The 57,671-nt window shown below is 36.6% G+C and carries 59 protein-coding genes, 1 tRNA gene and 1 pseudogene (1 of these 61 running past the window's edge); 24 read left to right on the plus strand and 37 right to left on the minus strand.

The window, feature by feature from the left end; all coding sequences use genetic code 11:
* Positions 1–463 (plus strand): hypothetical protein (locus ASE74_RS25295; protein ID WP_235526197.1); only part of this gene is annotated, 463 nt, incomplete at its 5' end.
* Positions 464–520: 57 nt separating this feature from the next.
* On the opposite strand, the gene ASE74_RS22535 is transcribed toward ASE74_RS25295, so the two are convergent.
* The 3 genes from ASE74_RS22535 to ASE74_RS22545 form a co-directional block, all read right to left on the minus strand.
* Positions 521–1,648, minus strand: coding sequence for a hypothetical protein (locus tag ASE74_RS22535; RefSeq protein WP_157255507.1), 1,128 nt, complete (start codon positions 1,646–1,648; stop codon positions 521–523).
* Between the two features lie 55 nt (positions 1,649–1,703).
* Complete coding sequence (locus ASE74_RS22540; protein ID WP_055914456.1) at positions 1,704–3,242, minus strand: reverse transcriptase/maturase family protein; 1,539 nt, start codon at positions 3,240–3,242, stop codon at positions 1,704–1,706.
* A gap of 765 nt (positions 3,243–4,007) precedes the next feature.
* The gene (locus tag ASE74_RS22545; RefSeq protein ID WP_055914459.1) at positions 4,008–4,610 is read right to left on the minus strand and encodes a hypothetical protein; all 603 of its coding nucleotides are present in this window, start codon (positions 4,608–4,610) and stop codon (positions 4,008–4,010) included.
* Positions 4,611–4,857: 247 nt separating this feature from the next.
* Here ASE74_RS22545 and ASE74_RS22550 point away from each other — a divergent pair, with 247 nt between their 5' ends.
* Both ASE74_RS22550 and ASE74_RS25570 read left to right on the plus strand, forming a co-directional pair.
* Positions 4,858–5,049, plus strand: coding sequence for a hypothetical protein (locus ASE74_RS22550; protein WP_055914462.1), 192 nt, complete (start codon positions 4,858–4,860; stop codon positions 5,047–5,049).
* Between the two features lie 14 nt (positions 5,050–5,063).
* A pseudogene (locus ASE74_RS25570) lies at positions 5,064–5,825 on the plus strand (recombinase family protein); the annotation flags it as partial.
* A 728-nt stretch (positions 5,826–6,553) separates the two neighbouring features.
* On the opposite strand, the gene ASE74_RS22555 reads toward ASE74_RS25570, so the two are convergent.
* From ASE74_RS22555 to ASE74_RS22625, 15 genes are all read right to left on the minus strand, one after another.
* Positions 6,554–6,633: transfer RNA gene (locus tag ASE74_RS22555), tRNA-Leu, on the minus strand.
* A gap of 88 nt (positions 6,634–6,721) precedes the next feature.
* Positions 6,722–7,015 carry a DUF3817 domain-containing protein gene (locus tag ASE74_RS22560; RefSeq protein WP_055914465.1) on the minus strand — a complete coding sequence of 98 codons (294 nt, stop codon included), beginning with the start codon at positions 7,013–7,015 and terminating at the stop codon, positions 6,722–6,724.
* Between the two features lie 188 nt (positions 7,016–7,203).
* On the minus strand, positions 7,204–7,740 hold the full coding sequence (gene hscB / locus ASE74_RS22565; protein ID WP_055914468.1) for a Fe-S protein assembly co-chaperone HscB: 537 nt from the start codon (positions 7,738–7,740) through the stop codon (positions 7,204–7,206).
* Positions 7,741–7,823: 83 nt separating this feature from the next.
* Complete coding sequence (locus ASE74_RS22570) at positions 7,824–9,212, minus strand: site-2 protease family protein (protein WP_055914471.1); 1,389 nt, start codon at positions 9,210–9,212, stop codon at positions 7,824–7,826.
* A 29-nt stretch (positions 9,213–9,241) separates the two neighbouring features.
* Complete coding sequence (locus ASE74_RS22575; protein ID WP_055914474.1) at positions 9,242–10,402, minus strand: 1-deoxy-D-xylulose-5-phosphate reductoisomerase; 1,161 nt, start codon at positions 10,400–10,402, stop codon at positions 9,242–9,244.
* A gap of 232 nt (positions 10,403–10,634) precedes the next feature.
* Positions 10,635–12,182: a GH3 auxin-responsive promoter family protein gene (locus ASE74_RS22580; protein ID WP_055914477.1), complete on the minus strand. Its 1,548-nt coding sequence runs from the start codon at positions 12,180–12,182 to the stop codon at positions 10,635–10,637.
* A 42-nt stretch (positions 12,183–12,224) separates the two neighbouring features.
* On the minus strand, positions 12,225–13,013 hold the full coding sequence (locus ASE74_RS22585) for a hypothetical protein (protein ID WP_055914480.1): 789 nt from the start codon (positions 13,011–13,013) through the stop codon (positions 12,225–12,227).
* The gene (locus ASE74_RS22590) at positions 13,010–13,978 is read right to left on the minus strand and encodes a glycosyltransferase family 2 protein (RefSeq protein ID WP_055914483.1); all 969 of its coding nucleotides are present in this window, start codon (positions 13,976–13,978) and stop codon (positions 13,010–13,012) included. The genes ASE74_RS22585 and ASE74_RS22590 overlap by 4 nt, the downstream gene beginning before the upstream one ends.
* Positions 13,979–14,046: 68 nt before the next feature.
* Complete coding sequence (locus ASE74_RS22595; RefSeq protein ID WP_055914485.1) at positions 14,047–14,997, minus strand: glycosyltransferase family 2 protein; 951 nt, start codon at positions 14,995–14,997, stop codon at positions 14,047–14,049.
* Between the two features lie 115 nt (positions 14,998–15,112).
* Entirely contained in the window at positions 15,113–15,646 is a 534-nt protein-coding gene (locus ASE74_RS22600; protein WP_055914488.1) for a DUF4199 domain-containing protein, read from the minus strand.
* Positions 15,647–15,658: 12 nt separating this feature from the next.
* Positions 15,659–16,327, minus strand: a complete 669-nt coding sequence (locus ASE74_RS22605; protein ID WP_055914491.1) for a hypothetical protein — start codon at positions 16,325–16,327, stop codon at positions 15,659–15,661.
* A 102-nt stretch (positions 16,328–16,429) separates the two neighbouring features.
* On the minus strand, positions 16,430–17,686 hold the full coding sequence (locus ASE74_RS22610; protein ID WP_055914494.1) for a dihydroorotase family protein: 1,257 nt from the start codon (positions 17,684–17,686) through the stop codon (positions 16,430–16,432).
* Positions 17,683–19,722 carry a BatA and WFA domain-containing protein gene (locus ASE74_RS22615; RefSeq protein WP_055914497.1) on the minus strand — a complete coding sequence of 680 codons (2,040 nt, stop codon included), beginning with the start codon at positions 19,720–19,722 and terminating at the stop codon, positions 17,683–17,685. The genes ASE74_RS22610 and ASE74_RS22615 overlap by 4 nt, the downstream gene beginning before the upstream one ends.
* Positions 19,723–19,974: 252 nt before the next feature.
* Positions 19,975–20,379: a hypothetical protein gene (locus ASE74_RS22620; RefSeq protein WP_055914500.1), complete on the minus strand. Its 405-nt coding sequence runs from the start codon at positions 20,377–20,379 to the stop codon at positions 19,975–19,977.
* A 19-nt stretch (positions 20,380–20,398) separates the two neighbouring features.
* Positions 20,399–21,961, minus strand: coding sequence for a L,D-transpeptidase family protein (locus ASE74_RS22625; RefSeq protein ID WP_055914949.1), 1,563 nt, complete (start codon positions 21,959–21,961; stop codon positions 20,399–20,401).
* A gap of 275 nt (positions 21,962–22,236) precedes the next feature.
* On the opposite strand from ASE74_RS22625, the gene hisG reads away from it, so the two are divergent.
* From hisG to ASE74_RS22670, 9 genes are all read left to right on the plus strand, one after another.
* Complete coding sequence (gene hisG / locus ASE74_RS22630; RefSeq protein WP_055914504.1) at positions 22,237–23,088, plus strand: ATP phosphoribosyltransferase; 852 nt, start codon at positions 22,237–22,239, stop codon at positions 23,086–23,088.
* Between the two features lie 49 nt (positions 23,089–23,137).
* Positions 23,138–24,418 (plus strand): histidinol dehydrogenase, encoded by a 1,281-nt coding sequence (gene hisD / locus ASE74_RS22635; protein ID WP_055914507.1) that lies wholly within the window; start codon positions 23,138–23,140, stop codon positions 24,416–24,418.
* Between the two features lie 96 nt (positions 24,419–24,514).
* A complete protein-coding gene (gene hisC / locus ASE74_RS22640) occupies positions 24,515–25,555 on the plus strand; it encodes a histidinol-phosphate transaminase (protein WP_055914510.1) in 1,041 nt (346 codons plus the stop codon).
* A 1-nt stretch (position 25,556) separates the two neighbouring features.
* Positions 25,557–26,690, plus strand: coding sequence for a bifunctional histidinol-phosphatase/imidazoleglycerol-phosphate dehydratase HisB (gene hisB / locus ASE74_RS22645; protein ID WP_055914518.1), 1,134 nt, complete (start codon positions 25,557–25,559; stop codon positions 26,688–26,690).
* Between the two features lie 199 nt (positions 26,691–26,889).
* The gene (gene hisH / locus ASE74_RS22650) at positions 26,890–27,483 is read left to right on the plus strand and encodes an imidazole glycerol phosphate synthase subunit HisH (protein ID WP_055914522.1); all 594 of its coding nucleotides are present in this window, start codon (positions 26,890–26,892) and stop codon (positions 27,481–27,483) included.
* A 1-nt stretch (position 27,484) separates the two neighbouring features.
* The gene (gene hisA / locus ASE74_RS22655; RefSeq protein ID WP_055914524.1) at positions 27,485–28,234 is read left to right on the plus strand and encodes a 1-(5-phosphoribosyl)-5-[(5-phosphoribosylamino)methylideneamino]imidazole-4-carboxamide isomerase; all 750 of its coding nucleotides are present in this window, start codon (positions 27,485–27,487) and stop codon (positions 28,232–28,234) included.
* A gap of 120 nt (positions 28,235–28,354) precedes the next feature.
* Positions 28,355–29,473 carry an imidazole glycerol phosphate synthase subunit HisF gene (hisF, locus tag ASE74_RS22660; RefSeq protein ID WP_235526205.1) on the plus strand — a complete coding sequence of 373 codons (1,119 nt, stop codon included), beginning with the start codon at positions 28,355–28,357 and terminating at the stop codon, positions 29,471–29,473.
* A 64-nt stretch (positions 29,474–29,537) separates the two neighbouring features.
* Positions 29,538–30,161, plus strand: a complete 624-nt coding sequence (gene hisIE, locus ASE74_RS22665) for a bifunctional phosphoribosyl-AMP cyclohydrolase/phosphoribosyl-ATP diphosphatase HisIE (protein WP_055914527.1) — start codon at positions 29,538–29,540, stop codon at positions 30,159–30,161.
* An 81-nt stretch (positions 30,162–30,242) separates the two neighbouring features.
* Entirely contained in the window at positions 30,243–31,139 is an 897-nt protein-coding gene (locus tag ASE74_RS22670; RefSeq protein WP_055914530.1) for a WD40 repeat domain-containing protein, read from the plus strand.
* A gap of 1 nt (position 31,140) precedes the next feature.
* Here the strand turns inward: ASE74_RS22670 and ASE74_RS22675 are convergent, their stop codons facing one another.
* The 3 genes from ASE74_RS22675 to ASE74_RS22685 all read right to left on the minus strand — a co-directional run bounded on the left by ASE74_RS22675 (position 31,141) and on the right by ASE74_RS22685 (position 32,873).
* On the minus strand, positions 31,141–31,443 hold the full coding sequence (locus ASE74_RS22675; protein ID WP_235526199.1) for a hypothetical protein: 303 nt from the start codon (positions 31,441–31,443) through the stop codon (positions 31,141–31,143).
* 157 nt (positions 31,444–31,600) lie between these two features.
* Positions 31,601–31,807, minus strand: a complete 207-nt coding sequence (locus ASE74_RS22680; RefSeq protein ID WP_055914532.1) for a hypothetical protein — start codon at positions 31,805–31,807, stop codon at positions 31,601–31,603.
* Positions 31,808–32,087: 280 nt separating this feature from the next.
* Complete coding sequence (locus tag ASE74_RS22685; protein ID WP_055914535.1) at positions 32,088–32,873, minus strand: C40 family peptidase; 786 nt, start codon at positions 32,871–32,873, stop codon at positions 32,088–32,090.
* Positions 32,874–32,983: 110 nt separating this feature from the next.
* Between ASE74_RS22685 and ASE74_RS22690 the strand changes: the two genes are divergently transcribed.
* On the plus strand, positions 32,984–33,436 hold the full coding sequence (locus tag ASE74_RS22690; protein ID WP_055914956.1) for a universal stress protein: 453 nt from the start codon (positions 32,984–32,986) through the stop codon (positions 33,434–33,436).
* 137 nt (positions 33,437–33,573) lie between these two features.
* Here the strand turns inward: ASE74_RS22690 and ASE74_RS22695 are convergent, their stop codons facing one another.
* Positions 33,574–33,816, minus strand: a complete 243-nt coding sequence (locus tag ASE74_RS22695) for an N-acetyltransferase (RefSeq protein ID WP_055914538.1) — start codon at positions 33,814–33,816, stop codon at positions 33,574–33,576.
* Between the two features lie 139 nt (positions 33,817–33,955).
* Entirely contained in the window at positions 33,956–34,306 is a 351-nt protein-coding gene (locus ASE74_RS22700) for a 4Fe-4S dicluster domain-containing protein (RefSeq protein WP_055914541.1), read from the minus strand.
* A gap of 78 nt (positions 34,307–34,384) precedes the next feature.
* On the opposite strand from ASE74_RS22700, the gene ASE74_RS22705 reads away from it, so the two are divergent.
* From ASE74_RS22705 to ASE74_RS22730, 6 genes are all read left to right on the plus strand, one after another.
* The gene (locus ASE74_RS22705; RefSeq protein WP_055914544.1) at positions 34,385–35,401 is read left to right on the plus strand and encodes an acyl-CoA reductase; all 1,017 of its coding nucleotides are present in this window, start codon (positions 34,385–34,387) and stop codon (positions 35,399–35,401) included.
* 68 nt (positions 35,402–35,469) lie between these two features.
* Positions 35,470–35,673, plus strand: a complete 204-nt coding sequence (locus ASE74_RS22710) for a hypothetical protein (RefSeq protein WP_055914546.1) — start codon at positions 35,470–35,472, stop codon at positions 35,671–35,673.
* Between the two features lies 1 nt (position 35,674).
* Complete coding sequence (locus ASE74_RS22715; RefSeq protein WP_055914548.1) at positions 35,675–36,358, plus strand: cell division ATP-binding protein FtsE; 684 nt, start codon at positions 35,675–35,677, stop codon at positions 36,356–36,358.
* Positions 36,359–36,486: 128 nt separating this feature from the next.
* Positions 36,487–37,068, plus strand: a complete 582-nt coding sequence (locus ASE74_RS22720; RefSeq protein ID WP_157255508.1) for a nucleotide exchange factor GrpE — start codon at positions 36,487–36,489, stop codon at positions 37,066–37,068.
* A 177-nt stretch (positions 37,069–37,245) separates the two neighbouring features.
* Complete coding sequence (gene dnaJ / locus ASE74_RS22725) at positions 37,246–38,409, plus strand: molecular chaperone DnaJ (protein ID WP_055914551.1); 1,164 nt, start codon at positions 37,246–37,248, stop codon at positions 38,407–38,409.
* A gap of 814 nt (positions 38,410–39,223) precedes the next feature.
* A complete protein-coding gene (locus tag ASE74_RS22730; RefSeq protein WP_055914555.1) occupies positions 39,224–40,138 on the plus strand; it encodes an exopolyphosphatase in 915 nt (304 codons plus the stop codon).
* 36 nt (positions 40,139–40,174) lie between these two features.
* Here ASE74_RS22730 and ASE74_RS22735 read toward each other — a convergent pair whose 3' ends face one another.
* The 10 genes from ASE74_RS22735 to ASE74_RS22780 all read right to left on the minus strand — a co-directional run bounded on the left by ASE74_RS22735 (position 40,175) and on the right by ASE74_RS22780 (position 48,508).
* On the minus strand, positions 40,175–40,861 hold the full coding sequence (locus ASE74_RS22735; RefSeq protein ID WP_157255509.1) for a hypothetical protein: 687 nt from the start codon (positions 40,859–40,861) through the stop codon (positions 40,175–40,177).
* Between the two features lie 52 nt (positions 40,862–40,913).
* Positions 40,914–41,480 carry a nucleoside triphosphate pyrophosphatase gene (locus ASE74_RS22740; protein ID WP_055914563.1) on the minus strand — a complete coding sequence of 189 codons (567 nt, stop codon included), beginning with the start codon at positions 41,478–41,480 and terminating at the stop codon, positions 40,914–40,916.
* 72 nt (positions 41,481–41,552) lie between these two features.
* Positions 41,553–42,770: an IS4 family transposase gene (locus ASE74_RS22745; protein ID WP_055914566.1), complete on the minus strand. Its 1,218-nt coding sequence runs from the start codon at positions 42,768–42,770 to the stop codon at positions 41,553–41,555.
* A 180-nt stretch (positions 42,771–42,950) separates the two neighbouring features.
* Complete coding sequence (locus ASE74_RS22750) at positions 42,951–43,340, minus strand: Spy/CpxP family protein refolding chaperone (protein ID WP_055914962.1); 390 nt, start codon at positions 43,338–43,340, stop codon at positions 42,951–42,953.
* Positions 43,341–43,523: 183 nt separating this feature from the next.
* The gene (locus ASE74_RS22755; RefSeq protein ID WP_055914570.1) at positions 43,524–44,051 is read right to left on the minus strand and encodes an HAD family hydrolase; all 528 of its coding nucleotides are present in this window, start codon (positions 44,049–44,051) and stop codon (positions 43,524–43,526) included.
* Positions 44,052–44,127: 76 nt separating this feature from the next.
* Positions 44,128–44,370: a Fe-S cluster assembly protein IscX gene (gene iscX, locus ASE74_RS22760; protein WP_025143141.1), complete on the minus strand. Its 243-nt coding sequence runs from the start codon at positions 44,368–44,370 to the stop codon at positions 44,128–44,130.
* An 89-nt stretch (positions 44,371–44,459) separates the two neighbouring features.
* Entirely contained in the window at positions 44,460–44,792 is a 333-nt protein-coding gene (locus tag ASE74_RS22765; RefSeq protein WP_029275355.1) for a 2Fe-2S iron-sulfur cluster-binding protein, read from the minus strand.
* A gap of 40 nt (positions 44,793–44,832) precedes the next feature.
* On the minus strand, positions 44,833–45,597 hold the full coding sequence (locus ASE74_RS22770) for a Rossmann-like and DUF2520 domain-containing protein (protein ID WP_055914573.1): 765 nt from the start codon (positions 45,595–45,597) through the stop codon (positions 44,833–44,835).
* Between the two features lie 4 nt (positions 45,598–45,601).
* On the minus strand, positions 45,602–48,067 hold the full coding sequence (ccsA, locus tag ASE74_RS22775) for a cytochrome c biogenesis protein CcsA (protein ID WP_055914575.1): 2,466 nt from the start codon (positions 48,065–48,067) through the stop codon (positions 45,602–45,604).
* A 9-nt stretch (positions 48,068–48,076) separates the two neighbouring features.
* Positions 48,077–48,508 carry a cytochrome c maturation protein CcmE gene (locus ASE74_RS22780; RefSeq protein WP_055914580.1) on the minus strand — a complete coding sequence of 144 codons (432 nt, stop codon included), beginning with the start codon at positions 48,506–48,508 and terminating at the stop codon, positions 48,077–48,079.
* Between the two features lie 252 nt (positions 48,509–48,760).
* On the opposite strand from ASE74_RS22780, the gene ASE74_RS22785 reads away from it, so the two are divergent.
* The 3 genes from ASE74_RS22785 (at position 48,761) to ASE74_RS22795 (ending at position 53,002) form a co-directional block, all read left to right on the plus strand.
* The gene (locus ASE74_RS22785) at positions 48,761–49,441 is read left to right on the plus strand and encodes a hypothetical protein (RefSeq protein WP_055914583.1); all 681 of its coding nucleotides are present in this window, start codon (positions 48,761–48,763) and stop codon (positions 49,439–49,441) included.
* A 29-nt stretch (positions 49,442–49,470) separates the two neighbouring features.
* On the plus strand, positions 49,471–51,531 hold the full coding sequence (locus ASE74_RS22790) for a hypothetical protein (RefSeq protein WP_055914586.1): 2,061 nt from the start codon (positions 49,471–49,473) through the stop codon (positions 51,529–51,531).
* Positions 51,532–51,601: 70 nt separating this feature from the next.
* The gene (locus tag ASE74_RS22795) at positions 51,602–53,002 is read left to right on the plus strand and encodes a hypothetical protein (RefSeq protein WP_157255510.1); all 1,401 of its coding nucleotides are present in this window, start codon (positions 51,602–51,604) and stop codon (positions 53,000–53,002) included.
* Between the two features lie 264 nt (positions 53,003–53,266).
* Here the strand turns inward: ASE74_RS22795 and ASE74_RS22800 are convergent, their stop codons facing one another.
* The 4 genes from ASE74_RS22800 to ASE74_RS22815 form a co-directional block, all read right to left on the minus strand.
* Entirely contained in the window at positions 53,267–54,688 is a 1,422-nt protein-coding gene (locus ASE74_RS22800; protein ID WP_055914591.1) for a Glu/Leu/Phe/Val dehydrogenase, read from the minus strand.
* Positions 54,689–55,341: 653 nt separating this feature from the next.
* Complete coding sequence (locus ASE74_RS22805) at positions 55,342–55,560, minus strand: CcmD family protein (RefSeq protein ID WP_055914594.1); 219 nt, start codon at positions 55,558–55,560, stop codon at positions 55,342–55,344.
* Position 55,561: 1 nt separating this feature from the next.
* Complete coding sequence (gene ccsA, locus ASE74_RS22810) at positions 55,562–56,224, minus strand: cytochrome c biogenesis protein CcsA (protein ID WP_055914597.1); 663 nt, start codon at positions 56,222–56,224, stop codon at positions 55,562–55,564.
* A gap of 91 nt (positions 56,225–56,315) precedes the next feature.
* The gene (locus ASE74_RS22815; RefSeq protein ID WP_055914600.1) at positions 56,316–56,981 is read right to left on the minus strand and encodes a heme exporter protein CcmB; all 666 of its coding nucleotides are present in this window, start codon (positions 56,979–56,981) and stop codon (positions 56,316–56,318) included.
* Between the two features lie 119 nt (positions 56,982–57,100).
* Here ASE74_RS22815 and ASE74_RS22820 point away from each other — a divergent pair, with 119 nt between their 5' ends.
* Both ASE74_RS22820 and ASE74_RS22825 read left to right on the plus strand, forming a co-directional pair.
* Positions 57,101–57,580, plus strand: coding sequence for a methylated-DNA--[protein]-cysteine S-methyltransferase (locus tag ASE74_RS22820; protein WP_055914602.1), 480 nt, complete (start codon positions 57,101–57,103; stop codon positions 57,578–57,580).
* Positions 57,581–57,594: 14 nt separating this feature from the next.
* Positions 57,595–57,671 carry the beginning of a hypothetical protein gene (locus tag ASE74_RS22825; RefSeq protein WP_055914605.1) on the plus strand. It continues 313 nt past the right edge of the window, so only the first 77 of its 390 coding nucleotides appear in the window; it begins with the start codon at positions 57,595–57,597; its stop codon lies beyond the right edge, outside the window.

Consider the following 57,671-nt stretch of genomic DNA (forward strand, 5'->3'; position numbering starts at 1 on the left):
ATATTTTATTACCTCAAACAAAAACTGGTGTACTTTGGCTCGGAATGACTGGTGCACTATGCCTCGGAATGGGTGGTGTAGTATGGGTCGGAATATCCACCGAAAACTATTCAGTTCTGCGGAGTCAAATCTTTCGGGCAAACCTAAATACCTCACGTGGGACGAGCTATGGGAACACGCTTCACCCAAATTTAAAGACTCAGCCAATCTCGATTACGACAAAATCATGAAGCTATTTACGACAACTGATCTAAAAGGCTACAGACAAGATGAGCGTTTCGCAAACATGATCGACGATGCCTTGCATTGCTTTTATGCCGCTCATTGCGACTATTTCATTACGATTGACAAACGCTGTGCGGACAAGGCTAGACTGGTCTATGAGAAGCTCGGTATTTCAACCGCTGTATACAGTCCCGATCAATTTTATGCATATGCATCATCATTAGCTTCTATCGAATAATATGTATCAGTAACCGAATTTACTGGAGCAATTTAAGGGGTATATCTAAAAATAAAGCTATTTGTATTTATCGTGTAGATCATTGATCCATTTATCACTTACAATATTAGTCTGAAACGGTTCAACCCTAAGTGAAATGATATCATCAAGCAGCAAAACCGTTCGGATTATACACCTTCTACATTCGCTTCTATGGGTCTCATCATGAACACCCTTATTAAAAAGTGCATATAATTTTTCCCATTCTTTGAAAAGTGTGGCGGTGGCAGAAACAATCATCTCGACATTGGTTTTGCTCTGCAGTTGTTTAGTGGCAAAAGCCATTAACCTATTCTTATATTTATCCTCCTTTAATGATCTCCCGTCTATAATTTGTTCAGTTGCCGGAAATAAGCAACCGGTCACATACTCAAAAACCCTTCTACATGAAGTCATCACGTGAGCATACTGCTCTCCTACTAATGCAGCGTCAAATGCACTTGTCAATGCCCATAGTTTATTAGTAAGATCTGGAGCAACATCAATCAGTTTCCCTGTAATTTCATCACTAATACTGGCAAAAAGTGCATCAACGCTTTTACGCCATTCGGCCCCGCGCCTGGCATGTTCGTAATTATGATGGTCATCAAACACACTATATCTGTAGTTTGAGTTTTCGATCTTCACATGAGCAAAGAATAAGCCTTCAAAGAAAGTTTTTTCTTCAGCAGCATATTCCCGCATTTCCGGATCATCATTATCCACCATTATATAGAGGTCCTTGTTTAATATCCGAAACTTAGGGCCAATACACTCCCCATAACAATACCACTGCAACTCATCGGAATGATCTATCTCGAATGCCCCGAGGTAATGTTCTTCGTCCTTTAGGAAAGTATGTATTTGTTGAGCAACAGACTTGCCTATCGTTTCAAAGCAGATGATAAAGATATTTTCTCTAAGCATCACTTTTGCATTATCATAAGAAATGCGTTTCCAGGTATCAAAAGGAAAACCTACAAGCCGGTTGACGAACAGACGTTCATCTACATCTCTGATGTCGCCAAGAATAAGATCACCAGTCAGCACTTTACTAGAGAGACTAACGCCCTCCATTTTTAAATACTTTCGAAAAAGCAATTCATAAAAATGCTTGTCGTAAAAACCGGTGATATCTGAACATTTGAAATGATATGCTACTTTCACACATAAACATACTAAAAAGTGGACAACAATTGTATGGGCATTGGTAAATTTAAAATTAACGTTTTGCGATTCGTTTCTTTTGTTTAGCAAACTCGCTGCTGGTTTTTGCCATCTCTCTTTCGAGAATACTAAAGTGTGCAGAAAGTTGTCGCTTAATCGATGTTGAATTCATTCCTTTTCTAACAATACCTGCAGCCGTTATATATTGCTCCTGAGCGGCATTCTGAGCGTAAGTGATGAAGTTGCGATCGCCGAAATGGGTATAACGACCGTGAAGTTGTTTTTTAGAAATTTTTTCCTTTTTAGATTTTTTACCATATGCCATCATCATAGTTTTAAGCACGCGCCCCTTGGCTTTTCTAAAATATCGGGAGAGGCTTGCTGGCCGAACATAAATATTCCTTCCATTGAATTCAAAACCAAGGTATTGGAGATTTCTATAAAATTTCTGTTCATTAACTTTTGTCGTAGCTTTCTTACCTTCACCCCTGATATCAAATGAACGAATTTTCCCACTACTGTCTGGCCTAAACTCGATTACTTCGGTTTTTTTCTTTTGTATGGTCAGATGATATTTGTCCTTACGCTTTATCTCATCGACAACCTCGTTATTTAAATAAACAGCATTTTCAGATTTGCAGATCAACAGCAAGTCATCGCAATAGCGGAAATAGTGAAAATCCATTTGCTTACCTAATCTGGTGAGCCACCTGTCAAATTCAATTAAATAAATATTTGATAAAACTGAACTCATAGGTGATCCCTGAGGGATACCCCTGTAAGAGAGCGAACCATCGTCGTTCACTTTGGGCTTATTAAGCACAATCAACTGTCTACGGCGGATCAGTTCAAATTTTTCTAAATAAGTTGATCCGGCAATATCATCTGAGATCAGATCTAATAAATTGAAAAACTTATCTGCTTTTAGCATATCAATTTCAAAATGTTTTAAAAAACTAGCTTTTCCTACATATCGATAGTTTGTCAGGGATCGAAATACTTTATACTGATCGAGTGGGAGTTGTTTTTTACCAATTACCTCACACCATTTTTCTTTTAAAAGTTTGTGGTCAATATTATCAAAATAACCGGTTATGTCCAAAGCAATAGCCGTGCATTTGCCATGCTTAGCAACCATTTCTTTAACAGAATCGAAAGCGCGTTTAGCAAATTGAATGTTGCAGTCGCCTCCGAGGTCAGAACGGTAAGCAAGGATGCAATTATCGAATTTTTCTTTTTTTATGTATTTTTGGTAGGCCTCGGTTAGTGCGTAAGCATAAAAGGAGTAGATATAGGAATCAATATGTGATGGGAATGAAATGGGCCGTATTTTTGTTTCCAAATCATAGGCATCGATTGTTTCGTCAAATTTATATCTTGGTGTTTTGGCCAGGATTTTTAAGTGCGGTGTAAATGAATATTTAGCAATTGTATTGAGAGTGGGATCCTTGAGAAGTTTCCTAATTTTGTTCCCCGATTTGGCAAAGTCAAAAACATTGTCAAATTGCTTGTATGTCTTGGGTTTATCAGATTTCTTTACCTTTTCCGCAAAACGTTCCCAAAGCTCATCAGTATATATAGCATCAATAATCATAATTTTTAATGGGACATCAGCTAGAGAAATCCATCAGAGTTAACACTCTAGCCAATGCACAATGTATATTCATTGCTCAGTAAATGACCGCCTTCAATCATTTGGGGACTTGAACCCCTGTTATACCCAAATCCGCCCATGGCCGATCACCTTTAAAAGTGCGGCACTACACATTGAACAAACCGACGCCTGCTCAACCTTTTTAGGATTACCGGTCAATCATCTGATATTGACTTCCGTTCCCCCCAAAACCTTTCGTTGCATGTTTCGTCGCAGATCGGGTATTCCAAAATTTCTTTTGGTAAGGTCTTTTTAAACTTAAACTATAATGTTATGAGCATACTGAATTACATTCTACAAACATCTATTGTTCTTATCTTACTGTCTATAAGGATAAGAATTGATTTAACAGATATTTATAATAAACTGCAACATTCTTTGGAACTGTTCCAAAGAATTAGTAACTTAAACAACACATCCAATGGACTACACCAGAGGCAATTATTAGACAACAAATATTCAGCCAGAAACTAATAACTGACATCATGTCTTAGACGTCAGTTAGAATGTTTACGAATTTTCTTAAAGGCAAATGTAAATTCGACTAACCTCCTATTTCCGACCTCTAACTCAGATTGATAATTAATCCTCTCTGCAGTAAGTTGAATGCATCAAAATGACCCATTACGTTTTCGCCGAACAATTCTTTAAAGACCGTTTTTCCGATATTCATTTTATTAAATAAATTAAAAGCTACTATAAAAATTAAAAAAAACATAGTTGCACTTCTGCGACCTGGATCTTTTCAATACTCCTCAATGTTGCTAAAATAATTTTTTGATTATAATTTGTAGTATCCTTATTTCCTACTTTTGAAGCCATTGCATTTTTAAGTTTTTGAATCGCATGATGTAGTGCATCTTCCCTTGAGCTAAAAATGGGGGTATAAACACAAATTCCTGATGATGAACCTGCTGTTCCATAGGCAATGCTCATGCCATAAGTCCATTTATTGTTAGGTCCTTTTCCTAAGGTAACGGTGCTATAACTGCCATATCGGTCTCTTTCAGTCAATCCGAAACGCAATTCTTCCTGATCCAAGAATAGTGGTCTTGTTAGCCAACCATATTCATCAAAATCAATTTCGGCAAATCCGAACTTTAAACCGCAACGAAAAGCATAGACATTGAAGATAATGGTTCTCAAGCCGTCACCAAATTGGTGGAACCACTTCAATTGTTTAAGGTCATTTTGTTGAATGGTTTTTAAAATCTCATTAAGGAGTTCACGTTCATAACTCACATGATAATGTTCTTCCAAATACTGGGTTACTGCAGTTTCATTTAGCAATGCTGATAGTGTTTCCATAGCGATACATTTATTTTTTAACTGCCCAAGAAATTGCGCTGACTGCTTATCGCTCAAGGGCGGCGTAGCCGTTTATAAACCCTTGAACGATAAATAGCAGCTCAGCGATAGATTTGCAGATTTAAAAATTAATGGATAAGAGAAAGATCGATTGCTTTGAAAAGAATTACGTAGGGATCCCTATAGGGAGTACGTAAGAATATTTTATACACAGTTTATTATTGCGATAGGGTATAATAGAGCTATTATGAAATCAAAGACGGACATTAAAAATATACTTAAACCAATCCTTATTGTTGAAGAATTACCAAAAACATTTGGCAGTAGCTTGTATAGAAACAATAACAAACAGCAGAGCAAAATTACCGAAGAAGAAAAGATAATGCTAACTTTAATAGCAAATATTATTGTAGAAATAGCTTTAAGGGAGGAATTATGAACGCTATAGGTTATATGAGATTGAGCAGTAAGGATCAATCAAAATCATTAGAATATCAAGAATCATCAATAAAAGAATATTGTAGACGCAACAACTTAAACATTATCGGATTGTTTAAGGATAATGGGGAATCAAGTTACACATTCGACCGCCCTGATTATCGTGCCTTGGAGCTATACCTAAAGAACTACAAAGGTCAATGTAATTATATCATCGTACTTGACCATGACAGATTCAGCAGAAACCTTCCGGAGGCGTTGATGAAAATCGGTGAGCTGGAAGCCAAATATGGAGTCAAAGTGCTTTCCACAAATGAAAGGATTGATCTGGACACCTCCGATCCAGACGTATTCATTAAGCGAGCCTTTGAGTACATGATGGCCAATAAGGAATTGTTTAATATTCGCAAGCGTACAAAGCAGGGCGTCAGAAATGCAAAGGAAAGTGGCCGTTATCTCGGAAGGGCACCTTATGGTTATAGGAATATTATTGATGGAACTAGAAAAAACCTAATAGAGATCCATCAAGGCGAAGCTTTAATAGTTGAGCGAATATTCAGGGAATTTATCATCGGCATTCCTCAATATATCATTTATAAAAATGTCAAAGCGTTAGGCTTTACAAGAACCAGCAAGTCTGCTATCCAGGAGATCCTTATGAATTGTGTCTACGCAGGACTAATCAGGGTCCCACCCTTTCAGGAACTGCCAGAGAAATTTGTGAAGTCTATCCATTTGCCGATAATCTCAGATGCGGAGTATTGGCTGGTGCAGAATATGTTGAATAAAAGCAAGAGAAAAACACGTGTCCAACCAGCGGAGGATTTTCCATTGAGGGGCATTCTTAAATGTTGGTGTGGAAAGGGAATGACAGCTGGATATACTAAAGGCCGTAAAAGCTATTACTTGTATTATCGTTGTACAGAGCATACGAATTATAATTTAGCAGGCAACAAGTTGCATGACGCTATCGAAGCGGTATTAAAAGGCTTAAGCTTCTCTACCCATCAAGTCCAATTTGTTAGGGAAACAGCAAAGGCCTTATTGATAGAGCCGCAGAAGTTAAAGAAAGAACAACATCAAAATAAAATCAGAAAGCTTCATGAGCTAAACGAAAAGATTTTCAAGCTTGAAGAACGATTGATGAATAATGAGATAGAGAGTTCGACCTATCAAACCTGGTTTCAAAAATACAAAGAAGAAAAGGCAATGCTTGAATATTCATTAAGTGGAAATCAACCATCTAAAATCCGAAACGAGGATGAGCTTATTGACCGAATTTTACCTAACCTAACTAACCTCCATGAGATTTATCAAAAAGGCAACATTACACAGAAGCATACGCTGATGAGGGGGGTGTTCAAAGATAATCTGGTATGGGGTGACGATATGTTTAGAACCGCTTTTATTGACCCGACGTTCAACGATAACATACTGAAAGTCAAGCAAAAAGGGTTGCTTTTTAACGAGCAACCCTTTAAGGTTTTGGGCTTGAGCCCGGTTAGTACCCGGAGCCGGAGTCGAACCGGCACGGTTTCCCACAGGTGTTTGAGACCAGCGCGTCTACCAATTCCGCCATCCGGGCATTCTTGTTGGACGGGGTTGCAAATGTAGATAACGAAACCCTAATTCACAAAATTATTTTTAATTAATTTTAACTCACTGAAGCACAATTATTTTGGTCGCTCATCTTTCAATTTGCGGTCTACCACGAAGGGTATAAACGGCAAAAGTGATGCTAAAAAGATCAGAACGGCTTTACCAAACTTCCATTTTTGCTCTTGCCAGGCTAAAATTAAAGTAGCTGCATACAACACAAATAATAATCCGTGTGCCCAACCGGTATACTTTACATATAAAGGTAAATTTGCAAAATATTTTAAAGGCATGGCTACAAATAACAAGAGCAAATAGGATATACCTTCTGCTACGGCTACTTTACGAAAAATAGAAAGGGAACTATTCATTGATCTGATTGTTTTTCCGAAAGTATAATAAAGCCACTGGTTAACAAAAACTAAAAAATGATTTTACAATTGAGTGTTTTAAAGAAGTTGAAGGTAGAAGGTTCAGGGCTTTATCTTAAGACCTTTGCTACCTGACTTTACAGCCTAACTTCCTCATCCATTTTCCATTCAAAATCTTCCATCCACTCCTATTTCACCAGTCGCTCTCTAATCCTATCAATGTATTTTTGGCGGTAAAAATTATCTTTTATTGAAGGTAATAATGCATCAGATGCTTCAGGGTTGCTATCGAACTGATTGATAAGATCATTTAATTCCTTTGCCAAATCTTCTTCAATTGATGCAACATCTCTTTTTACCTGCTCAAGCTTTTCTGCATCCGGCTCAAATTCCAAATCCATTAAAACTTCGTTTACATCCATCATTTCCATCAAAAAAGATTGGGGAAGTTGGTAAGCCTCATCAGTTGCTACAATCCCCTTTAGTTCAAGCACGTATTTTAAGCGCTTTTTAGCATTACTTAGTGTTTGGTAGGCCTTGTTGTTCAAAGTTGACAGATCGAGTACTTCCTGCTGCTTCTCTTCACTTTCATTGGCATAAAAATCGGGATGAAACTGTTTGCTCAAAGCATAAAATTTTGATTTTACAGCATTTTGGTTTGGTTTGAACTGTATGGGAAGATCGTAAAATTCGAAATAATTAGGTTGTTGTACTGCTTCGCTCATGATACTTATTAAATTAAAAAGCCGCAGATGTTCAGATTGAAGATTCCAATCTGTGCATCTGCGGCAATTATATCAATTTGATTTTACTTACCGAAAGATTTTAAAATATCATTACCAAAAGCAAACACCATTAAACAAATCAGGATTACAAAACCAACGATTTGGGCCTTTTCCAACACTTTTTCGCTTACAGGCTTACGTTGTACCATTTCAATTAAAAGAAACACCACATGGCCCCCATCAAGCCCGGGTATAGGCAATAAATTCATAAATGCCAATGCCATAGAAATTAATCCCGTTAGCGTCCAAAATTTAACCCAATCAAATGTACTTCCATATACTTTGGCAATTCCAATCGGACTGCTGATATTACGGGCACTTAATTTCCCGGTAATCATTTTACCAATACCTTTTGCGTTATCTAAAAAAGTACTCCATGCCATATTTGCACCAACAGGGAGCGATTCGATAAAACCGAAATCCACGTGTGCAGTTTCAGGCATTTTTAAATTAGGGCCAATTCCAATTGTGCCATCTTTGCCTACTTTAAGATCGAATGTAATCGCTTTGCCTTTGCGCAAGGCATTAATGGTAATTGGTTTTAATTTATTTGTAGAAACTTCTTCTTTAAACTGGTCGAAAAAGGTAATCTGTTTGCCGTTAACCGATAAAATACTATCGCCGGGTTTAATGCCTGCAGCATAGGCCGGGTAAACTGGCTTTTCAAATTTCCGTCCAAATAGTTTATCAAAGAACGAAGGTTTATCAGCTTTCTCATCCGGTGCACTCACTTTATCTACACTTTCCATCCGATAACGCGGAGAAATAAAATTCTCTTTATCGTTTTTAGAAATCTTATTTAAAATGGTATCCGGAACGGAAATATAAAGTGTTTGATTACCTCTTAAAATGGTTAACTGCGCGCCATCAAATAAAACTTTACTTGATATCGCATCCTCAAAACGGATCAGTTTATTGCCATTAATCGCTAAAATTTTATCTCCGTTTTTTAAACCAATTTCTTTACCGATTGCGCCAACAGAAATACCATCATTTAATTTACTGTTAACTGTATAATTTTGTCCGATATTAAAAGTCAGCATCCAAAAGATAAAAATACCAACTATCACATTTACGATAATACCACCAAGCATCACGATTAAGCGTTGCCAGGCCGGTTTTGAGCGGAATTCCCATGGTTGCGCAGGTTGAGCCATTTGCTCTGTATCCATACTTTCATCAATCATTCCGGCAATTTTCACATAACCGCCAAGTGGTAACCATCCCACACCATATTCAACATCACCTTTTTTGAAACTGAAAAGTTTGAAACCCCAGGCATCAAAAAATAAATAAAACTTTTCTACTTTAATACCAAATGCCCTGGCTGCCAAGAAATGCCCTAATTCGTGTAATATTACCAATAAAGACAATCCGAGCAGCAGCTGCCCCGCCATAATCAATCCATTCATATTTTCTTATAAAATTTTTATGTTAGATGTTAAACTATATTTTTTGTTACTAATTCGCCGGCTAAGATACGGCTATGTTTGTCAGTTTCTAAATAATCGCTCAATTGTGGTTTTTCCACGAAACTGATTTCAGCCATACACTGTTCAATAACTTCACTCATCTGCAGAAAACCGATCTTATCATTCAAAAATGCCGCTACAACAATTTCATTCGCCGCGTTTAAAATACAAGGCATGTTCCCCCCTTTTCGTAAAGAAGTAAATGCAAGTTCTAAATTCCTAAAGGTTTCCATGTCGGCTTTTTGAAAGCTAAAATTTGGGTAATCTAAGAAGTTAAAACGCTTAAAATCGTTTTTTAGCCTATCGGGATAATTTAAAGCATATTGAATGGGCAGTTTCATATCCGGAACACCGAGTTGTGCTTTCATCGAACCATCGGTAAACTGCACAATAGAATGGATAATGGATTGTGGATGAACAATTACATCAATCTGATCTACATCAAGATCAAACAGCCATTTCGCCTCAATTACCTCTAAACCTTTGTTCATTAAAGAAGCAGAATCGATCGTGATTTTTGCTCCCATTACCCAGTTGGGATGTTTTAACGCCTGCTCTTTTTTTACAGTTGATAAAAAATCTTTGCTTTTACCTAAAAATGGGCCTCCCGAAGCGGTAAGATAGATTTTTTCGATTTCATTCTGCGTTTCGCCAACCAAACACTGAAATATCGCCGAGTGTTCAGAATCTACAGGTAAAATTTTAACCTGATGCTCAACGGCCAGTTTCGTTATCAATTCTCCGGCTACCACTAAAGTTTCTTTGTTGGCAAGCGCAATATCTTTTCCTGCTTTTATGGCGGTAATGGTTGGCTCTAGCCCTACTGATCCCATTAAAGCGGTTAATACCACATCGCTTTCCTGGTAGGCAGCAACTTCGGATAAAGCAGCTTCGCCAGCCAAAACTTTAATATTTAGCGCAGATAAGGCATTTTTTACTTCAATATATTTGCTTTCATCACAGATTACCACAACATCGGGTTTAAATTCCAATGCCTGTTTTATCAGTAATTCCGAATTCTTTAATGCAGATAATACCGTTACTTTAAAAACTGTAGGGTGGTCTCTAACAACTTCAAGTGCTTGCGTACCTATGCTGCCTGTAGAACCAAGTATTGTTATTCTTTTCAAATTCTTTTAATATCATGATGCTTAAGTTTAATTAAGCATTTTATCTAATTTTTTTGTTTTCCACTTGCCCCTATCCTTCTCGCTGTACTTCGTCATTGCGAAGCTGAACTTGAGCGCGCTGAAGCAATCTGATTTGTTTAATAAGATCGCTACATCTCATTGCCATGGTTCTTGTTTCCAGTAATCATTTTTCTCATTTCGTTTCGTGAAGATACGAATCGAGTAAGATTAATTAAACAATATACTTCTCCAACCCGTCTGCCAGTTTCCGATCGTTACTTAAACGCGGCACTTTATTTTGTCCGCCTAGTTTCCCCTCACTTTTCATGTAATTTACAAAAGCATCTTTTTGCAAAGTACGTATAATCAATGGCTGTAGGATGTTTCCTTCAATCAGGTCAAAGTAATAAATATTTTTCTTTTGCAAAGCCTCATCAACTTTTTTGCTAAACGCAAGCATATCTTTTGGTGCAGACGAAAACTCTATAAACCACTCATGATAAGGAAGTTGCCCAGATGCTGGATTAACCTGAGGCGCAACTGTAAATTCTGTAATTTCTACCTGCTCCTGGTTTGCAACACTCAAAATTGCCTGCTCAACCTCCTCGCCAATTACATGTTCGCCAAAGGCTGAAATAAAGTGTTTTATCCGGCCAGTTACTACAATTTTATAAGGATTTTTCGAAACAAACTTCACTGTATCGCCAATGCTGTAGCCCCATAAACCTGCATTGGTATTTAAAATCAATGCGTAATTGATAGCTAATTCTACTTCTCCAAGCGATAATCTTGTCGGGTTATCATTATAATATTCATCGGCAGGCACAAACTCATAAAAAATACCTGCATCAGCCAACAAGAGTAAGCCTTTATCTTTCTGCGAATCCTGATAAGCAATAAATCCTTCAGATGCTGGATAAGTTTCTATCGCATTTATCTTTTTGCCGATACTTTGCTCAATTTTAGCACGGTAAGGCTCAAAATTTACCCCACCATATATAAAAAGACTAAAATTCTTAAATATTTCGCCAATTTTCTTTCCACCGGATTTTTCTGAAAGTTTGTCAAAATACATTTGTACCCAGGGTGGAATCCCCGAAATCAAGGTCATATTTTCATTGAGGGTTTCCTCCACAATGGCATCAACTTTTTGTTCCCAATCTTCAATTGTATTGGTTTCGTAAGAAGGTAATCGGTTTTTTTGCAGGTAAGCGGGCACATGGTGGGCTACAATTCCTGATAAACGGCCTACATTAATTCCATTTTTTACAGTTAAAACCGGGCTTCCTTGTAAGAAAATCATTTTTCCGTTTACAAAATCGGCTTTGCCAGTTTCATGAATATAGGTTAGTATGGCATTACGGGCAGCTTTGATGTGTTCAGGCATCGATTCTTTCGAAAGCGGAATATATTTTACACCAGATGTGGTGCCTGATGTTTTTGCAAAATAAAGTGGTTTCCCTTTCCATAGTACATCCGGTTCTCCTGCCACCACACGATCTACGTAAGGCTTTAGTCCTTCATAATCCTGAACAGGAACATATTTTTTAAAATCATCATAGGTTTTGACATCGGAAAAATGATGATCTTTCCCAAACGCTGTATGTCTGGCCTCCTCAATAAGCTTTTTCAGGATCTTATTTTGAGCATTAACGGCATTATGCTTCCATTTGTTAATCTGCCAAACTGCAAATGCCGCAAAGGGCTTACTTAATGCTGCTTTAAGCCCCCACCCCGCTGAAGGGGACTTTTCCTTTCTATGGTTCTGTTCTTTTTCCATAAATTTTTAATCTGATTTTCGCCCCCTTCAGGGTTTAGGGGGTTAAACGATATTATGCAAAATATCCGGATGCTCATCGCCTTTATACTCACCCGAAATTTTACGGTATGCAACCGTTAAAGCTACACTGGAAAGCGGAACAATGATAAATGAACTTAAAATATTTACAATGAAAGCAACAAGCGGCCATTGCAGGTAGTTTAGCAATAGATAAATTAAATATCCTCCACCTAAAACAACCAATAACAATAAAATTTTAGTGAAATTTCCTTTGGTAGTAGCTAAACTCAATTTAATCGAATCAAATGGTGTTGCACCTTTATCGATGATAAAAAACGGGAAAAATGAAATTCTTAACCAAGTAATAAAAATAGCTATGATACCAACCGAAATGGCTACATTTTTTACAATAGCAACATTAATTCCTGTATAAATAAATGGAAAAGCTACAAGTATAACCACCAGGTAAACACCAAGGATGCAACCTACAAAATAAAGAGTGGCTACTAAAAATCTAATAATTTGTTGCCTCGTTGGAAGTGTATCTACAATTTTTACATCGTTTTCTTCATCATCCATTAAATGGAAAATATATTTAAACAGCGAAAGGTTGATGGTAAAATAAAGCAGTACAAAAATAATTACCATAATAACGCTCAGCGCTTTGCTTACGTCCTTTATAAAAAAGGCCATTAAACTTGATGCACTTGCCGTAATAAACATTAAAAAACATAGCGTAGCAATCGAGAAATAGTGTTTTTTGGTAATGCTCCATGCCTTTTGCATTACATCATTAACGGCGAACGTACTTTCTTTTAGATAATTGATCATTGTTGTTTAAATACCACTCGTTTAAATAAATCCTGTATAAATCCTAAACCATAAGCGGTTAATTGGATAAATGAAGATATAATGCTCAAAAATGCAACTTTTAAAGATTTATTTACAGACCATGAATGAAAAAATATCAACATAAAGTAAATCAATAAGAAGAAGTTACAAACATATGCCAGCGGTGGATAAATAAAATTACACAAAATAGTGAAACCAAAGCCTAAAGTAAATAATGCTGGAAAAAAGTGTACAAGCTTTAATTCTTTTGGAAAATGTTTATAAATATTAATTCTTGCCCTTCCAAAAAAGTGTAATTGCGTATAAAACTGGCTAAAACTTGTCCTACGTTTATGATAAACCTTTGCCTCTGGAATCAGGCCGATTTTAAATCCGTTTTCATGAATCCGGATGCTGTACTCAATATCCTCACCCAATCGGGTTAATATAAAACCACCTACCTTTTCCCAAGCCTGGCGGGATACACCCATGTTAAAACTACGGGGGTGAAATTGCCCTACATGCTGCTTGTTACCGCGGATACCACCAGTGGTGAAAGGTGATGTCATGGCGTAACTGATTGCTTTTTGCACAGGAGTAAAACTATCATGCGCAGCATCCGGGCCACCATAAGCATCTAAATGATGCTCGTATAAATAATTTTTAACCGTTTCGAGGTAATTTGAAGGGATTAAACAATCCGAATCGAAAATTACAAAGTAATCACCTGTGGCCCGTTCAAAACCAAAATTACGTGCGAAACCTTGTCCGGCGTTTTCCTTAAAATAATATTTAATATCCAGTTTATCAGCATAAGAGGCTACAATTGCCTTCGCATCGTTTTTGGAACCATCTTCAATAACCAGCACTTCAAACTGCAAATAAGTTTGTTTAGTTAAGGTATTTAATAACTCGTCTATTTCTTGTGGACGATTATAAAGGGGAATAATGATGGAGAAAAACATGTCTTTAAGCTGAAAGCTAAAAGACTAAAGACCAAAGCGCTTTATGCTTTAAGCTTTAGTCTTTCAGCTTATTTAATTTCTTTTTCTATTAAATACTGGTTTCTTTCTGGTGCGTTGCGTGATAATAGCTCGGCGATAAAACCAGCTAAAAACATCTGCGATCCTACAACAATGGCAACCAGTGACAAATAAAACAAAGGCTGATCGGTTACATCACGATAAGGTAAGCCTTTCCAGATTAAAATTTGTTTTTCTATAAGTACGTAAAGCGACATTACAATTCCTAAAAAGAAACTCAATACGCCCAAAGAGCCGAAAAAGTGCATTGGCCGCTTACCGAATTTACCAACAAAAAATATGGAAAGTAAATCTAAAAAGCCATTGATAAACCTGCTGAAACCGAATTTTGTTGTGCCATATTTACGGGCTCGGTGTTCTACCACCTGCTCTGATATTTTACTGAATCCTGCCCATTTGGCTATTACCGGAATATAACGGTGCATTTCGCCATATACTTCTATGGTTTTGATAACATCGCTTCGGTAAGCCTTTAACCCACAATTAAAATCATTCAGCTCAATGCCACTCATTTTGCGGGTAGCTGCATTAAATAATTTCGTAGGGATTGTTTTCGTAATCGGATCGTAACGTTTCTTTTTCCAACCGGATATAATATCGAGTTTTTCTTCTCTAATCCTTCGGTATAATTCAGGAATTTCATCCGGACTATCCTGTAAATCAGCATCCATGGTAATTACCACATCGCCCTGTGTAGCCTCAAAACCTACATTTAGTGCTGCAGATTTACCGTAATTACGCCTAAATTTAATGCCTTTTATGGCAGGATTTTGAAGCCTTAATTCTTCAATTACCTCCCAAGATCTATCGGTACTGCCATCATCAACCAAAATAACCTCGTAACTGAAGTTATTGTCTGTCATCACTTTATCAATCCAGGCCGTTAATTCTGGCAAAGATTCATCTTCATTAAATAAGGGTACTACAACTGATATATCCATTTTTTAAGCATAAACCCCGCAAATTTAAAAAACATGCGAGGTTTGTTTAAATTAAAACGTGCAAATTTCATCAAATTAAATGATAAAACCTGCACGTTCAAAATTTATAAGGAAATTAAACTCTATCTTTTTTTATTACTGCGGCAGTGATTAAGCTAATTACCAAACCAATCAGCGTATAGGTTATAGCAGATCCGAATGCAATCATATAGATCATATATTTGCTCATCATATTTACCCCTTTAAGTGTCTGTTCGTTATCCCCTGCGGCTTTGATTTGAATATCCAAAATATTTTGTAACGCACCTTTATCTATAACGCCATAATAGAGCATCATTAATAAACCAATAAAAAGGCCTGAATACGCAGCTACTTTAAAACCGGCAGAAAATGCTCTACCGTAAGTTATAAAACCACCCAATTCATTTTTATGCTTGTTCTGAGCGTAGTAAATTGCCAAAATAAAAGTACCATACGACAGGATAACTGAAATTACTTTTTGCCAAATTGGTGTACCTTCTACCTGTGCACTTACACCAAGCAGGTTCATGATGAATATTAATGCTAAAGTGTAAAAGGCAAAAGCAATTGCTACTTGAAATGCCAATGCATTGGGTTTCTTTTCTTCCTGAAGTATCTGTTGTTCCATGATTAATTTAATTTAGTTATTAATTGTTGTAATTAATATATAAGTAGCAGAATCGAATGATTTGTTACGGCTAAACTGAATTATTTCTTTAGTTGTTTCTGCACTACCTTCTACATCAAGGAAAAAAGCCATAAAAGGAACAAACAATTCTTGCATTTCTTCGCTGATATTTAGCGTTGCTGCCGTTTTGCAAATTTCTTCCACACTGCTCTCGGCCAATTGCTGATTGCTGATCAGTTCTTCGTAAATCTCAAATTCATCCTGAAACTCATCATCCTCCACCAACAAAAATTCTTTTAAGAAATCGCCCAATTCGGGATCTAAATCTTCGTCCTTGCATTCTTTAATATACAACAGAAGGTTTAAGAGTTCTGTTCCCCTATCAATGGTCTCTTCTTCTATATTTGCCCATTCATCACTTTCCAGGTAATCTTCTTCCAGTTTCTGTACATCACTGCTAAAGAAGTTTACCATTAATAAATCGAAAAATACTTCTCGTAGTTCTTCAAATTTATGATGCGCATCAAAAACGGCATCAAAAGCAGCCGCTTTATCTAAAAAATTAACATCTAGCTCGAAAGCAGCCAATAATTCTGTCTCAAAACCTTCTACGTTGGTTGCCGAAACCTCAGCATATTTATTAATGGTTGCGCTCAGCGCTTTTTTTACTCTGTTATCCATGATTAAGATTTTTTGGATTTAAGGATTTTTTAATGTCAATAGTGGATCATGCAATATTTATTTCAGCAACTATCCATGATAATGACAGCCAAATATTTTCAACTAACTTTCCGAATACTGATTGTTATTATAAACCAACTTCACTTTTCCTGTAAGTTCAGTACCCAATAACGGACTGTTTGCCGATTTTGAATAATTACTTGCAGCATTATACAACCATTTTTCTGTCGTATTGAAAACGGTAAAGTTAGCTTCAGCTCCTTCTTCTATTACCGGAACAGCTAAATTTAACAATTTACGTGGATTTATAGCCAATTTCTCAGCAATTAAAGTAATATCCAAACCTGCTTTTATTAACAAAGGAAGTACAGTTTGCAAAGCTATAAGGCCATAATGAGCAATTTCGAACTCCACATTTTTAAATTCAATTTCCTCTGGTCGGTGCTGCGAAGTTATGGCATCAATGGTTCCGTCTTTTAAACCGGCAATTAGTGCCTTTAAATCTGCTTTTCCCCGTAGTGGTGGCTTAACTTTGTAATTGCTATCAAAATCGCTTAAAAGTTCTTCTGTAAACACCAGGTGATGCGCCGTTACATCGCAGGTAACCTGCACCCCATCTTTTTTAGCCTTACGGATCAATGCTACTGCACCTGCGGTAGAAATATTGCTGATGTGAATTTTAGTATCGTTATAAGCTGCCAGGAAAATATCGCGTGCAATATGCATTTCCTCGGCAAGCGCGGGTAAACCCTTCATGCCCAAAAGCACTGAGTTTTTACTTTCATTTATTTGCGATTTCCCTGCAATGGATTTATTTTCGGGGTAAACCATTAAAAGCGCATCGAAACCTTTGGCATATTGCAAAGCACGGCTCATAAAACCGTCATCCTGTATGGCCCTATCACCATCAGAAAAAGCTACAGCACCAGCCTGCTGCATATCAAAAAGTTCGGCAAGTTCTTTTGCTTCACGGTTCTGGCTTATTGCTCCTACCGGAAAAACATCAACCAAGTTGTTTTTTGCCCTGTTAATTACATATTCTACCTGAGATTTTGATTGTACAACCGGGCTTGTTTGTGGTAATAAAGCCAATCCGGTAAAACCACCAGCCTTTGCTGTAGCGGTTAAGGTTTGAATATCTTCCTTGGTTTCGAACCCCGGATCGCCGGCTACGCAATTTAGATCGAAAAAACCTGGAGTTAAAAAGGCACCTTGAGCATCAAAAACCGTTTCGTTTTTATCGGCAGTTAATTTACCTATGTTTTTAATTTTACCATTATCTACCCGAACATCGCATTGTTGAGTGTTAAATTTACTTTGCGGATCGGCAATGGTTACATTTTTAACCAGGAGATTCATATTGTTTTTTTTGTGTTGTTAAAAAATCGGATGAGCAAAATTTCTGCTGCAATAAAAATCAGCGACAAAATTAGACAAAGTTTCCATAAAGTTCGGCCGATTTTATTGGCACCGGCAATTAATTTAATGGCATCTTTATCGGTATCGAATATTTTCAAATTACTTTTACCTGCCAACAGATCAAGTTCTGCCTTACTCAAATAATGCATATCAGATTCGGTTCTGCCACTGTTAAAACTATAAACAGCAACTAATGAATCAGCAAGTTTCAGGTTATAAAAACCCGCATTTTTTATTTGATCGGCGATGTAAATCAGTGTTTTCCCATCTGCCTGACGGATTTCGGGAATGGCTTCGAAATGGTCTGCGGTAATTTTTAAACTTTGGTTTTTACCCAACGTAATCTTCTTACTGGCCAGGGCATTATCATTGCCCAGATTGTAATATAAAGGTGTTTCATTTCCTCCACTTAAGGCTAAGCGGTAAATTAAAGGCACAAAAACCGGATGACGGGCCAGATTTCCTTCATTGGCATTTAAGCCAGAAGCTGATAAATAAACCTGTCCGTTACCAACAGCATATTTTGAGAAAAAAGGTTTCCTGCCGGGCAATAACATAATATCTTCCTTATTCGAGGTATTTTTCTCAACAAAAGAATAATAACGGTTAACAGTTGGCAGATCTAAATTCTTTGGAATTTCTTCAAAAACAGTTTTGAAGATCGGATTTTGCAAATCGATCTGATCAACCTTTGTTGCTGTTGTATTTAGTGTTTGAATTGCAGGAAGTGATAAAGCAGTTAAAAATGAATTGTAATTCTGAAAATCAGCATCTAAATCAGGAAACAGAACCACAGATCCACCGGCATTAAGGAAAGTTTTTAACTGTTGTGCCAATCCTGTTGATGGATTTTTTAGCCCATTTAAAACAATTAATCCATAGTTGGCAAAATTGCTATAATTAACATTGCTTTCAGCATTTTCGGTTAATTTGTAATAACGATCGGCGGCAAAAAGTGCTTTAATGTAATTGCCTGCACCAGGCCCGTTAATACTTAATACAGGGAAACTTTCGTCTACTTTAAAACTAAATGATAAGGTATCATCGAAAGTTACCGGAAAATCTTTAATGCTAATGATGCCTTTTTGCCATCCTGCATATAATCCGGAAAAGTTCAAGGTATCTTTAACTGTTTTACCAGCGGGAATACTTACAGCACCTAAACCTTTTTGTTGGTTGTTGATGCTTAATTTTAAGGGGATGTTTTTTGCTTCTTCTTCTGAATAATTTTTTAACTGTACAACCAATCGCTCATTGGCACCGGGTTGATGATTTGGCGAAAGCACCCAAACACTATCAACTGCAACATTGGGTAATGTATTGGCATTCAGTTTTAAAAATGAATATTGAATATCAGTTTTGGTTTCTAGCTTTTTATTCGTTGAAATATTTTTCTGAAAATCAGAAATTAAAAAACTGTATTTGTTATTTGCTCCTGTCAAAATGTTTGCTTGCCGGTTCAGAATTTGCTGCAGGTTTCTATTCGCTGCAGAGATTTTTACATCATCAAGGGCTTTTAAAAACTCTTCTTCATTTAAAAGTCGTTGGTGTTTTCCTTCGAAATTATTGGTTAGCAGTTGAAAACGATCATTGATACCAAAACTTTTCATGAGTTCTTTGGCTCTTCTTTTCGCTTCATCAAGCAAGTTACCATCTTTATTGATGGCTTCCATACTGTAAGAATTATCGATATAAATGCTCACTAAATTATTAGCGGCAGTTGTTTTTTGATTTTGCTCTGGTATATAGGGTTGGGCAAATGCCAGCACCAAAAACACAATAGCCAAAACCCTCGAAAGCAGTATTAACAGGTTTTTAAGTTTTTCTTTGGAAGAGTTTTGCTGTTCTACCTCTTTTAGAAGCTGAACGTTAGAGAAATAAACTTTTTTAAACTTCCTGAAATTGAATAAATGAATGATAACCGGAATGGCAACCGATATTAGTGCGAAAAGAAAGCCCGGATAAAGGAAATTCATTAAAAACCAAAGATAGAAAAATTATGGAACTGCGAATAACTTTTGTTATTAACTATTATCAATGTTACTTTAAGTTTGATAAGTTATAGCCCTAAGATGAATATATTATGGATTCTAATAAAAAGAATCGTCATTGCGAGAAGGAACGACGAAGCAATCTTACAAAATAGATTTTAGTAATGACATCAAGATTGCTTCGCCGGCTGAAAAAGCCTTCTCGCAATGACGATTCAGTGCATTGATCTTATTAACCTAATAACTAAACCCCGGAAATTCAATATTTACAATTTTCCAGCTGCCGTTATATAATGCAAAGTAAAGTTTGAAAGGCCCGCTTATAATTTTTGATTGTTTTTGGATAACAGCTCTATAACCAGCTACGCCTTCAACAAAGCCCATACCTTTGCCTTCGTTCATTAATTCAAAATTAACATCGATAATATCATATCTACCGCCAACATATTCATCAGAACGACCGAACACACCTTTTAAACGTCCAATAATTACATCCTTGCCGATAATTTTATTACCCGGGAGGATAAAAAAATCATTCAGTTCGTTGGTGATGGCCTTCGATTGTTTAAACCAAGAATTTATAAATCTAATGGCACTATTTACGATATCAGCCTGATTATTGAATGCAGGGGTCTCTTCCATTTTGCAAAATAAAGCTTTCTTAGCGATACTTTTTCATCGCAGCCCAAAGTTTTTCATCCATACCATAAACATCAGGTCTGTATTCAATCTTATCATTTTGCGCCCAGGCCGTAATATAAGTGATAATTAATGGCACAGCTTTTTTCGGTCCGAACCATGCTGGTTTAAGTTGAAAAGCTTTGGTGGTATCTGCCTTTTGCGCCATCCGTTTTTTATACCATTTTACATGTGTGCTATCGATCGGTGGCAAATCTACCTCTGCCCTAAGCTTATCATAAGTGTAAGAATCCTTTACCAAAAGTTCGGCAAATTCTAGCGGTTTTTCTATGCGCACACAACCATGACTGATGGCCCGGTTAGTAAGGTTAAATCCATTTTTATTATTGGTGTCGTGAAGGTAAATACTAGAGCTGTTATCGAAGATAAATTTGAACTTCCCTAAGGCATTTCCACCACCCGAACCTTGCTTAAATTTGAAGGGTAATTTATCACGCGAATACTTGCTCCAATTGATTGTATCCGGCTCTCCAATCAGCTTGTCTTTATAGTAAACTTTGATGTTACTATTAGATAAATAAAAAGGATCTTTTCGGGCCATCCAATAGATCTCACTTTGTGCAATACTTACCGGAATATTCCAGATTGGATTGGCCTGAATAGAATTGATTTTACTGAACAACAATGGCGTTTCGTGGTTCTTAGGTTTATCATCCAAATTGCCCGATTTTGCAAAGGCTTTTAACTTCTCATCATATCCATTTTCTCGCTTGCCACCTACACATACTTTCATTGAAATTACGGTATCTTTTTTATCCAGCCAGGTTAATCTAAAATCAGGAATATTTACCTGCACATAGGTATCTCCTGTCTCCGGCATTTTCCAGCGAAACCTTTCCATATTTAAAAGTAAAATTCGCTTTTCGTCTTCGCTATTTGCCGCTAAATATGCTGATTGTAACGCTTTATATTGCGCTGATTTTGGCTGAACAGATCTTAAGCTATCAACCAGGCTTTTACTGTTTAAAAAATTAATCATTCCCAGGCTATCCGGACGCTTAACCTTGATGTAATAACGCGAAAAAATTGCACGCGGATTAACCACTCCGTATTTGAGGTAATTGGTATAATTTAAATAGGCATTTGCCGATAACAGCTCCAGTTTGGCAATTACAGGATAACTTTCATCAACTTTTTTAAATTTATTGGCAGTTAATTCATCCAGTAAACCTTTAATTTCTTCACCTTTAAAAATTTTAGGGTTGAAACCGTGTACCTGGCTTTGATTTAAATAGTTTACGAGCGAATCTAATTCACCATTGATGTAGAATTGAGTTACCAGCCTAGGCTGTGTATAATTATTGGCATAAAAAGCCTTAATCGTTTTAGGATTAACAAATTTAGCTGAAAGACTGTCCATTGTCTTTACAAAAATGCTATCATAAGCTACAGTATCGAAATCTTTGTAAATTTTATTTTTAAAATGCTCAGATAACACTTTACCGATCTCGGGCGGGCTTTTAAACCATCCACAGGCAGAAATAAACAAAATAAACGGTAAAATTAGAAAGCGAAACTTTTTCAAAATGTTAATTTTATGATACAAAATAAGTGTTGTTGGCAATAAAAACACGATAATGGCAAATTAAGTGCCATTATTTTTTGTTTTCCCATTTCAAACGCTATATTTGCCATCGCATATCAGCTAAAGTATTGATACTGGCAGAAATAATTTATGAATTTAACTTTGAACCATCACTTACATTTACACCATCGCCGATAGGCGATATGATATGTTTGTTTTGTACTTCAAAACTTTTTTCCGTAAAATAATTTCTTGTTCACTCTATATTCAATACTTTGAAAACACTTAAAATCGCTATCCAAAAATCGGGTAGGTTAAACGAAAAATCTGTAGAAATACTTAAAAACTGTGGTTTATCTTTCGAAAACTACAAAAGTTCACTCATCTCAACCGTTACCAATTTTCCCTTAGAAATTCTTTTCCTCCGCGACGATGATATTCCAGAATATGTTCAAGACGGTATTGCCGACTTAGGTATAGTTGGAGAAAATGTAATTGTAGAAACCAAAGCCGAAGTAGATTATCTTCAAAAATTAGGCTTCGGAAAGTGTACTTTAAAAATTGCAGTTCAGGCCACAAGTAATATTCAAAATCTTGAAGAATTAAACGGCAAAGCCATCGCTACTTCTTATCCTGTTATCCTCGAAAAATTCTTAAACGAAAAAGGCATACAATCTGACATCAGAACCATTTCAGGATCGGTAGAAATTGGTCCGGGCTTGGGTTTAAGTGATGCCATTTTCGACATCGTTTCTACAGGCGGAACATTAAAGAGCAATGGCCTAAAACCTTTTGCAGATGTAATGCAATCTGAAGCGGTTTTAATCGGAAACAAATCAATTGCCGACAATCCTGAAGTTGCAGAATTGCTTCAACGCATCCGCTCAGTACTCAGTGCAAAATCTAACAAATACGTGGTACTAAACGTATCAAAAGATAACCTTCAAAAAGTAGTGGATTTATTGCCAGGTGTTAAAAGCCCAACAGTTGTTCCGCTGTTCGAACCAAACTGGGTAGCCGTGCATTCTGTAATTGCCGAAGAAGATTTCTGGGATAAAATAAACAGTTTAAAAGCTGCTGGTGCCGAAGGTATTTTAGTAATGCCAATTGAAAAAATAATTAAGTAAAATCGTTTAAATTCATATTAACTATTAGTTAATTTAAAATTATAAAACATTGAAAATCTACAATTATAAAGATTTATCTGAATCAAAAATTGAAGAACTTTGTTCAAGGCAGATTGAAGACGATAAACTGGTTGAAGAACGGGTAACTGACATCATCAGCACGGTAAAAAAAGATGGTGACCAGGCACTTTTCAATTTCGCAAAAGCATTTGATAAGGTTGATTTGGACAAACTGTTTTTAGATGCAGAAGAATTGAAATCAATCGCATCTACCATCCCTGCTGATGCAAAAAAAGCAATTGATACAGCATATCAAAACATCAAAGCTTTTCACCAATCGCAATTAAAAAACGAAGATAAAATTGAAACAATGCCGGGCGTTGTATGCTGGCGCGAATCGAGGGCAATTGAAAAAGTTGGACTTTACATTCCTGGAGGAACAGCAGTTTTACCGAGCACATTTTTAATGCTTGCTACTCCGGCAATCATTGCCGGCTGTAAACATATTGTGGTATGTTCTCCTCCGCAAAGTGATGGTAAAACCAATTGTTATTTAGCTTACTGCGCGGTGCTATTGGGAATCGATAAAATATACCTGGTTGGAGGCGCACAGGCTGTGGCTGCAATGGCTTTCGGAACGGAAAGCGTACCTCAGGTATATAAAATCTTTGGCCCTGGCAACCGTTACGTTACAACGGCAAAAACAATGGTTCAAAATAAGGTGGCTATTGATATGCCTGCAGGTCCTTCGGAAGTATTGGTCATCGCTGATGAAACTGCCAATCCGTCATTTGTTGCTGCAGATCTACTTGCTCAGGCTGAACATGGTGTTGATAGTCAGGCAATTTTGGTATCTACTTCAAATCAGATTATCGTTGATACCTTGAAAGAAATTGAAAATCACCTCACTATCCTACCACGGCAAGAAATTGCAGCTAAGGCCATAGCAAATTCTTATGCGGTTTTAGCTGAAAACCTGGATGTTGCAATGAAATTTTCAAATGAGTATGCTCCAGAGCATCTGATTTTAGCAACTGAGCATTTTGAAAGCCTGATTCCATTAATTGTAAATGCAGGATCTGTATTTTTAGGCAACCTTACACCGGAAAGTGCTGGCGATTATGCCTCAGGAACAAACCATACTTTACCAACCAGCGGTTTCGCAAAAGCATATTCTGGGGTATCAACAGATGCTTTTTTAAAGAAGATAACTTTTCAGCACCTGTCTCAGGAAGGGCTAAAAAACATCGGCAATACGGTTGAGATTCTTGCGGAAGCAGAAGGATTACATGCGCACAAGAATGCAGTAACTATAAGGCTTAAAAATTAGATTAGATCACTATCTTCAATATGCAGCGTGCTAAATTTAGTTCAGCACTTAAAAAGTCCCTGAACTAAATTAAGAGTGACGAATAAAAATATAAAAATGGACATTAACGATTTAGTAAGAGAAAATATAAAAAACCTTCGCCCCTACTCTACTGCGAGGGACGAATTTAAAGGGCAGGCATCTGTTTTTTTAGATGCAAATGAGAACAGTTATGGTTCGCCGCTACCAGCAAATTATAACCGTTATCCTGATCCTTTGCAACTCGATTTAAAAGATGCAATCAGCAAAATAAAAGGCGTACCAATTGAAAATACTTTTTTAGGAAACGGCAGCGATGAAGCGATAGATTTATTGTTTCGTGCATTCTGTAACCCAGGGAAAGATAACGTAATTGTGCTGCCACCAACTTATGGAATGTACGAAGTTTCGGCCAACATTAACGATGTAGAAATCCGTAAAGTGAGCCTGCTTCCAAACTTCCAATTGGATATGGAAAAGATTGCAGAAACCATTGATAAAAACACAAAATTAATCTTCATTTGTTCGCCAAATAATCCGACCGGAAATTCGATAAACCGCGAAGATATTGAAACCATTTTAGCCAACTTTAATGGCATCGTTGTAGTAGATGAAGCGTACATAAATTACGCCCGCCAAAAGACGTTTATCCAGGAGTTAACCGAGTACGGAAACCTGGTGGTTTTGCAAACTTTTTCCAAGGCTTGGGGGCTCGCCGCTTTACGTTTGGGCATGGCATTTTCATCAACAAAAGTGATCGATGTTTTGAATAAGATTAAGCCACCTTACAACATCAATCAGGCCACGCAGGATTTAGCTTTTGAAGCCTTAAAAAATATCGCTCAGGTGAACGATTGGATTAAAGAATCTGTTGCAGAAAGAGACCGTTTAAGCAAAGCATTAACCACATTAAATATTGTTAAAAAAGTATATCCTTCTGATGCTAATTTTATCCTGACAGAAGTTACCGATGCACTGAAAATTTATGATACTTTAGTTGAACAGGGCATCATTGTACGCGACCGTTCTAAAGTAACTTTATGTGAAGGATGTTTAAGAATTACCGTGGGTACAAAAGAAGAAAACGACAAACTATTAACTGTTCTAGAGAATTTTTAAAATGAAAAAAGTATTATTTATAGATCGCGATGGAACGTTAAATATCGAACCAGATGATGAACAGGTAGATAGTTTTGCAAAGCTTAAATTTTATCCGCGATCATTATATTATTTATCAAAAATTGCAGCCGAGCTGGATTACGAACTGGTAATGGTTACCAATCAGGATGGATTGGGTACTGCTTCAAATCCTGAGGAAAATTTCTGGCCGATCCATAATTTTATGTTGGATACTTTTGCTGGCGAAGGTGTTCATTTTAGTGAAATCGTGATTGACAGAACTTTTGCAAAAGATAATGCACCTACCCGCAAACCAGGTACTGCTTTATTAACCAAATATTTTAGCGAAGATTACGACTTAAAAAATTCCTTTGTGATCGGCGATCGCTTAAATGATGTGGTTTTAGCAAAGAATTTAGGGGCTAAAGCAATTTTTCTGCGCCAGAATGATGCATTGGGTTCAACTGAAGCACTTGATAAACATGAAACGCTGTTAGATGTAATTATTTTGGAAACCAAGAAATGGGAAGATATCTACAATTTGCTTAAAGCAGGAAGCAGAAAGATTCACCATGAGCGTAAAACCAACGAAACAGATATTACCATTAACCTTGATCTGGACGGAACAGGAAAAGCAAAAATTGAAACAGGTTTAAACTTTTTCGATCATATGCTTGATCAGATTGCCAGACATGGAAGTGTTGATTTGGAGATAATTGCAAAAGGCGACTTGCATATTGACGAACACCACACCATAGAAGATACTGGTATTGCATTGGGTGAAGCCTTTGCTAAAGGATTAGGCAATAAATTAGGCATCGAAAGGTATGGTTTTTGTTTGCCAATGGACGATTGTTTGGCCCAGGTAGCCATCGATTTTGGAGGAAGAAACTGGATTGTTTGGGATGCTGAATTTAAACGCGAAAAGGTTGGAGATATGCCTACAGAGATGTTTTATCATTTTTTCAAATCGTTCAGTGATGCTGCAAAATGCAATTTAAACATAAAAGCAGAAGGCGATAATGACCACCATAAAATTGAAGCCATATTTAAAGCATTCGCAAAAGCCATTAAAATGGCTATAAAACGCGATGCAGAGAAAATGGTATTACCGAGCACAAAGGGACTATTGTAAAAAAGGTGAAAGGCTGAAAGGTTTAGGGCAGAGGGTTTGAAGCCCATCCGCTGTTAAATAAACCTGATAGAGCGGAATAGCCCGCATCCCGATTTTTCATCGGGAGCGGACTATAAGCGATAGCGGGACTACAGGCCCTATGAAAAGCCGACTTTCATTTTCAAACCTCATAAATAAAAGGAATCTGAAATACAAAACTATGATTGGAATAGTAAACTACGGAGCAGGAAACATTTTCTCCCTTACCGCTGCTTTAGACCGCTTAAATGTGACCTACGGAATGGTAAATACTGAAAGTGACCTCGAAAAATATAGCCATATTATCATTCCAGGCGTTGGCCATGCGGGTGCTGCCATGGAAAAATTAAAGGCAACAGGTTTGGTTGAAGCGATTAAAAAACTAACTAAACCAGTTCTTGGAATTTGTGTGGGCATGCAACTGATTACCGAACATTCGGAAGAAGGTGATGCAGCACTTTTAAACATTGTTCCGGTTAAAACCAAAAAATTCGATAAGCTACTGAATATCAAAATACCACATATGGGTTGGAATGCAGTAAGCCCAAAAAGCAATTCATTATTTGAAGGTGTTGAAGATAATACACAATTTTACTTTGTGCATTCGTACTTTATTGAATATAACCCTATTTTTGACATCGCATCTGCCGATTATGGATTAAAGTTTTCGGCAGCGGTACAAAAAGATAATTTTTACGGTGTTCAGTTCCACCCCGAAAAATCGGGAAAAGCCGGCGAATTAGTATTAAAAAATTTTTCAAACTTAAGCTTATAAAATGTACATAATACCTGCTATTGATATTTTGGATGGAAAAGTGGTCCGTCTTCGTGAAGGTGACTATAACCAAAAAACGGAATATGATGTTTCTATCCCCGAAATGATAGAAAAATACCGTTCAAATGGTACAGATTTTATCCATATTATTGATTTAAATGGAGCCAAAGGTGATTTCAGTAATCAAAAAACGCTTTTCGAAATCATCAAGAAAACTGAAATGAAAGTGCAGTATGGCGGTGGCATCAGAACCATTGAGCAGGTAACGAATTTACTAGATGCCGGAATTCACCGCGTAATTGTAGGTACACAAGCCATTACCAATCCTGAATTTTTACCACAGTTAAGCGAGGCTTTTGCTAAAAAAGACGATTATGCTAACCGAATTGTAATTGCAATTGACGTTTTAGATGAGGTAATTAAATATTCTGGCTGGATGGAAAGTTCGCCGATTAAACTGATGGATTACGTTGATAAATGTCTTTCATTAGGATTTTTCCGCTTCTTATGCACTGATATCAGCAAAGATGGAAAATTAGGAGGTGCAGCAGTCGATTTATATGAAAAATTGCTTGAACACTCTCCAATGATCAAATTAATTGCTTCAGGTGGTGTAAGTTCTATGGAGGATATTTATGAATTGGCCAAATACCCAATTAGAAGTGTAGTAGTTGGAAAAGCAATTTACGAAGAACGCATTACCATCGAAGAAATTAAAGAGTGGAATTTGAAGGCCTTATCAAGTATCTAACCCCCCAACCCCCTAAAGGGGGAGTTAATAGCATAGTTAAAGATGACTTATAAAATAAATGAGGATGATATTGATTTTTTACAAGTCAATGAACCTAATATGTTCTATGGTGCATCAAATATGATTTTTGAAAATGCTAAACGCCTAAGAAACAAGGTCACTGAAGCTGAAAATTTACTATGGCATGTTATCAGTAATAAACAATTAGGAGTAAAATTTAGAAGACAACACCCTATTTCATCTTTTATCGCTGACTTTTACTGTCATGAGGCAAAATTAATTATCGAATTAGATGGAAGCGTCCATGATCTACCGGAGGTTATTAATAATGATATTGAAAGACAAAAAGTTCTCGAGGGATTTGGAATTAAGGTAATGAGATTCAAAAACACTGAACTTTACAATAATTTAGACTCAGTTTTGGAAAAGATAAAAGAAGCCATACAGGCTAAGCAATTCGCATCTCCCCCTTTAGGGGGCGGGGGGCTAAGTAAAAGAATAATCCCTTGTTTAGACGTTAAAGACGGCCGTACGGTAAAAGGTGTAAACTTTGTTGATTTACGTGATGCTGGCGATCCGGTTGAACTAGCGGCACAATATGCACAACAGGGTGCTGATGAATTGGTTTTCCTTGATATTACGGCTACCCACGAGCGTCGAAAAACGATGATTGAAATGGTTAAATCAGTTGCCAGGCAATTGAATATTCCTTTTACCATTGGTGGTGGAATAACCGAAATTGCGGATGCGGAAGCGTTATTAAATGCAGGAGCGGACAAAATCAGCATCAATTCGGCCGCAGTTAGAAATCCAAAGCTAATTGAAGACCTGGCTAAAACTTTTGGAGTACAATTTGTGGTTTTGGCTGTCGATACTAAACATGTAGACGGTAAAAATATGGTTCACTTAAATGGTGGACGATTAATTACCGAGCTGGAAACTGAAAGCTGGATAAAACAGGCAGAAGATTTAGGCGCAGGAGAAATCCTGTTAACCTCTATGGACCATGATGGTACAAAAGCAGGTTTTGATTGTGGATTATTAAGCAAAGTAAACCAAATGATCAATATCCCAATTATAGCATCAGGTGGAGCAGGCAGTATGGAGCATTTTACTGAGGTTTTTGAAAAAGCCAATGTTGATGCCGCACTTGCAGCTTCGGTATTTCATTATGGCGAAATCCTGATTCCTGATTTAAAGCAAGAATTAAAAAGGAATAATATTCCGGTAAGAATATAAACCCCTAAATCCCCTAAAGGGGACGTTACCACTCAATATGGTAAAGTATAAAATAGAATAATAAATGATTGAAAAAAAAATAGATGTTAGCCAAATTGATTTTGGCAAAACTCCCCCTTCAGGGGGCTGGGGGGTCCCGGTAATCATTCAGGATCATAAAACTTTAGAGGTTTTAATGCTGGGCTATATGAATGCTGAAGCATTGGAGAAAACGCAAGCTGAAGGCAAAGTAACTTTCTTTTCGCGTTCTAAAAACCGCCTTTGGACAAAAGGTGAAACCAGCAATAACTTCTTGTTTGTTAAAGAACTTTTTGTAGACTGTGATAACGACACCATTCTGATTAAGGCCGATGCCGTTGGGCCAACCTGCCATACTGGTAGCCGCAGTTGTTTTAAAACAGATTTCAATCAAAATTTCATCTTCGAACTCGAAAACATCATTACCGATCGATACGAAAATCCTGTTGAAGGTTCGTATATCAATAAAATGCGTGCTAAAGGGTTAAACAAAATTGCTCAAAAAGTTGGTGAAGAGGGTGTAGAAACCGTAATCGCTGCCCTTGCCGAATCGGAAGAAGAACTCATTGGTGAAGCATCAGATCTTGTTTTTCACCTTTTATTTTTATTGAAAGAAAAAGGTTTATCGATTCAGGATATTGCGAAGAATTTAGAAACTAGACACAGATAAGGTTTGAGGTGGAAGGCGTAAGGTTTAAGGTGCTATATGCCTAACCCTACACCCTAAACATTAAACCATGAACCTCAAGAAATGCTCAAACACCTACATACCTTCCCCGGACACCAAAACCCTGTTTATGCGCTTGCCAACTCAGATGAAGATGGTGTATTTTTTAGTGCAGGCAACGATAAAGGTGTTGTAGAGTGGTCGTTAAATGAAATGGCTTTTGTGAAGGTTAAAATGCCAGTGCAGAGTTCAGTTTATTGCCTGCATTATTACAACAATCAATTATTTGTTGGGGAAAGGAGTGGCGCTTTTAGTGTTTACGATCTCAAAGATCAGAAAATAATAGTCAGGGTAAATGCCCACACTAAACCGATTTTCAACATACAAACCGTAAAAGGAAAAAACGAGCTTTTAACCACGGGCGAAGATGGAACGGTTGCGGTGTGGTCATTAGTAGATTTTACAGAAATCTATCGTTTCCAGGTGGCTTACGATACCGTTAGGACCATTGCAATTGCACCCAATGAAAGCGAAGTTGCATTTGGTTGCAAGGATCATTTGATCAGGATTTACAACCTTGCAGATTATAGCTTGAAACAATCATTGGAGGGGCATTCATTACCTGTTACCTCTTTGGCTTATCATCCCACAGGCAAATATTTAATTTCAGGAAGCCGAGATGCACAACTAAAAATATGGGATCTGCCGAATTACGAACTCAGAGAAACTGTTCCGGCACACATGTTTACCATTTATGATATTGCCTTTCATCCTACCCTGCCTTATTTTGCCACGAGCAGTCAGGATAAGAGCATTAAACTTTGGGATGCAGAAAACTTTAAACTGTATAAAATTTTAAGTTTAGAAAAAGCAGGTATAGGGCATACTCATTCGATTAATAAAATCATCTGGAGCAATGACGGCAAATACTTAATTTCTACAGGTGATGATCGGCAGGTGATGGTTTGGGAGATGGAATAATTTAAGATTTCTTTTTATTTATTCTTTTCTGCAGCTCTTTTATATCAGCTAAGTCTTTGAGCCTTCCAGAAGCAATCTTATTGGCAATAAAATCCTGAACATTGATAAAAGGCGTGACTAAACCATCAATTTCAGCATCAATTTTATTTTCGAAGGCTTCATCAAACTCAACACCCGAAATTGCATTTAATATATCAATCCTTAATGGTGGATAGCCAATTTGTGAAACATAGTTTTCTTTTAAAAAATCATCTTTCTTAAACCCTAGTGATGCGAAACCGAATTCAGTCAATACATCAATCATTTTTTCAGCGTTTTCGTGATCTGGCTTAATCCAAATGTCTAAATCACCAGTATGTCTGGGTCTGCCATGATATGCTAAGCATGAGCGCCCACAATCATATATTTAACATCATGCTTATTTAAGAGTTCTATAAACTCTATAAAGTCAGGCTCAAATATCATAATTTACGATGTGTTATAACCTTATCCATTTTTTCAGGAAATGAACTGTTTAACCAGGTGAAATAACTTTTCCTTAAAGAAACGACAGTTTTAAGCCGTTCTTCTGGAGCTTGAGCAAGCCAAAAGGCAATATCCAAAGCATCTTCATCCTCCATCTTTACCTGATTGAACACCATTGCCATTTTCCTTATTTTCGGCTCCATATTCGCTTTAATTATCTATACAAATATAATCAAAAAGAGCAAAAAAGGGACATAGATGATGCTTTGCATAAAGGTTTTGTATTGTTGGTCGGCAAATTATGGTTTAGGAGATGGATAACTAGTTTTTTAATTTTAAGCTCCGTCATGCTGAATTTATTTTATAAGTAGAAATATTATTTTTAATTGTCTTGTAGCTCCTGCGTAGTCAACATCTTTCTTGATAAAAATACCCTGAAATAGTTTTTGTGTGCCATTGCCTCCAAAACCGCATTCCACAAACTTAATCCACAAAACGTTTAATAATTCTCAGCTTATGCGAATATTTACCTAATTCCTTATTAAAAATACCCTGATCATCAATCGGATCTATTTTTACTTTGGCTGAGGAATGGATAATTTCATTGGGACTCAGCATAATACCTACGTGAGTAATTCTGCCTTCTTCGTTATCGAAGAAAGCAACATCACCAGCCCTGCATTCTGCCAAAAAGCCAACCAATTCGCCTTGTTCAGCCTGCTGTGAGGCATCTCGGTTTAACTTAATACCCAACATTTTAAATACGGTTTGGGTAAAACCCGAACAATCAAGGCCAAATAAATGCCTTCCACCCCACAAATATGGTATGTTCTGAAAAAATTTAGCAGTTTCAGTTACCTTATCTATAAAATTTACAGCACTGTTATCATATGCTCCGAAATTTAATTTAAACTTTTCTTCGCCCGCATAACAAAAACCATCCTTTAAAAATGGAAGGTTACTGGCCGGACTCAAATGATAGCTACTTCCATCAGCCGCTGTTAATACGTTATTAAAACTTAATGGGGCTAGTAACTTACAATCATGCATTTCTGCAAACTGATTTTGGGTAATTGGTGCCAATTGCCTAAAATCCATCCAGCCCTCATAACCGTCATAACCATTCTGAATCAGCCACCATCGATCTTCTTTCTGTATAATTTCGACATGATCGCCAAATAAAAGTTGCGAAACAATTTCTGCCTGATCTGATGCATCTGCTCTTAAGGGTGCTACAGCAACCCTACAAATACCGTATTGATTTTCCATTTAAATCTGCTCGTGAAACTATTGTAAAACTAATAAAATACATCCATTGCCTAACATTTTGCATGCAAATTTGTTATTTTTATGATGATCAACTTTTAAATCAGCTTGCCATGAATTTTAAAAAAATATTAATCGCCGTTGATAACAGTACCTGTTCAGAAAAAGCGGCAAAAGCCGGTTACGACATGGCCGAAAAATTTGGAGCAGAAGTTGCATTGGTTAACATAATCGAACCCGTACCTGCCAATGTAAATCCAGATTTAACCCTGGCACCTGTATTTTTGGAGACTTACGACAATAGTGAAGAAAACAGCCATATCTTACTTAAAGAAATGGAAACTAAATATGGAAAAGGAATTACCACGACTTATTTAAGCATAGTAGATACCGCAGCGCATGGCATTATACAGCAATCTGATGAGTGGGGATCTGATTTAATTGTAATTGGTACTTACGGCCGCACAGGATTATACCACTTCTTAATGGGAAGCGTTGCAGAACACGTTGCAAGGAAATCGGCCTGCCCAGTGTTAATTATCCCTAATAAATGTGATGTTGATTAGGTTTAGGGTTTAGGGTTTAGGGTTTAGGGTTTAGGGTTTAGGGTTTAGGGTTTAGGGTTTAGGGTTTAGGGTTTAGGGTTTAGGGAAAACTAAAATATTCGGCTATAGTTTTTTCAGATGTAAACTTATATAATTAGTTAAAGCGTTAACCGTTTTGAAAAATATATTCTTTTGTGCCCCTGAGGAAAATCTTGTATTTCGCCAATTGGTTCATAACCGTTTTTTAAATAGAACTTCTCTGCTTGAAAATCAAAAGTGTCAAGCATAGCGACTGATGCTCCTCTTGCTCTTGCAATATCTTCAACATATTTTAGAATGCAGGTACCTATACCCTGACTTCTATATTCTAATTTTACCCAAATTATATTGATTAATCCCATCCACAATTTTTCTTACGTCCTCTTTTCCGCAAGGAGTTATTTTTATGTTATCGATCATAATAAATTTGAGCTATAAGTCTCCATAAACAAAAAAAGTCTCACTTTAGGTGAGACTTTTTTTATAAATATTTAAGTTTGACTACCCTTCTTGGTGTAACCAGGCTTTTTTAGCCAACAATTCATCTTCTGTTTCGCGGATATCTTCGTCATCTACACAACAATCAACCGGACAAACTGCCGCACACTGTGGCTCATCATGGAAGCCTTTACACTCCGTACACTTATCGGATACAATGTAATACACTTCATCCGAAACTGCTTCCTGTGCTGAGTCAGCCTCAATTTGTTGATTACCAAAATCAATGATACCGTTTAAATTGGTACCATCAGAAAAACGCCATGCAGTACCGGCATCGTAAATTGCGTTATTAGGACATTCCGGTTCGCAAGCCCCACAATTTATACACTCATCTGTTATTTTAATCGCCATGTTTTCGTCTAATTCTTTTGCTTAGTTTACCTTTGCGATGCAAATATAATATATAATCACTTAATAATAATTCTAAATATGTCAGCATTAACTCAAGAAAAAGCAATATCCGCGTTTAACCAACTAGGCACATTGCTTACAAACCCTACTGACATACTAGGAAATGCATTTTATAGCGCTGAAAATACCAATGCATGGTTCACCGCAGAAAATATAAAAAAATCTATTTTATCATTTGCTGAGATGTTAAATGAGGCCGATTTAACCGTTTGGTTCAAATCAATCAGGTTTAGTAACTCCCCAAAGAAAGTGGGTTTAATTTTAGCAGGAAATATTCCTCTTGTAGGTTTGCATGATGTTTTAAGTGTACTGGCTACTGGAAATATTGCCCTGATAAAACTTTCTTCGGCTGACGATAAATTGATTAAAGCGGTAATTGCAGCACTGATAGAAATAGAGCCCGCTTTTGATACTCACATCCAATATGTAGAACGTTTGAAAGATTTTGAGGCCGTTATTGCCACAGGAAGTAACAATTCATCACGCTATTTTGATTATTATTTTAGCAAAGTGCCAAACATCATCAGGAAAAACAGAAACAGTGTTGCCGTTTTAGATGGTTCGGAAAGTTTTGAAGACATCCAGAATCTGGGCAACGATATTTTTGATTATTTTGGATTAGGCTGCAGAAATGTAGCAAAACTTTATTTCCCGAAAGGTTACGATATTGCTAATTTTTATGAAGGTATAGAAAGCTTTCAGCCCATTATAAGCCATTTTAAATACAATAATAATTACGATTACAATAAATCTATTTACCTGGTTAATGCAGCTAAGCACTTCGACAACGGATTTTTATTGTTAAAAGAAGATGAAAGCTTTACCTCGCCACTGGCTGTTCTTTTTTATGAAGAATATGAGCATCTGCAGGAGGTTGAAGAAAAGTTGAAAGATAAATCTGAAAACATTCAGTGTGTGATTACCAAATCTCCGTTAAATTTTAAAACTTTTGATTTCGGCCAAAGTCAGCATCCAAAACTTTGGGATTATGCCGATGATGTAAATACAATTGAGTTTTTGAACAAGCTAAACTGAATTTCTGTATTTTAGTCTTTAAGCTTTCTCCTTTGGGCTTTCAGCTTAAATAGCTATTTTTGGACACAATGTATATCGTTAAAGTTAAAGGCATAGCCAAAATTCCAGATTACGTACAGTTAAGAGATGACAAGTTTACACTTTTAGCTTATTTTAGGGTTGATAGACCTGATAAATCGCTGGAAAAACTCGGACTTGGAGACAAGCAGGAATACATTATGGAAATGGTTAAAGATTTGCCTTACGGGCAGATTGCAAAATTAGAAATATAATATGGCAGGCAATTCAGTAATTCATTTAAGCAATGTTGATGTTTTTCAGCAGAAACATTTAGTCCTCTCCAACGTAAATTTACATATCGAAAAAGACGAATTTGTTTTCCTGATCGGGCAAACAGGCTCCGGTAAGAGTAGTTTGCTTAAAATATTATATGGCGACCTTCATATTGGTAATGGCGATGGTAATATTGCCGGTTTCGACCTTAAAAATCTAAAAGAAAGTCAGGTGCCTTTTTTACGCCGTAAATTAGGCGTGGTATTTCAGGATTTTCAACTACTTACTGATAGAACAATTGAAAAAAACCTCGAATTCGTACTCAAAGCAACAGGCTGGAAAGACGAAAAACTAATTAATGAACGCATTAAAGATGTTTTGGACAAAGTTGGTTTACGTTCTAAAATTAAAAAAATGCCCCATGAAATTTCGGGAGGTGAACAACAGCGTATCGTTATTGCGAGGGCTTTGCTAAACGATCCTGAAATTATACTTGCCGATGAACCTACAGGAAATTTAGATCCGGAAACATCAGAAGAAATTGTAACCCTTTTAAAGCAAATTAGCCAGGCCGGAACTGCGGTTTTAATGGCCACTCACGATTACCACATTATCCGTACTTTCCCTTCACGCATTATTAAATGTGAAAATGGTGTGGTGCATGAAGATGCACAAATCGTATAAAAAATTCTGACATCCGTCAGCTAATCAGCCAATCTGTTCAGATAAATACAAATAAATCTGACAGCTTGGCTGATTTCCGTTTATGGCAAAATAGTTGAGATTAACACAAAAAAATTCAGCCTAGTATTATGTTTAATAAGAAGAAAAATAACGATAAAGAAGAAAATATAATGAATCCTGAAAATACATCAGAAAATACTGCTGAAAATGTAGAGAATACTGATGCTTCTGCAAATGAAACTGAGCAGGCTCCAGAATTATCTGCTGAAGAAAAATTGCAAGCAGATGTTCAACAGCTTAACGACAAATATTTACGTTTATACGCAGAATTCGACAATTATAAACGCCGTACCCAAAAAGAACGTGTAGAATTATTGCAAACTGCTGGTAAAGATGTAATTGTATCGCTTTTACCAGTTTTAGATGATTTCGACCGTGCGTTAAAAGCAATGGAAACTGCTGCTGATGTTGCTCCGGTAAAAGAAGGTATTTTGTTGGTTAGTACAAAACTGAAAAACACACTGGCACAGAAAGGCCTGAAAGATGTAGAAAGCATCAGCCAACCTTTTAATACCGATTTCCACGAGGCAATTACCAATATCCCAGCCCCTACTGAGGATTTAAAAGGAAAAGTAATTGATGAAGTTGAAAAAGGATATACCTTAAATGATAATGTAATCCGCTTTGCTAAAGTTGTAGTTGGAGCATAAAAAAGTAAATTATTGAATGATTGAAATTTGAATGGTTGAATGCTAAAAGCCATTCTCTTATTCCATCAGTCATTTAATCATTAATACAGAAATAATTATTGAATAATTGAATTTTGAATAATTGAATTAACATTCTCTTATTCCATTACTCAATCATTCAATCATTTTATAAAGAAGATGAGTAAAAGAGATTATTACGACGTATTGGGCGTAGCCAGGGGCGCAGCTGCTGATGAGATAAAGAAAGCCTACCGCAAGATGGCGATTAAATATCACCCGGATAAAAACCCTGGGGATAAAGCTGCTGAAGATAAATTTAAGGAAGCCGCCGAAGCCTATGAGGTATTAAGCAGTCCGGAGAAAAAACAACGTTATGATCAATATGGTCATGCAGGAGTTGGTGGCGCAAGTAGCGGTGGCTACGGCGGTGGCGGCATGAACATGGACGATATTTTTAGCAATTTCGGCGATGTATTTGGCGGCCATAATCCTTTCGAAAGCTTTTTCGGCGGTGGTGGCGGCGGTCAGCAACGTGGTGGCCGTAGGGTTGCCAAAGGCTCTAACCTCCGTATAAAAGTTAAATTAACCCTTGAAGAAATTGCACACGGCGCAGAGAAAAAAATCAAGGTTAATAAATTAATCGTTTGTAAAACCTGCGATGGCTCGGGCGCAAAAGATAAATCATCAGTAAGTACTTGTGGTACCTGCGGAGGTAGCGGCCAGGTGCGTAGGGTAACCAATACCATTTTGGGCCAGATGCAAACAGCATCTACATGCCCTACTTGTAATGGTAGCGGACAACAGATTACTTCGAAATGTACTGTTTGCCATGGAGACGGTGTGGTACGTGGAGAAGAAACAATTACCATTAACATCCCTGCCGGAGTAAGCGAAGGCATGCAGTTAAGCATGAGTGGAAAAGGAAATGCAGCTCCTAATGGCGGTATCCCAGGTGATTTAATTATTTTAATTGAAGAAACACCACATGAAACCTTAAAACGTGAAGGCAATAACATTGTATACGATTTGCATTTAAGCTTTGTTGATGCTGCTTTAGGAATGAGCATCGAAGTACCAACCATTGATGGTAAAGCAAAAATTAAAATCGATCCAGGAACTCAAAGTGGTAAATTATTGCGCTTAAAAGGTAAAGGTTTACCAGAAGTGAACTCTTACCATAGGGGTGATGAAATTATCCATATCAACATCTGGACACCAAAAGCTTTAAGCAGCGACGAACGCAGTGCTTTAGAGAAACTTCGTGAATCTCCAAATTTTAAGCCTCAACCAGGTAAAAATGATAAGAGTTTCTTCGAAAGAATGAAAGAATACTTCGAGTAATTATTAATATTAAATTTAAGAACCGATGTCGCAAGCATCGGTTTTTTTATGCAATCGTCATGCTGAATTTATTTCAGCATCTGTATTAATTCACATCAGCTATCTGAGAAATTGTTTGCCTTGGGGTTACCAAATTTGCAAAGCAGGTATTAAACAGCAATATAGATGAATTCAAAAATGCCTTTAGAAAAAACTCAATATCAATATTCACCTATCGGTCGGTTGTTTCACCTACCGGAACTAAGCAGCCTATATAAACGAAATTACATGATTGCTTAGCTTAATATTTTGACCCGTAAGATAACAGTAATTTGAAAAGCAGTTGAGTAATTATATTGGCATCAGTCGGGCTATACGCTATAGCTCCGAATAAAAATCGGAGGCTGCCGCTGCTATCCCGTTTATTAACAACAGTTTTTGCTACTATTTAAGGTAGCCTGGCCAGTGCCAATTTTTCACCTACCGGTTGGTGTTTCACCGATTGAAAATGAGCAGCATCAAAGGATCAAATTACATGATTGTTTCATCTTAATACATTGGTCGGACAAACACCGACCATTAGAAAAAGATGGATGAAGAAAATAAATCGGATTCACCTATCGGTTGGTGTCTCACCGACCGAAACTAAATAGTACTTGATAAACACCATGCTATTTCCCCCAAAAACCACAGGCCTTAATAAAATAAACCTGATAGCAATGGTATTTCGGTTCACTTCATTTAATTTAGCAAAAACATTAACGAAATTTAATGGATAGCAGGACCACAGTTTCCGAAGAAACACTGCTACTGCTTTCCAAAACCCAAAAAAACTATGCGCATTGCTATTATCGATCTTGGCACCAACACTTTCCATTTGCTTATTGCTGAAAAAGAGGGAAAGCAATTTGAAATTCTTTATAAAACCAATGTACCCGTTAAGTTAGGCGAAGGTAGAATTAACGATAATCTCATCATTCCTGAAGCCTTTGAAAGAGGAATAAGCTGTCTTGAAAATTTTAGCCGGACCATCTCCGAGTTCCGGGTTGATGAGGTAAGGGCGACAGCTACTTCGGCGGTAAGAAGTGCTAAAAATGGAAATGAATTTGTAGATGTGGTTAAAGCTAGAGCAGGAATAACGATCGAAACCATTACCGGCGATGAAGAAGCTAAATTAATTTACCAGGGTGTAAAACTAAGTGGTGCAGTTACTGAGCTATCGTTAATTATGGATATTGGAGGTGGGAGCGTAGAATTTATTCTTTGTGATACCGAAAGATTAATCTGGAAGAAAAGTTATAACATTGGCGCTGCGCGTTTAATGCAACAGTTCTTTAAATCCGACCCATTGGCCGATGAAGAGAAAAATGCCATTTTGTTCCATGTTCAAAATCAATTGACAGATCTTTTTGATATCTGCGAAAAATATAAACCAAAAATACTAATCGGTTCAGCTGGTGCATTTGAAACATTTGCAGCACTTATCACGAGAAAAAACAATCAAAAGGCAGACATTGCCACAATGAAAACTTTAGCATTAAATTTTGATGATTACATAGAAACAGCAATTAAAATACTCAATTCAACACATCAGGAAAGAACCGAAATGCAAGACATAATTCCTTTACGGGTAGATATGATTGTTATTGCTGCCTTGATCACTAATTACATATTGGGTAGAACAAAAATAAACCATTTGAAGCTTTCTACATATGATTTAAAAATGGGCGTACTTGCCAGTATGATATAATAACAGATATCCATTTCTATAGGTGACTTCTTTACACTAATGTAATTTACTTTTCTTTGGTGCAATAATCATACGTCCCATAATCATGGGTTCTTCTTTTTTAAGCTTAAGGTCATTCTGTTTGTCTTTAGAAAAATTGAGTATTAGCATACCATTATATCGTATACTTTCAACAATTATCTGGTTATTTTTAACGTTAAATTTATCACCTAAACTTATCTCATACCGGCCATTTTCATCGGTTGTTGCAAAAAACTTGGTATCAACAATGATTAATCTAATCCCTGCTGCAGGCTTATTATCGGCACCAAAAACATAACCAAATACTTTTTTAGGTATAATCGGTTTTATATCTCCGTGCTTGTGGTTAATACTTTTTACAGTTTCAATTGGTGCTTTAATATTTTTAGCCTGTGCATCCATCACAAAAATGCTCATGCCTATAGCCAGCACTCCAACATATTTCATCCAGTTTCTATTTGTTGTTGGTACAACTGACAAATGATAATTAAGCTGGTTTAATTGAGTTTGGCTCAACCGGCCGCATACAGAGGAACCTGAATTGGATAATACACCGATGATTTCGGCATTAGTATAGCCTGAAAAATCAATTACATTTTTACTACAGGCTGTACAAAAATTAAAACCTGCACCCTTTTCCATTTCATCCCAATTTTGCAAACAGGGTTCAGCAATGGTAACTTCGTTAATTCTCCTTTTCATCGTGATCATTTTATTAGATGATGTAACGATGTAGGATATTCCACAAAAAGATTTAAATAAATTTAAGGAGTTCGTTATAAAGCTTTTCGGTTGGCAAGCCCATTACATTCGTATACGAACCCTCAATGCGCTCTACTACAACAATTCCCCACCAATCTTGCACACCATAACTGCCTGCTTTATCATAAGGTTGGTAATTATCGATGTAGAAATCAATTTCCTCACTGGTAACGGCTTTACAGTACACTTCTGTACGATCATAAAATGAATGACTTTTATCGCCTTTAACAACCGTTACGCCTGTAAATACTTCATGCCTGCTGCCTGAAAGTTTCTTGAGCATTTCCTGTGCGTGTGCCCTATCGGTTGGTTTGCCTAAAATTTCGCCATTTAAAGCTACAATAGTATCGGCGGTAATTATAATTTCACCATCTCCGGTAAACGCCTTTGCTTTTTGCTCTGATATATAAACTGCAATTTCTGCCGGACTTAAACCATCAGGATAACTCTCATCAACATCTTTTAATTCTACTTTAAAATTTAAACCCATAAGGGTTAACAGTTCTTGTCGGCGTGGCGATTTAGAGGCTAAAACAATAGGGGGAAAATTTACAGGCATATTTTATTTTTTTGCTAAAATAAGAAAAGCGGCCTAAAGCCAGTCATGGTCGGAAGAAATTCCGGCCATTTTTTATGTTTTAAAAAATAGGCCCGGATCTCCACCACATTGCACAACGATCATAGCAATTGTTAGGTCTCTAACCTCCATAGCGAAACGCCTTTTAGCAGTCTTATAACCGATTTTATTAGCTTTTTTGTACATCAAAAGCATCATTACAACAATCAGTGTCATGTACAGCACTACCTGTATCCCATTTTTGTTAAGCGAAACAAGATGGCTGACATTGAGTTCCTGTTTTAGGAATCGGAAAAAGACTTCTATGTCCCAACGCCTTCTGTATGCTTGTGAAATCTCCGCCGCGGAGCGTTGGAAGTCATTGGTCAGTAGCCAATATTCCTTCTGATCTTCTCCCTTGCTCTTAACTACTACAAGCCGAAAAGGGATGTCCACCAATTCTTCGCTATAATATTTTTTGCCGTTTTTATTGATGGGAATACCGGTGTAGAGCTGAACCTTACGGTCGCTGACCAGTACGGATTCACCCAGATCGAGCTCCATTCCCTCAGTAATGAACGAGCCTAGTTCAACCAGTTTCCTGTTTTCCTTTGATCTGCAAAGGAAAGTTATCTTCTCCTTGCTGAAAGCAGCTATCGTTCTGGTTGATTGCAGCCCTCTGTCCATCACATAGATATTCTGGTGGCCTGCTTCCTTTCCTATATGCCCCCTTACAACTTCCGGCAATGCATTATCCTCGTTTCCGTAGCTGGGGTTGGTGAATACGGTTGAATAACATGGCAAAACACCATCAAAGGCAATGCTATACTTGACCGCCTTTTTGCCACTTTTGTTATCGATCCCTTCCATGAGCTTACCGACACTTTCGCTGACCATGGAACTATCTACCCTGATCAGGTTGTTCTTCTTCCGCTCTGTGGATGTATATGCCCTGGAAAATTGCTCATAGATACAATCATATATCTGCTTAAAATAGTCAGGATCAACCTTGGACAATCGCTCAGAAATAGAACTTCTGCGTACCGTTTCATCTTCATCTAGATTGAAAAGCATCTTGAATACAGAATCATTAAATGTGTCTTCCAGGGTTCGTTGGCTCAGTCTGTCATTGTCCAGGATGCCATAGAGCAATAAATAGAACAGCTTATTGCCCTGCAGAACCTTTGCATAATGGTCGATCCTGGTAGTAAGAGACAAATTTGATAAAAGCGCCTCGGGAATGAAGCCAAGCAGCTGTTTTACTGTGGTGTTGTGATCCTTAAATATGGCCATATCTTATTGATTATCAGTCTATAAGATACAAATAATAATCAATAAAAACAAGCTAATCTCCTGATTTACAGGTGTTTATTTTGATAAAATAACCTCCTCAAAACAAAAAAAAGTCGGAAGATTTTTCTTCCGACCATGACTGGCCTAAAGCCGCTTTCTTATTTAATATTTTAACAAGATTTAGTTGTTGCCACCACCTTGTCTACGTTTTTCCATTTCGGCACGTTGCTCTTTTTGCCAGGTTTCGTAAGTTTTTTTCTGATCGTCAGTTAATACAGCATTTACTTTTGCATCATTATCAGCACGCATTTTTTGCATTTTCTCTCTCATTGCATCTCTATCACCACCTTGCATTTCTTCGCGCATTTTTTTCATGGTTTCTGCCTGCTCAGTAAAAACAGCTGTTAATTTCGTTTTCTGATCGTCAGATAGTTTTAATTTCTCGTCTAACTGTTTTACGCGGTCTTCAGGTTTCATCATCATTCTGCCTTGTCCACCACCTTGTTGTTGCGCGTTAGCAAAACCAGCTATACCTAGCATTAATCCGCAAATCATCATTAATTTTTTCATGTTGTTTTTGTTGTTTTTGGTTGAAAATTGAGATGGTTTGAGTCTAAAAAAAAACAATAGTTTAATGGCAAAATGTAACTTAGCTGTTGCAAATTACAATGTGCTGCGTTTCACACCTTCCGAAATAACTTTGTTAAGACGGAATTATTTTGCAGCACCCAATAAATTATAAATTAAGCTAAATTACATGCCAGAATCGGCAGCGTTCGGATTTTCATCATGCCATCTGCCCTGCACTTTCATCACTTTTTCGATAATATCGCGAACAGCAGTTTTGCCTCCTTTATAGGGAGATACAAATGTAGAAATGGCTTTTATTTCTTCTACGGCATCAGCCGGACAGGTTGGAAGCCCTACCAGTTTCATTACTTTTAAATCAGGGATATCGTCGCCCATATAAAGCACTTCTCCGGCAGTAATATTTTTATCCTGAAGGTATTGATTAAAGATGGCTACCTTATCTCCGGTTCCAAGGAAAACATCGGTAACCCCTAAATTGAAGAAGCGTTTTCCCATTGCAATACCATCACCACCAGAAATGATACAAATGTTATATCCCTTTTTAACTGCCAATTGCATGGCATAACCATCTTTAATGTTAAATGTGCGTAGCGATTGACCATTATCAGTAACCTGAACTGACCCATCGGTAAGCACACCGTCTACATCAAAAATGAAAGTGGTGATCTCTTTTAGTTTTTGGAGAAACATCTTTAGCTGGGGTTTGGAACTTGGAGTTGGAAGTTTAATGGAGCATCAAAACTCTAAACTCATTACTCCAAACAAATTACTGATTATCTCTCCACTCGTACACCCAGGCAGATTGAATTTGCTCTAAATGCCCTTCGCTGCTTTCCTCACGGGTACCCTTAAAGTTTGGTAAGGATAAAACCCATTCTAAAAGCTCAGTAAAGCGGATACGGTAGATTTTAGCTTCTGTAAAGTCATCACCGAATTTCTCATATAAAGACATTGCAATATCTTCATAATCATTCCAGTAAAAAGGTAAAGCAAATTTATCGTTGTTCATGTTGTTTTGTTGGTTAATTGTTGAAATTGGTAATCGGCTAAATTTATAAATTGGCTAACCGACTAATGACTTTTGCTTTGGGACTATACCTAGTGACCCATAAAGTCTGATTGATCTGGAATGGTAACTTCAATATCGCCATTAATTACCACACATTGGCAACCCAGGCGGGAAGTAATTTTCGGACGGACAGCTCTGTCGATAAAGTCTTCTTCTTTGTCGGAAATCTCTTCGATATTATCCATGCCCTTTGTTACGTATACATGGCAGGTACTGCAACCACAAACACCACCGCAGTTGTGTTGTAATTCAATTCCGTTATCCAGACAAACATCTAAAACAGATTCTCCCGCTGCTATTGGCAATTCAATAGATTCGTGATCTGCTTCTTCAAAATTTATTTTTAGTTTAAAAATGCTCATAATTATTTTGCAAAAGTAATAAGCAAAAGCCGTAATAATACTATTTCAGCGTTAATTTTATGCTATCGCTTAATGTTTGATAAATATTCTGCAACCCGGGCATGCTTGTTAACATGCTCATGTGCTTATTTAAAGTATTTTCATCAGCCCGTACTGCTGGTCCCGTCTGCACATTTTCAGGCAGATTGCTCATTACCTTATCAGCCGTTTCGGCAATTAGAGGTCTGATGATTTCGAAATCCAAATCATTCTGATTCAAAATTTCATTGGCTAAAGTGTAAAGGTGGTTCGGAAAATTACAGGCAAACACGGCTGCCAGGTGTAATACTTTTCGCTTCTCTCCATCTAACGGATATACTTTAGCACTTAATTTGCTTGCTAAATTGGTTAAAACAGTTAGTTGATCTTCGTTACCAGCTTCAATACAAAGTGGAATATTTACGAATGAAATTTCCTTCCCTTTAGAAAAAGTTTGCAAAGGATAAAAAACACCCGCATTTTTCACCAGTGAGGATAAAGTATTAATATCTGTAGTTCCTGATGTGTGCACCACTAAACCATTTACATTTTTTAATGATCTGGCAACTGCGGCGATGGCATCATCTTTTACCGAAATAATATATAAATCAGCATTCTGTTCAAGATCATTTAAATCGCTTACTGCTTTGGTTTCTATTAAATTAGCTAAAAACTGTGCATGATTTAGATTAGGGCTATAAACCTGCACCACCTCTTCACCTACAGCCTTTAAAGCCTTGGCCAATTGTGTGGCAACATTACCCGAACCTAATAAAACAATCTTCATGTTGTTATGCTACTTTGGCCTCTTTTCTTCTTCTGAAAATTGAAAGTAAGAAACCAACAACCATTACAATGGTACCTGCCCAATATAAATTGATAAATGGAAACTCAATTGCCTTAAAAACAACCCAATCTTTAGCTTGCTGAGGTTTTTCAAAAATCTGAAGTTCCACTTTTTTCTCATCTGGTAATACCCTCGAAAAACGGAATTTCAGATCAAGTTCATCAACCTTACGTGCGAAATCAAAAGTATTGTTACCTTTTATTAAAAAGATAGGCTCTGTGTTGTAAATTTTACCCGCAGCACTAATCTCTAAAGGTAAACCAACAGCGTAATCGCCCTGGCCTAATGCTAAATCTTTTGCGGTAGGCTTTCTGTTTAAATCTTTAACGGTAACTATTCCACTTGAGGTATGAATGGTATCCCCTACCGAAACCTTTACAATACGAGGTGCTTTATAGTTTTCATCATCCGAATGCCCTTCATGGTCATCATGCGATTCTTGTTTAACAGCCGCACTCGTAATGTGTGTATAAACATCGTAAGTTAAATAGTGCTTGGTATCAGGAGATGCAATTAAGCCCATTTTTTCATTTGCCTGAACATGCGGATGCAAGTTAAAATCTTCTTTAACCTTACCTTCTTTATCTAAAACTTTAAAATTAAGCGTATAAATGGTATTTGGTGCCACTGTGGTATCGGCTACATAGGTTACAGTATACTTACCCATTTGTTTTGGCTCGTTTTTGTATAACATTATGTTCTCGCCAGGCTTTTCTGTTTTTTCAAAACCTTCTACAGGAATAAATTTATTCGCATTGATGGAAATTGGCTTATTTGTAGCGGCAGAAATTAATGCACCTAAAATTAAGAAAGCAAAACCAATGTGAGCAATTGCAGATCCGGCCAGTTTGGCTTTACCACCAAAAGCCTGATACAATATGGCTGCATTGGAAAGTACAGCAAATAAACAACTAAAAGTAATCAGGATGTACATGGTGTTGGTGTAGATTTCTGCTACATACACCAAACCCGCAGTTAAAACAATTGAAAAAACAATTGCAGAAATTAAGCTGCTATAAAATTTGCGCGGGTCGGTTCTTTTATATTTTAAATATTGAGAGAAACCTGAAATTAATGTAATTAACACCGCAAATGGTGCCTGCCATTGGTTGTAATACTTTACAGCATCAATAGGAGGAGTAAATTTAGTACCGAAAGCCTTATTAAATACTGGCACTGAGGTAGAGAAAATAACCTGAATACAGGCAATGGTTACTACCAAAGCTCCGATAAACATCCAGAATTCGCGCGAATAGGTTTCTTCATCTTTGGTGGTAATCGGCAATTCTTTCCACCTGATTACAATTAATACAACTGCTAAAACGGCAAATACAACATTGTATAAAATTAAGTGCCCAAACATACCCATATCGGTAAATGAGTGAACGGATGTATCGCCTAAAATACCGCTTCTGGTTAAAAACGATGCATAAAGCACCAATAAGAAACTTAAAAATACCAATGCAATGGCTGTAAAATAAGCATGACCGGTATTTTTATATGCAATCATTACGTGTACAGCACCAATTAAGGTTAACCATGGAATTAAAGAGGCATTTTCTACAGGATCCCAAGCCCAGAAACCACCAAAATTTAAGGCTTCATAAGCCCAAAACGAACCCATAATAATACCTGTACCTAAAACCATTACCGCAAAAAGCGTCCATGGTAATGCTGGTTTAATCCATTCTTTATATCTTTTTTGCCATAAAGCTGCAATTCCGTAAGCAAAAGGCACAACCATACTTGCAAAACCCAAAAACAAAGTTGGCGGGTGAATAACCATCCAGTAATTTTGCAACAATGGATTTAATCCTCTCCCATCAGTAATGAATTTTAAATAATTAGCGAAATTTTCAGGATTTGCAAAAACAACAGGTGCCATTGATTTTAAATCAAGAGAATCTCTTAGTAGTATAAAAGGAGAACTTCCGATGCGCTCTCCTAAAATTTCTACACCCAAAAGCATCGATGTTAAAAACACCTGTGAAAAGGCCACAACTGTCATTACAGGGCGCTCCCAGGTTTTAGCTTTCCAGATTAATAGAGTACCTAAAAATGATTGCCAAAAAGCCCAAAGCAAGAAACTACCTTCCTGTCCTTCCCAAAAAGCAGAAATAATAAAGTGTATTGGAAGCTGTTTTGATGAGTGCCAATAAATGTAACTGTACTCATTGTAGTGACCTAATACCAGGTAGAATAGAATTGCTCCTATACCAATAATACAAGCAAAATTAATTAAGAACCCAATACGGCCTAAATTTCGCCAGGATTTATCTTCTAAATTCTTCTCGCGACTGGCATAAAAGTATGCGATTGTTGAAAGTAATGATGCACTAAACGCCAGTACAATAAAAAACTGACCGATTTTACCCGGCAGCAGGTGTTCGCCTACAAATTGAATATCCATTAAAATTAGTTATATTTTTTTTTCGCCGTACTTACCTACAGTATCAACCTTACCATCCTTGTTGATTTCAACCAGGTTATCGTTATATTTAGAAGGGCATTTCATTAAAATTTTGGATGCGTAAAATTTGTCCTGATCCATTTTACCAATCAAAACCAATTTTTCTGACTTTTCAAAATCTTGTGGCTTAGTACCTGCATACACTACCTCTCTTACTTCTCCCTTTTCATCTTTCATATGGAATGAAAAATGGTTGGCATCTTTTACCGCATCGTAATACGTACCTTTTGATTTTTCCCAATAGCCCATTACGTGCTCTTCTTTGTTAGAAGTAGCGGCCTGTTTGAAATTAGAGTAAGTATCTGTATTTGCGTTTAAGCTAAATAAAATCCCTACGGAAATTGCGATGGTAATTAACCCAATGATTGCACTTTTCTTCATGATGATGTGTATTGTAAAAGCTGGGAACAAAGATAGAAAAATAGGCTTAGCAAGCATTCTTTTACATTTTTCTTGTCTTTATATTGACAATTACCTGATTTTTATCAGAAATATTTTCAACAAAAGCATCTATTTATAACTGATCTTAAGGAATATCTTAAATCCGATAAAACTTAGCTTCGAAATTATTAAGTTTGACCCATCAGATTTTATTCCTTTTTACATCCCACAATAAACATAAACCGGATAAACATGAACTTGAAACAGTTTTATAAGCTATTGCTATTTATTTTTCTAATACCCATTTTAAGTTCCTGTTTTGAAGTAGTTGAGGAAATTACCTTGAAAAATGATGGAACCGGAGATGTTGTATTAACCATAAACCTGAGCCAGAGCAAAACCAAAGTAGCTTCGGTAATGCTACTTGATAGTGTACAGGGATACAAAGTACCGAGTAAACAAAAAATACAACAAGAACTTAATGAAGCTGTAGCTTATTTAAAAAAATCGGAAGGCATTTCGAATGTAAAGAGCACAAGTGATTTTAGCAATTACATTGCAACCATCAGTTTTTCGTTTAAAGATGTTTCGAACATCAATAATATCACTAAAAACATCCTTGCGCAGCAAAAAATTAAGGCTACAAATACATCCTCATACAGTTATAACAAAACCACAAAAACTTTTAACAGGAAATATCAGCCTGTAGGTACAGCAAAAACCGAATTCAATAAATTAAAGGCGAAAGACAAAGCTGTTTTTAATGGCGCAACCTATACCAGTATTTACCGTTTCGAATCTCCTGTAACAAGTAGCACTAACCCGGCATCAAATGTGTCGAAATCCAAAAAAGCAGTAATGTTAAAAACCAGCATCATGGATTTAATTAATGGAAAAATTAACGTATCAAACACGATACAACTGTCTAAATAAAATCACACTTTCCGAAAAACCCTATCTAAATGAAAAAAATTCTAATTGCCATCTCTTTCTTTTTATCCTTTCAACTGGCGCAGGCACAGGATTTAGTCAAGAAAATCCCTTCAAATGCATTTACAGTAGCCACTATTAAAGGCGACAATGTTTTCAAACTCATGTTTGTGAAAGACTTTAACGAATCTTTTGTTGGCAAAAAATTACTTACGGAAACATCAAAGTCACTGGATAAAAATTTTACCAGCATTGAAGATTTTGGCATCAACCTGGAGAAAAACATGTATTACTTCAATCAGTTAAGCGATAGCATTACCTATAACTGTTTCTTGATCCCTATTAAAGATGCTGCAAAATTTGAAAGTTTGATTGAAAACAAAGAAAAAAAGTATACTCAGCAAGGCGATATCCGTACAATGATTTTGCCAGATAGCACGAGTATAATCAAATGGAATAACAACATGCTTTATTTTGTAACAGGAAGCATTAAAAGTTCTTTCTTTGCGGATTCTGTCAAATCTGCACGTTATGGAATTAAAGACACAAAATATGGATGGGACACAACGGTAACCGACAGTACAGTAGTTACTGTAGATTCTGTTGCAACAATTGCTTACCCGGAAACAATTGATCAGCCTACCACTATAAAACCTTATAAAAAGGCCAAAACCACTGCTAAAAAGAAAAAACCAACAAAAAAATCAATCAAAGTTAAAACCCGTAAAAAAGCTCCCATTGCCAAAAAGAAAAAACCGGTAAGTGATGGCTTTATTGATGATGAAACTGCACCTGATATGGCTGATGATATGGTAACAGACAGTGCTGCAACTTATGTTTCGGGCGATGTTGCAGATGCGGCAAACTACAACCAGGCCGGCGATGAAAAACATTATCAGGATTATCAAAAAGAGCTTACCGAGCAGGATGTAAAGAAAAAAAGATTAGCCTTTATCTGGATGACTACTCAGGCCGATCAGATTTTTAACGGCACATACGAATCTATCGAAAACAATAAATCCTATACCGCAAGTTTAAACAATAAAGCCATTGCAGAACTTTGGGTATCGAGTTTACAGGATGTTTACAACTCAATAGCACCAGAATTTGGCACCTATGGAAAAGCTGGTTTAATGAAAGGTTATGGCAGTTTAAATGCAAAGCTTTTTATGGACAATAAAAGTTTCCGTATTTCTACAGGGTTGGAAATGGTTCAGGAACAGGCAGATGCTTATAAAAAAATCATGAACAGGAAGTTGAACAAAAAATTCCTGAAATATGTAAACAGCGAAAAAGCACTTGGTTTTATGAGTTACTCGATTGATACCAAAGCTTACCTGGAAGAGTTTCCTAAATTAATGAAACAAGCCTATGGATCTTTTTTAGGAGCAAGAATGGATGAAGAAATTGATTTGGGAGCTGATCTGATCTCACTTATTTTGGATGAAGAAGCTATAAGCAAAGTTGTTAAAGGCGATGCCCTGTTTGTAATTAACGGTTTAAATACTAAAGACGTTACCTATACCACTTACGAATATGATGATGATTATAAGCAAAAAGAGGTAGTTAAAACGAAACAAGAAACCCTGCCCGATTTTCTTTTCATGTTCTCATCTGAAGATACCAGATTGATTAACAAAGCAATTAAATACGGGCTGAACAAGAATTTTATCACTGTTGAAAATAACATATACAAATTCCAGGAAAAGAAAAGCCCAATTGATATTTATTTCATGATTAAAGATGGTATTGTATTTTTTGGCAACTCATTAACAGAGATGCAGGGAATTAGCAACAATCAATACAGCAACAATAAATTAAGCAAATTGCATAAAGATTTATTGAGCAAAAACAATTTCAGCTTTTTATTTAATGCCAAAAACCTGGTGGGCAAAGTACCGGATTCGGAAATTGGCGGCGAAGAAACGGCTAAGAAATTTAACAGCACTTTAGAAAAAATGGGCAATGTATATATGAAATCGAACCCGATTAAAGGTAGATTGGTTTCAGCAGATATCAGTGCAGAAATACCGAACGGACACGAAAATGCATTGAAATACCTGTTCTCTTTAATAGAAAATGCAGCGAAGTAATCACTTGCTTGTTTTAATAACAATTTTCAGTAGTTAACCGACTAACCCCTTTAAAAAGTTAACCTTTTCTATGATGAAATTTTTAAAAATAACAGCAGCAATAGTAATATTGCTGCTGATTTGTTATTTCGGCTTTTTCAAGTATCGGCAGATACAGGCGAATAAGATATCAATCCCAACTTCTGCCACTGCCCTGCTAAAAATTAATGTTGATGAATTATATAAAACCATCGCAATTAGTTATATAAAACATCCCAACCAATATACTGGAGGGGATAAAAAAGGCATAAAGGATAAAATAGAGGATTTAAAAACAGGCTTGAAAATTCCGGCAAATATCTATATGTATACCTTGGCAGAAAAAGCAAAAACAACCTTCTTTTCGAGCTTTGAAATAACAGATACGTTGGCTTTTAACCGCTTTATTGAGAAAAATACTTTCCTGCCATTGATGAAAAAAGAGTTAGGTTTCTTTCAATCAAAAGATTCGACCATCTCAATTTTATTCAACAAATCAAATGCTGTTTTAGCTTTTTCTCCTCAAAAAGAACAGGTTAAAACAGTACTTACAGAGATCCTGAATAAAAAAAACATGGTAAAAATTGGTGAAAGCAAATTTAATAACCTGATTAACATCACCGATCATTTAGTTTTTCAGGATAGCAACAATTTGTGCAAGATTAGCTTTACCGATGGAAAAATCAGTTTCAGCAATGAATTTACCAATAAATGGATTGAACCTGCACTGCAACCAAAACATCGCGTTTTAAATCCTGAAAGTACCGTAAGCATGTGGTTAAACGGAAAATATAAATCTGATGTATCGAAAAACAATCAGCCACCAAATACTTCTATTTTTTCAAAATATAACTTTTCGAAATTTTACAAAGATTACTTAGATTTTGAATGGACCAACACCATTACCCAAGTAGATACTGTTGTTGGTTATGAATATAATGATGATTTTGAACGGGTGGAGAAAAAAATTCTTCAGGACAAAAAAATTCCGGCTATATCTATTAACATGAGTGCAAATGATCAGGAAGTAAGTAATTACCTAAAATCTTTAGGTGCGCTGGATAAATCAACCGGAAAAATCAGCAGAACAATAATTCCACTGTATCAAACTTATTTTAAAGGTACCGAAGGCAATATTCAGTTGAGTACTTTACCAAATATTAAACCAGACCTTAATAAAATATCCTCTGAAGATTTCTTTTACTTTAAAATAGATTTTAAAAAATTGTTGAAGCAAATGCCAATGCCACTTATCGCTGAGAACTTAAGCAACTTTAGCCAACTGGAAATTAAAGCAAAAAGCACAGGAAAAGATAAAATTAAACTGGAATCGGAATTACTGTTTTCAAATCAAGACGCAAATGCATTAATTCAGCTTTTAAAAACCTTTAAAAATGGTATTAACAGCCAGATCAAATTTAATTTACCAATTGATATTCCGGTACGCAAATAGGCTAATTTTGCAGATAAAGGGTGATTTAAAGCAACTTTAATGAGTAAAACTAAAAAAGACCTTTGTAACAGGACTAAACCACTCCTATCAAATACAGGAGCATTCATTTTCAAAATAAAAAGAGCTAGAAATAGCTTTAATAGTTGGCAATAGATTTAGATCGTAACTCTTAACAATGAATAAAAAAAGCCTTGCAGTTTTAATCCTGCAAGGCTTTCATTTGGTTCTTGATCCTTCAACAAGCTCAGGATGAAAAACTAAGTATTATGGCCAAACGCCTAAATTCATATAAGAAACTGCAATTTTATCGATTGAATTTACAAAAGCAGCAGTTCTTAATGTCTGCGTGCCTGGCTTATTCTTCAAAGTTTCGCGAATTTCATGATAAGAATGGATCATGGTATCTTCTAAACCAGAGTTTACCAATTCCATTTCTGAGGCACCCTTAACAATCATCAAACGGTGCTCAGGCAAGATCGTTTTACCAGTCAGGTTTTCTAAAGTATTGATCAGGTTTGCATTAGAATTTGCCGCATAACGGTTTTCCATACGTCCGAAAGCAACATGAGAAAGGTTTTTTAACCATTCGAAGTAAGAAACCGTAACCCCGCCAGCATTGCAATACATATCAGGAATAATAATTCCACCCATTTCAGTAAAAATAGCTTCAGCTTCTGGTGTAGTTGGTCCGTTTGCACCTTCAGCAATAATTTTTGCTTTAACATTGCGGATATTAAGCTCAGTAAACTGGTTTTCTAAAGCCGCCGGAACAATAATATCACAATCTTGCTCTAAACCTTCCATTGAGTTTTTAAAATCGGTAGCACCTGGGAAACCTAAAATAGAGCCTGTATTTTTACGATGTGCGAAAACTTCATCAACATTTAATCCGTTGGGATTATAAATTGCGCCTTCATACTCACATAAGCCTACAATTGTAGCCCCAAATTCGGCCAAAAATTTAGCTGAGTGGTAACCCACATTACCTAAACCCTGTACAATTACTCTTTTATCACCTAAACCTGCTTTAAAACCAATTTTGGCCATATCTTCTGCAACTTCTACACATTCGCGTACGGCATAAGCCACACCACGGCCGGTAGCTTCTTTACGACCACGGATACCATGTAGAGCAATTGGTTTACCAGTTACGCAGCCTAAGGCATCCAACTGGCCAGGGTTCATGGTCATATAAGTATCGGCAATCCAGCTCATTTCGCGTTCTCCAGATCCATAATCAGGAGCAGGAACATCTATACCGGGACCGATAAAGTTTTTCTTAATTAATTCTGTAGTATAACGGCGGGTAATCGTTTCCAATTCGGCAACGCTATATTGTTTGGTGTTAATTTTGATCCCACCTTTTGCACCACCGAATGGAACGTTAACAATAGCACATTTGTATGTCATTAAGGCTGCAAGTGCCATAACCTCATCTTCGTTAACCATTTCGCTATATCGGATACCACCTTTTGTAGGGCTCATATGGTGAGAGTGCTCTACACGCCAGGCATCAATTACTTCAAAACCGTTTCCGCGGCGTATTGGGAACTGGAAACGATATACACTATTACATGTTTTAATCTGGTTCAATAAACCTTCCGGATGATTGGTGAATTGAGCCGCACTGTCAAAGTTTTTACAAACATCTGCAAAGAACTTGTTCTCGTCTGCTAGATTAGCCATTATTTATTTTTTAATATGAATAAGTTTTCGATGCAAAATTGCCTAAAAAAACCGCACATATCCAAATGAAAAAAGACTTAGTGTACACCAAACACCACGCTGATTTGCTGCAACCACAGTAGTTATACCAATTGTAGCAAATTGTTCAAAAACAATACTAACACCTATTTAAACGCAGATAAATGCTTTGGGAAAGATTAGAAAAACGACCATTTTTATCGCTTTTATTGAAGCTTATTTCAACCTAAAAAAATTATAAAAAAAATATTTAAATCATGCTTTTATTACAACACTTAACAAACAGAGCAATAAAACCGGGCTAATATTACGAATATTGTAATTCGGCAGCGGAATTATGACATAAAAAAAGTGACCAATTATGTTGATCACTTTTCAATGTTAATCTAAATCGTCCCGTTGATTTAATTTTTAACTAACCAAACTTGATCAATAAATTATCAAAAAACAATACTGCGATGTAGGTATTTTATGTCTTTACCGGCTTGTATCTTTAATTAGCACTTTAAAAATCGATAACATCCTATTTTACAATAAGATAAATATAAAATTTATGAAATTATCAGCAATAACGCATTTATTTATTGCCATTTGAAACGATAAAATATTTATAGCTATAATCCTTTAAGATCCTATTATTTGCTATTGTGGTTTTCTTTTTCAATTTTCTTTAATCTTTTATCAATAGCGAAAAGATAAGCAAGCAGGCCTACAAGAATAATTACGATACAAATTACAACAACGTAGATTTTTCCATTGCTGCGCAGGCTATCGGCCATTTCTACACCGTTATCCTGAGCAAATAGTTGCAAAGTGGCGATCATTAATATTAAGGAGAAAAATATCTTTTTCATTTTAATTATGTTGTTGTTTGTTTTCTATTGAACGTATTCTGAAACGGATGGTATATACCCAGTAACCAATCAATATCCACCCTAAACAAGCTGGATAAAATACCATACGCATGCGGCTATCTAAATCGTAACTGTTAAAACCTGGGTTACCCCCATTGCCCGGGTGTAATGAATCTTTTAAGCGTGGCAACACAAAAAGCAATACCACCATCATTGGAAAGGCAAAAATGTTATAAATAGCCGAAATTTTTGCTCTTTTCTGTTCTTCATCAATTGCATTGCGAAGAATAAGGTAAGCAAAGTATAATAAGATGGATATTGCCGCAAAATTCTGTTTAGGATCAAAACTCCAGAATTGCCCCCAGGTATATTTTGCCCAGATTGCACCCGTAATTAAGCCCAGAATGCCAAAAATAATTCCTGCATTTACACTCTCCACAGCCTTAATATCGTCAATTTCACTTTTAGTGCTTAACGATTTAATACTGTAAAAAACAGAGATTGAAAAAAGGACAATCATTGCAAACCACATCGGCACATGGAAATACAGATTACGGATTGTTTCGTTTAATATTGGCAAATGCGGTACACCAAGTAATAAACCCGCAATTGCGGTATAAACCACTAAAACTGAACCTAAAATTTTCCACCAGGTTTTATTCATACATGTATTTAATTATTGAATTTTAAATGATTGAATTAGCGACTGTATTTCCACTATACCATTCAATTCATCTCTCATTCTATCATTCATCTTAATCTCTCCAAAGGTAAGGAAATAACAATAAAGAGGTTGCCACCATCAGTACATTTACCACCAGCAACATGCCTATTTCATCAAAACTATTCTCCCAAGGCAAGCCATCCACAGCATTTTTCGCCAGCTTAATCAATAAGATCAATACCGGGATAATAATCGGAAAACTTAAAATAGCCATCAGCATTCCGCCGTTACCAGCTTTACTAGCAATGGCCGAAACCATGGTAAATACAGTAGAAAAACTTATACTGCCCAATACCACAGCGATGTAATACATCATCATATCGGGCGGTGTAAATGTATCGAAAACCATGGTATAGAAACCCAATGCTATTGTAGTAAGTACAAGCATGAGTAAGGTATTGTACACAGTTTTTGAAATTAAAACTGCAGCAGGGCTGGCCAGAATGTAACTGTATAATTGCTGTCCTTTAGTTTCTTGCAAAAAGCTTTTCGATACGCCGTTAATGGAGGCAAAAAGCATGATAATCCAAAATAAAGCATTCCAGGTTAATTTATCGCCAAGGCTAACAAACGACAGGTAACAGGTAAAAATAGTAGAAACCACATAAAGCAATACACCGTTAATGGTGTATTTTGAACGCCACTCTAACAGTACTTCCTTATGTATTAAATATTTAACCTCTTTGGCCAATTGCATAACCGCAAATATACTTTTATTGATAAATATTGCGCGCTTAAATTGTTGTATTGTTGTAATTTTGTTTTAGATAAAACCCTAGTGAAATTAGTCACGAAAGTACAGAAGGCATAGAAAACATGGATTATGCATCAGTTATAGAATCGCCAGTTGGAAAAATAACCATCTTTGCTGATGATGAATTTGTGTATGCTGTTACTTTTGCCGAAAAAGATACTACAGGTATGGCAGAAAACCAACTTACTAAGAATGTTGCAATGCAAATAAATGATTATTTTAATGGCAAACGGCAGGTTTTCAATTTCCCTATGAAACAAACGGGAACAGCGTTTCAACAGGAGGTTTGGCAGAACTTATTAACCATACCATTTGGCGAAACCACTTCATATGCCAAATTTTCGGCGCATCATCCTTTAGCGATCCGGGCTATTGCATCGGCAAATGGAAAAAACAATATTGCAATAGTAGTACCTTGCCACCGGGTAATTGGCAGCAACGGCAAACTGGTTGGTTACGCAGGCGGATTATGGCGCAAAAAATGGCTGCTTCAACATGAAAGTGAAGTTGCCAGAAAAGGACAAACAGAATTAAAATTTTAACCCTTATTTAGCAAATGAATACAAACCAAGCCAGAACGCCAAACAACTACTTAAAAGCTATACGTTTAATCAATATTGAAGGCGACAAATG

Origin of the sequence: Pedobacter sp. Leaf216 (assembly GCF_001421515.1) — a bacterium.
Taxonomy (GTDB): Bacteria; Bacteroidota; Bacteroidia; order Sphingobacteriales; family Sphingobacteriaceae; genus Pedobacter.

What these genes read in the sequence shown, in the direction of transcription:
- ASE74_RS22615 (WP_055914497.1), bottom strand. Translation starts at nt 19,722, where the DNA reads ATGAATTTCCTTTATCCGGGCTTTCTTTTCGCACTAATATCGGTTGCC.
- ASE74_RS22595 (WP_055914485.1), bottom strand. Translation starts at nt 14,997, where the DNA reads ATGGATATATCAGTTGTAGTACCCTTATTTAATGAAGATGAATCTTTG.
- iscX (WP_025143141.1), bottom strand. Translation starts at nt 44,370, where the DNA reads ATGAACAACGATAAATTTGCTTTACCTTTTTACTGGAATGATTATGAA.
- ASE74_RS22560 (WP_055914465.1), bottom strand. Translation starts at nt 7,015, where the DNA reads ATGAATAGTTCCCTTTCTATTTTTCGTAAAGTAGCCGTAGCAGAAGGT.
- ASE74_RS22730 (WP_055914555.1), top strand. Translation starts at nt 39,224, where the DNA reads ATGCGCATTGCTATTATCGATCTTGGCACCAACACTTTCCATTTGCTT.
- ASE74_RS22755 (WP_055914570.1), bottom strand. Translation starts at nt 44,051, where the DNA reads ATGTTTCTCCAAAAACTAAAAGAGATCACCACTTTCATTTTTGATGTA.
- ASE74_RS22720 (WP_157255508.1), top strand. Translation starts at nt 36,487, where the DNA reads ATGTTTAATAAGAAGAAAAATAACGATAAAGAAGAAAATATAATGAAT.
- ASE74_RS22580 (WP_055914477.1), bottom strand. Translation starts at nt 12,182, where the DNA reads ATGGAAAAAGAACAGAACCATAGAAAGGAAAAGTCCCCTTCAGCGGGG.
- hisC (WP_055914510.1), top strand. Translation starts at nt 24,515, where the DNA reads ATGGACATTAACGATTTAGTAAGAGAAAATATAAAAAACCTTCGCCCC.
- ASE74_RS22585 (WP_055914480.1), bottom strand. Translation starts at nt 13,013, where the DNA reads ATGATCAATTATCTAAAAGAAAGTACGTTCGCCGTTAATGATGTAATG.
- ASE74_RS22740 (WP_055914563.1), bottom strand. Translation starts at nt 41,480, where the DNA reads ATGCCTGTAAATTTTCCCCCTATTGTTTTAGCCTCTAAATCGCCACGC.
- ASE74_RS22600 (WP_055914488.1), bottom strand. Translation starts at nt 15,646, where the DNA reads ATGGAACAACAGATACTTCAGGAAGAAAAGAAACCCAATGCATTGGCA.
- ASE74_RS22610 (WP_055914494.1), bottom strand. Translation starts at nt 17,686, where the DNA reads ATGAATCTCCTGGTTAAAAATGTAACCATTGCCGATCCGCAAAGTAAA.
- hisB (WP_055914518.1), top strand. Translation starts at nt 25,557, where the DNA reads ATGAAAAAAGTATTATTTATAGATCGCGATGGAACGTTAAATATCGAA.
- ASE74_RS22735 (WP_157255509.1), bottom strand. Translation starts at nt 40,861, where the DNA reads ATGAAAAGGAGAATTAACGAAGTTACCATTGCTGAACCCTGTTTGCAA.
- ASE74_RS22715 (WP_055914548.1), top strand. Translation starts at nt 35,675, where the DNA reads ATGGCAGGCAATTCAGTAATTCATTTAAGCAATGTTGATGTTTTTCAG.
- ccsA (WP_055914597.1), bottom strand. Translation starts at nt 56,224, where the DNA reads ATGAATAAAACCTGGTGGAAAATTTTAGGTTCAGTTTTAGTGGTTTAT.
- ASE74_RS22590 (WP_055914483.1), bottom strand. Translation starts at nt 13,978, where the DNA reads ATGTTTTTCTCCATCATTATTCCCCTTTATAATCGTCCACAAGAAATA.
- ASE74_RS22765 (WP_029275355.1), bottom strand. Translation starts at nt 44,792, where the DNA reads ATGAGCATTTTTAAACTAAAAATAAATTTTGAAGAAGCAGATCACGAA.
- ASE74_RS22550 (WP_055914462.1), top strand. Translation starts at nt 4,858, where the DNA reads ATGAAATCAAAGACGGACATTAAAAATATACTTAAACCAATCCTTATT.
- ASE74_RS22770 (WP_055914573.1), bottom strand. Translation starts at nt 45,597, where the DNA reads ATGAAGATTGTTTTATTAGGTTCGGGTAATGTTGCCACACAATTGGCC.
- hisH (WP_055914522.1), top strand. Translation starts at nt 26,890, where the DNA reads ATGATTGGAATAGTAAACTACGGAGCAGGAAACATTTTCTCCCTTACC.
- ASE74_RS22790 (WP_055914586.1), top strand. Translation starts at nt 49,471, where the DNA reads ATGAAAAAAATTCTAATTGCCATCTCTTTCTTTTTATCCTTTCAACTG.
- ASE74_RS22685 (WP_055914535.1), bottom strand. Translation starts at nt 32,873, where the DNA reads ATGGAAAATCAATACGGTATTTGTAGGGTTGCTGTAGCACCCTTAAGA.
- ASE74_RS22695 (WP_055914538.1), bottom strand. Translation starts at nt 33,816, where the DNA reads ATGGGATTAATCAATATAATTTGGGTAAAATTAGAATATAGAAGTCAG.
- ASE74_RS22795 (WP_157255510.1), top strand. Translation starts at nt 51,602, where the DNA reads ATGATGAAATTTTTAAAAATAACAGCAGCAATAGTAATATTGCTGCTG.
- ASE74_RS22675 (WP_235526199.1), bottom strand. Translation starts at nt 31,443, where the DNA reads ATGATTGATGTATTGACTGAATTCGGTTTCGCATCACTAGGGTTTAAG.
- ASE74_RS22700 (WP_055914541.1), bottom strand. Translation starts at nt 34,306, where the DNA reads ATGGCGATTAAAATAACAGATGAGTGTATAAATTGTGGGGCTTGCGAA.
- ASE74_RS22780 (WP_055914580.1), bottom strand. Translation starts at nt 48,508, where the DNA reads ATGAAGAAAAGTGCAATCATTGGGTTAATTACCATCGCAATTTCCGTA.
- ASE74_RS22605 (WP_055914491.1), bottom strand. Translation starts at nt 16,327, where the DNA reads ATGGATAACAGAGTAAAAAAAGCGCTGAGCGCAACCATTAATAAATAT.
- ASE74_RS22545 (WP_055914459.1), bottom strand. Translation starts at nt 4,610, where the DNA reads ATGGAAACACTATCAGCATTGCTAAATGAAACTGCAGTAACCCAGTAT.
- hscB (WP_055914468.1), bottom strand. Translation starts at nt 7,740, where the DNA reads ATGAGCGAAGCAGTACAACAACCTAATTATTTCGAATTTTACGATCTT.
- ccsA (WP_055914575.1), bottom strand. Translation starts at nt 48,067, where the DNA reads ATGGATATTCAATTTGTAGGCGAACACCTGCTGCCGGGTAAAATCGGT.
- hisIE (WP_055914527.1), top strand. Translation starts at nt 29,538, where the DNA reads ATGATTGAAAAAAAAATAGATGTTAGCCAAATTGATTTTGGCAAAACT.
- ASE74_RS22705 (WP_055914544.1), top strand. Translation starts at nt 34,385, where the DNA reads ATGTCAGCATTAACTCAAGAAAAAGCAATATCCGCGTTTAACCAACTA.
- ASE74_RS22680 (WP_055914532.1), bottom strand. Translation starts at nt 31,807, where the DNA reads ATGGAGCCGAAAATAAGGAAAATGGCAATGGTGTTCAATCAGGTAAAG.
- ASE74_RS22690 (WP_055914956.1), top strand. Translation starts at nt 32,984, where the DNA reads ATGAATTTTAAAAAAATATTAATCGCCGTTGATAACAGTACCTGTTCA.
- ASE74_RS22710 (WP_055914546.1), top strand. Translation starts at nt 35,470, where the DNA reads ATGTATATCGTTAAAGTTAAAGGCATAGCCAAAATTCCAGATTACGTA.
- ASE74_RS22785 (WP_055914583.1), top strand. Translation starts at nt 48,761, where the DNA reads ATGAACTTGAAACAGTTTTATAAGCTATTGCTATTTATTTTTCTAATA.
- ASE74_RS22620 (WP_055914500.1), bottom strand. Translation starts at nt 20,379, where the DNA reads ATGGAAGAGACCCCTGCATTCAATAATCAGGCTGATATCGTAAATAGT.
- ASE74_RS22670 (WP_055914530.1), top strand. Translation starts at nt 30,243, where the DNA reads ATGCTCAAACACCTACATACCTTCCCCGGACACCAAAACCCTGTTTAT.
- hisF (WP_235526205.1), top strand. Translation starts at nt 28,355, where the DNA reads ATGATTTTTGAAAATGCTAAACGCCTAAGAAACAAGGTCACTGAAGCT.
- ASE74_RS22800 (WP_055914591.1), bottom strand. Translation starts at nt 54,688, where the DNA reads ATGGCTAATCTAGCAGACGAGAACAAGTTCTTTGCAGATGTTTGTAAA.
- ASE74_RS22750 (WP_055914962.1), bottom strand. Translation starts at nt 43,340, where the DNA reads ATGAAAAAATTAATGATGATTTGCGGATTAATGCTAGGTATAGCTGGT.
- hisA (WP_055914524.1), top strand. Translation starts at nt 27,485, where the DNA reads ATGTACATAATACCTGCTATTGATATTTTGGATGGAAAAGTGGTCCGT.
- ASE74_RS22815 (WP_055914600.1), bottom strand. Translation starts at nt 56,981, where the DNA reads ATGCAATTGGCCAAAGAGGTTAAATATTTAATACATAAGGAAGTACTG.
- ASE74_RS22540 (WP_055914456.1), bottom strand. Translation starts at nt 3,242, where the DNA reads ATGATTATTGATGCTATATATACTGATGAGCTTTGGGAACGTTTTGCG.
- ASE74_RS22805 (WP_055914594.1), bottom strand. Translation starts at nt 55,560, where the DNA reads ATGAAAAAGATATTTTTCTCCTTAATATTAATGATCGCCACTTTGCAA.
- ASE74_RS22820 (WP_055914602.1), top strand. Translation starts at nt 57,101, where the DNA reads ATGGATTATGCATCAGTTATAGAATCGCCAGTTGGAAAAATAACCATC.
- ASE74_RS22745 (WP_055914566.1), bottom strand. Translation starts at nt 42,770, where the DNA reads ATGGCCATATTTAAGGATCACAACACCACAGTAAAACAGCTGCTTGGC.
- ASE74_RS22570 (WP_055914471.1), bottom strand. Translation starts at nt 9,212, where the DNA reads ATGAATGGATTGATTATGGCGGGGCAGCTGCTGCTCGGATTGTCTTTA.
- dnaJ (WP_055914551.1), top strand. Translation starts at nt 37,246, where the DNA reads ATGAGTAAAAGAGATTATTACGACGTATTGGGCGTAGCCAGGGGCGCA.